Raw genomic sequence first — 57671 nt, 5'->3', positions numbered from 1 at the left:
AAATCTTATAAAAGAAATTAAAGAATCAATGGAGGTAGAAAATGAACACAAATAATATATTTTATGTGGTTTTATCAGTCGTTAGTATTTTAATCACAGGTGTACTTATACCTTATTTAAAAAGCAAAGGACTGCAAGCAAAAGCAGTAAACATTATGGAAGCGGTAGATATAGCAGTAAAGGCAGCTGAGCAAATATACACTAAGTCAGGCCAAGGGCAATTAAAAAAGCAATATGTCCTGATGCGACTTAACGAACAAGGAATTAAGATAAGCGAAAAAGAACTTGATGACATGATAGAAGCAAGCGTATTGGAACTTAATAGATGGAAAGAAGAACTTAAAAAGCCTGGAGAATGATCCAGGTCTTTTTTTACATTTTCACAGAAAAAAAATAAACCGTCAACAAAAACGGTTTGTTAGGACTTGGCGAGCTAAAGACGAATAAAAGAGGACTGAATGATAGTCCTCTTATTTATTTTTATATATGGTGAAAAATATTTAGTTTTAAAAGCATTTAAAATAATATTCTGAAACAACCCTCTAAGCCTTGTAAATACTCAAAGAGAGCGAACCGTTGGTAACAAGTTGGTAACAAAGTATATCTATAAATAGCCTAAATGCTAATAGTACGAATGACTACGGATCAAAAGGCCGGGGGTTCGAATCCTCTAAGGCGCGCCAATAGCCATAAAATTTTTATGGCTATTTTTTTATTTAAAATTTTAAAAATGATAAAATTAAACAAGAGATTTTTTATTTTAGATATGGTAAAATGAAATTGCAAAAAAACTAAAAAAGGAGATAATAATGAACAAAAGAATATTAAAACTTATCCTCATACCAGTACTTATATTTTCAATAATAGAAAAAACACATGGAGAAGATAATCAACAATTTAAAATTACCGTAAATAAGAATAAAATACAAATGAACCAAAACTCAGGCTATCCATATATAGCAAAGGGAAATAGAACCATGGTACCCCTAAGAGTAGTATCAGAAAACATGGGCTTTAAAGTAGACTGGAAGGGAGAAACTCAAGAAATCACCATGACAAACTCAGGCTTAGGAAGGAATTTAAACCTACAAATAGGAAACACCAAAGCAAGCCTAAATGGAAAAGAAATAAACATAGACCAAACAGGCATAATAGCCCCAATAATAAGAGGTAACAGAACATATGTACCTTTAAGATTCATAGCAGAGAACATGGGATATAAGGTAGATTATAAGAAGGAAAATAATTTACATCAAATAGCAATTTACCTTGCAAGCCAAAGTAATCAAGCAAAAGGAGATTTAAGCGAAGACCAATTATTAAACTTAACCTTTAAGCGTATAAAAGAAAGATATGAAACTTGGGATAGACCAGGTGATAACAGTGCTATTGTAAGTGGAAGGATAGCAAGTAGACCTGTAAAAGGAGAGTATCCCGGTAAGGTTTCTGATAAGTGGGTTGCTCCTCAGTTAATGGTTGCTTACCACGACCCATGGAACAATAGCTCAACAAATAAAGCTTTATATCCTTTTTATTTCGGTTTAGATAATAAAAAAGATTTTACTAATGCTCCTGATGATTGGCAAATGGCTATTGAGCTTATTGACCAAAGATTTGTACCCTATGGGAAAAATATTGATATAAAAAAATTAGGCCATAAAAACATTAAAGACGGAAAGTATGTAAGTTTAAGTAATAAACTGTATGATGGAAATTATGGAGGAACTTATTTAAAAAAATGGGCTAAGGATACTTATGCTATGACTGAGCTTGAAGATTTATTTGTTGGAAGCCCGCAAAATTATAACTTTTTAAAGACAAAGGGTAAGGATGAACTTCTTGCTCCTGCTATGGGTGATTTAATTAGATATAAGTTGACCGTCAGAGAGGGAGAAGAGGAACATGCTTACGAGTTTGATGTAAGGTATATGTTTGGAGTTACGGATAAGACTCTAAATAGAATTACCGACCCAGCCATTAGAAAGGCTATCGAAACTCATTTTAAAGGAAATGGAAATTATTTAAGGGCTGACCAATTAGGCGGTTTGGCAAATGAAATTTTTAATATAAAACAACTTTATTAATATTCATCTTTATTATTTTTCACTTTTTTCTACTTTTTTCACTTTTTTATCTTTTTGTATACCCCCTTATGGGGGTATTTTTTTATTGCAAAAAAACATTTCTTACAATGAATAATTTTAAAAACATATCTCTAATATATAAAGTAAGGATAATCATATTTTTTCATTAATAAGAAAGGAGACAAGGGCAGTTGCCCGAAATTTATGAAATTCAAAAGAATTACAACATTTATACTATCTTTAGTAATGTTAATAGGAATGATTCCTATAGGGTCAGTATTTGCAGGAACAGATCTAACCTATGAAAAAGAATCAGGTGCAAAATGGGACGGCAAAACCGACTGGACCAGACCCTACGATGAAAACATGGGTATAGACCCAAAAACAGGCAAAAACGTTTACACCACAAATCCGGGTGGTCCTGGCTTTGGAGATTCCTACACCTACAGGCAGTGGATGGCTATAATGCTTAACTGGGCTGGAATCAAGTATTTGCCGGAAGAAGAAGGAAAGGGCGTTGACAAAAAGACTGGGGAAACGGCTTTTAGAGAAAGCAGAATTATGTATGACGTTTTGGTTGAGCAGCCCAACGGAGAAGTCAAAGCGTTTTCAGGCTTTGGGTTCAAGGGAAGGCCAATGTATAAACATTTGCTGAATGCAGAAAACAAGGACAAAAAAATAGAGGAGATTGATTGCAGTAAGTTCTTTGGTGTGAAAAAGATTGTGGGGTAAGGAGGGGAGTGTGAGGGGGACCTAGGGGCATTTAGCCCATCGGTCCCCCTCACAAAAAAATATTATATATGGCATTTTTATCCCAAGTACGATAAAAAACATAAAACCCAATGTAGGGTTTATTTATTCGAACAGGTTTCAAAAAAATAAACCCTTGCAAGCCAATGTAGGGACCAATTTATTGGTCCGATCGCCGTAAGGCGAATGATTTGAAACAAAATAAAAAACGAAAAATAAAAAATATAGAAAAAATTTCAATTGAAAATTTTTAAAAATAAAAATGCTTTATGTAGAGCGTAAAAAAGAGAAAATAAAATTCATTTTATTTTCATAAAAATGTGATAATCTAAAATAGGTGATAGATGTGAAGATTTTAGTTGTAGAAGATGAAAAAGATTTAAATAAAATTATAGTAAAGCACCTTTTAAAACAGGATTTCATAGTTGATTATGCCTATAATGGCTTGGAAGCTTTGGATTTTGTTGCATATACAAAGTATGATTTAATTATTTTGGACATTATGATGCCTGAAATGGACGGATTTGAATTTGCAAAAAAAATAAGGGATGAAGAAAATGATACTCCTATACTTTTTTTAACTGCAAAAGATACTATTGAAGATAGGGTTAGGGGTCTTGACTTAGGTGGAGATGATTATTTAATAAAGCCTTTTGATTTTAAGGAGCTTCTTGCGAGAATAAGAGCTATTGTCAGAAGAAAAAATGGGGAAAGTTCAAATATAATAAGGGTTTTTGATTTAATTGTGGATATAAATAAAAAGCAGGTAAAAAGAGGTTCCAAGCTTATAGATTTAACTGCAAAAGAGTACCAAGTTTTAGAGTACCTTTTAAGAAATAAAAATCAAATTCTAACAAGGGAAAATATAAGAGATGGTGTTTGGCCCTATGATTCTTCTGCGGAGTCTAATGTTATAGATGTTTTGATTAAAAATATAAGAAAAAAAATAGATATAGAAAATTCAAATAAGTTGATAACTACAAAAAGAGGACTTGGATATGGAATTTTTGACCAATAAATTAGGGGTGAAATTAAAAAAAATCCCTATTACAAAAAGAATAACTGCCTGGTATTCTTTTTTTATAATAATCTTATTTATAATTTTGCTTACAAGTTCTGTCTTCATTTCAAAAAATATTTTACAGAATAGGGCTGAAAAAAAGTTAAAGAAAACTGTAGAAAGTTTACAAAATAAGAAGGGCAATTTTGAATATTTTGATAATGGGGTATTTTTTCTTTTTTACGATGAGTTTGGAGGAATAAAGGGGATAAAACCAAAAGATTTTGACGCTAACCTTCCTGTGAGCTATTCGGGAATTTCAAAATATATAAGAAAAGACGGATCTTATCTTTATTATGATGTTAAATTAGATGAGAATGGCAGTTTTTTAAGGGGAATTTTGCCTGAAAATATAGTTTTTCATGAGCTAAGTAAGTTCTTTTTATTATTTTTAGTATTAAGCCCTATATTAATTATCTTAATAATATATATAGGCTATAAAATAGCTGATAAATCCTTTAAGCCTATTAGAAATATAACCAATACTGCAAGGGAGATAAAGGAAAAAGGGAATTTGAAAAAAAGAATTTTAATTGGCGAAGGTAAGGATGAGGTTCATGATTTGGCCAGGACTTTTAATGGTATGTTAGATACTATCGAAGAGTCTTTAGACCGAGAAAAAAGGCTTACTATTGACGTTTCCCATGAGCTTAGGACTCCTCTTTCGGTTATAATGAGCGAAAGCGAATATGGCAAAGAATATATAAAAGATGAAGAGGCAAGGGAGTTATTTGAGATAATAAACAAGCAATCGGAAAAGATGAGGGCTTTGATAAATCAAATAATGGAGCTTGATAAGCTTGAAAGAGATTTTAAGGTGGATGATAAAATAGATTTTTCTCAAATGATTTTAAATAATTGTCAAATTTATGAGAGTGCCTACAAGGATATAAAATTTATAATAGATGTGGAAAAAAATTTAAAAGTATCAGGTAATAAAATAATGCTTGAAAGATTATTTGATAATTTAATTTCCAATGCAATAAAATTTAAAAAAACTTATATAGAAATAAGACTTTTCAAGGAAAAAAATAGAGTCATCCTTGAGGTAATAAATGATGGGGAAAAAATTTCTAAGGAAGATTCAAAGAAAATATTTAACAGATTTTATCAAGTTGATTCTTCAAGAAATAAAGATCTTAAAGAGGGTTATGGCCTTGGACTGTCCATAGTTGATAAGATAAGCAAACTCCATGGAGGACAAGTTTCTATGGAAAGTGATGAAGAAAAAACAATCTTTAGATTATCTTTAGAAAGTAAGGAAAATTAAATGTTATAATTAAAAAAGGTGATAAGGTGAAAATTTTAATTATAGAAGACAACATTGATATAAACAATTTGTTAAGGGATATTTTAATTAAGGAAAACTATGAAGTTCGCCAATGTTTTACAGCTATGGAGGCTTTGCTGCAAAAAGATTTGGAAGAATTTGATTTGATGATTTTAGATTTAATGATGCCTGTAAAAAGTGGAGAAGAATTTATAAAAGAAATAAGAGATAAGTCAATTTCTATACCTATAATAGTTATAAGTGCAAAAATAGATGTGGATTCAAGGGTCAATGTATTAAATATAGGGGCAGATGATTTTATAAAAAAGCCCTTTGAAAAGGAAGATGTCCTTGCAAGAATTCAAGCAAATATAAGACGTTATAGAGAATTTTCAAAAATAAATTCATCTTTAAATTATAAAAATTTAAAATATAATAAACAAATGGAAAATTTTACAATAAATGGAAATGAGCTTCAACTTACAAAAACCGAACTCAACATTTTAAAACTTTTTATAGAAAATCAAAACAGGATTTTTACAAAGAAAAATTTGTACGAGGCTGTTTGGCAAGATAATTTTGCAGCTGATGAAGATACTATAAATGTTCACATTTCAAACATTAGAAACAAAATAAAAAAATTTGATTCAGAAGAGTATATAGAAACAGTTTGGGGAATAGGATACAGGCTAAGAAAATAGCCTGTTATTTTTTTAGAAAAACTTTAGAATTCCTTAAGACCTTATTAAATTAAGTGTCTGATAATAGTATCAGGAGGTAATTATTATGATTATAGAAACAAGAAATCTAAATAAAAAATTTGGAAATTTTCAAGCTTTGAAAAATTTGAATTTAAATATTGAAGAAGGGAATATTTATGGTTTGGTAGGTCCCAATGGAGCTGGAAAGTCCACTTTATTAAAAATTCTTGCAGGCCATATAAATAAAAGTGACGGTACCTTAAAAATATTTGAAAAAGAAAGTCAAGAGGACCTTAATAAAGCAAGAAGTCAAATGGGATTTTTAATAGAAAATGCTGCTTTTTATGATTATATGACAGGAAAGCAAAATTTAATTTATATAGCAAAATTAAAAGGCTTGGATCCTAAAAATGAAGATATTTGGGATTTATGTAAAACTTTTAAAATTGATGACAGTTTAAATAAAAAGGTAAAATCCTATTCAACAGGTATGAAACAAAGACTTGGCATGGTTGCAGCAACTATGAATAGACCTAAAATTTTAGTCCTTGATGAGCCTATAAATGGCCTGGATCCTCAAGGTATAGTTGAGCTTAGAAATTTTATAAAAAAAATTAATTTGGAATGGTCCACAAGTATTATAATATCATCTCATATACTATCGGAACTTTCAGTTGTGGCAAATAAATTCGCCTTTATAAAAAAAGGAGAGTTAATTGAAGAAATAAGCCTAGAAAAATTACATGAAAAAAGCAAAAGGTATTATGAACTTGAATTTGAAGATCCTGATTTGAAAAAAGCTTTGCCAATTCTTGAAGAAAATAAGTTTACTGAAGACTATAAAGTAAAAAATGATTCTTTTGTGGAAGTTTATAATGAAGTGGACATAAAAAAATTACAGGAACTTCTTGGAAAAAACGGAATATTTTTAAAATCTTATAAAAAAAATGAAGGTAATCTTGAAGATTACTATGTAAACTTAATGGAGGAAAAATGAAAAATTTTATAAAAGCTGAGTTTTATAAAATAAAAAATAAAAAAAGTATTTGGATTTGGCTTATTTTTGTTCCTTTAATAATTTTAGTTCTATTTTTACAAATGAAGGGGGCAAATTCTTCTAACTTAAAAGATTTAAGTGTTGAAACTAACACATATCCATATATGCTTCCTTGGGTTTTGCTTTTAGTGGGAATATCGCCTCTTTTCACAATTTTTGTGGGACTTACAGTTCTGTCAGGAGAATTTAGAGAAGGGGGAAAGGTAAGGCAAGTTGAAGCAGGCTACTCAACAAACAAAACCTATTTGGCAAGATATTTTTTAATAATACTTATAGGATGCCTTTATATATTATTTTTGCTTTTAATTTTCAGCTTGGGAAATTTGCTCTTGGGCTTTAATTTTAGGCAAGTTTTAGTATTTTTTACAACTTTATTTAAAATCTTTACCCTTGGAGTATTTCCACTTTTTGCCTTGGGAGCCTTTATACAAATGGCTTTATATTTAAGCAGAAGCGAGATAGCAACTGTGTTTGCATGGCTATTTTTTACATTTTTTTATAAAGCCATAGAGGGAATTTTAAACAACTTAAATATAAATATTTTTTCAAAAATAAGCCAATATTTTCCTACAGAATTAATTGTAGATATTTTAGCAAAAATAGGAATAAATAATTTTGAGATAGATTCAAAAACTTATGTAAGAGTTATTTTAGTATCATTAATATGGATTATTTTATTTAATTTAATAGGAATGACATTTTTTAAAAGGAGGAGATTTCAATGAAAAACTATTTAAAGGGCGAATTTTATAGATTAGGGAAGGATAAATCAAACTACTTTTTATTTATTTTACCTCTTATTATTTTGCTCTTAGGAATTTTTGTAAATATAAAAATTTTACCTGAAGATTATGTGGGAACGGAAAGAACGGTAAATTCTTTAGTTTTGTCTTTTGCTTTAGCAATGACAATTTTAGTGGCAAATCCTTCCTTTGGCAGAGAATTTAAAGAGGGGGGACTTAAGAGGGGATTTGAATCAGGAATAAGCCCTAGGGAAATATACCTTTCTAAGATAATAGTTACTAGTATATACGGGATTATAAGTGCAGCATATGCTTTTCTTATTTTATTTATAGTCCTTGCCCTTAAAATGGAAAATATAGGAGGAGCTTTTGAAATAATAAAAAGTTCTTCCCTACATTTACTTTTAGAAATGCCCATTCTTTTTTCTGCAATTGCCCTTATAATGGCTCTAAACTGTTTGATAAAAAAAGAAGTAGTAACAGTTTTTATTTGGCTTTTTGCTATTAGCAATTTAAACTTTGTTGCTCGACTTTTAAATTATTTATTTAAAACCGATTTTTTCCTTGAGCTTAATAAAATTTCCTTTCAAAAACTGATAGGAGCTATACCTATAGGTAATGAAATTTTTCAAAATATAAAATTTTTAAATTTTGAAATAAATAATATTTTGTTTATTTTCACTGTAAGTCTTGTTTATTTCATTATTTTTCATATAATTGGATTTACAAAATTAAAAAATAAAAGGTTGGAATAATGAGCTTATTATTTCTTTTTATAATAGTAATTTTAATTTCATATATTATTTATCAAAAAAAGATAATAAAAAATTTTAAAGATAATTTTTTTTCGATTTTAAAAAATAGGTCTGTAAGCAAAGTGCCTTTATCAGGCAACGGTGATTTAGACTCTGTTAATGAAGAATTAAATAGCATTGTTCTTGAAAATCAAAAATTAAGGGTTGAAATTGAAAATCTTAATAAAAAACATAAAGAAATACTTGCAAATTTAAGCCATGATTTAAGAACTCCTCTTACATCTATTTTAGGCTACTTAGATTTAATAGATGATAAAGAAAATTCTTATTTAAAAACTGTAAAAGAAAAAAGTCAGTTTTTATCTAAACTTATAGAGCGTTTTTACGAGTATTCTCTTGCCAGCATAAATGAAAATTTGGACTTTGAATTAATAGATCTCTATGAACTTTTAGCTCAAGCACTCTTATTTTACTATGATGACTTTAATAAGAAAAATATAGAAGTGGAATTTTGCATGGAGGAAAATGTAAAAATATTAAGCGATTTAAAATCTTTAAAAAGTGTAGTTTTCAATGCTCTTGATAATATGTTAAAATATTCAAAGAGTCATTCAAAGATAGAATATAATAAAGAAAAGAAATCTTTATATTTTATAAATGACACTGATTTAAAAGACGGAGATTACGATTATTTATTTGGCAGATCTGTTGTCATTGAAAAATCAAGAAATTCTACTGGACTAGGCCTTGCAATTATAAAGGAATATTTAACCAAAATAAATGCAAGGGGAAAAATATATGTAAAGGATAAAAATTTTATTTTAGAAATAAATTTATGAGAAATTTTTGGGATTTAAATTATGGAGAAGCCGGATTTGAATTTTATGGAGTATATCATTTTACATGTGTACTTCTTATTATTTTTTTCGGAATACTTTTTTACAAACCATGGAAAAAAAGTAAAACTTTTAGAAAAATACTTGCAGTAACACCTATTACTTTGGAAATTTTAAGGCTTATAGCTGTGCTTTTAACGGGACATTATGACAGCTCATATTTGCCCTTTCATCTTTGCCTTTTCGGGGCAGAATTTATAGCGGTAGATGCTTTTATAAATAAGAGATTTATAAAATCCTGTCTATTTTTTCTATTTATGCCTGCAGCCTTTTTAAGTTTGTTTACGCCAGGCTGGACAGAAGTTAATAAATTATCTTATGTTGCAATTTCTTCTTGGATTATTCATGGGATAAATACTTTTTATCCTCTATACATTGTTATTTCAAAAGAATATGTGCCTAAGTTTAAGGAAATTTTATATCCGCTTATATTTTTAATAGGGATTTTACCTGTAATAAAATTTTTAAATAAAGTTTTCGATGCCAACTATTTTTATATAAGAGATCCCTATCCAGGATCTTTCTTGGAAATAATAAAAAATGTGTTTCCAAATTATATAATGGGTTTATATTTAGTAACATTTCTTGTAATGATAATGGTTTTTTTGATTTACAAGAGTGTGATTAAAGTCACAAATAAGAAAAATTAGAGCTTTTAAAAGCTCTTTTTTTTTATTTTTTTGAATGACTTTTTTTTCAAAATCTGTTATAATATAATTCATAGTAAATTTGTAGGATATATAGGAGGAAAAATGAAAGAAGAACTTTTAAAAATAGAAAATCTAAGTGCAGGCACTGAAGATAAATTAATTCTAAAAAATATAAATTTAAGTATAAATTATGGAGAAGTCCATGTAATTATGGGACCTAATGGAAGCGGTAAAACTACCCTTGCTAATCTTATAATGGCAAATCCAAAATACATTGTTAAAGATGGCGACATAAAAATGGACGGTAAGAGCATAATGGATCTTACTACAGATAAGAGGGCTAAAGAAGGCCTATTTATGAGTTTTCAATCTCCAATGGCAGTTTCAGGTATAAGTGTTGAAAACTTTATAAGAACTGCTATACAAGAAAGAAGTGAGGAAAATATTTCTTTTGTTAAGTTCAGAAAAAAATTATATGCTGAAATGGATGAACTTAAAATGGATCATTCTTATGCTGAGAGATATTTAAATTTAGGATTTTCAGGAGGAGAAAAGAAGAAAAATGAAATTCTTCAACTTTTAATGATAAACCCTAAACTTGCTATTCTTGATGAAACTGATTCAGGACTTGATGTTGATGCTACAAGGATAGTATCAAAGGGAATAGAGAGATTTCATAATAAGGACAATGGAGTTTTGATTATAACTCACCACCAAGAACTTGTTAGAAATGTAGTACCTGATTTTGTCCATGTTATAATTGATGGACGAATTGTTAAGACAGGAGATGCAAGTCTTGTTGAAAAAATTGAAAGAGATGGATTTAACTGGATAAGAGAAGAGGTAGAACTTGGTAAATAAAAAGAAAACTGAAATTGATGAAATGGATAGGGGTATCTATGACATCAAGAATAAATTTGAATATAGATCAAAAACTGAAAAAGGAATTTCAGAAGAAATTGTAAGACAAATTTCTAAAGAAAAAAATGAACCGGATTGGATGCTTGAAAAAAGACTTGAGGCTTTAAAAATATTTAACCAAAAGTCAAATCCTTCTTGGGGACCGGATATAAGTGAAGTTGATATGGATAAGGTTACAACTTATATAAGACCTAAGGCGGATATGAGTGATGACTGGAAAGAGGTTCCTGAAGATATAAGAAATACTTTTGACAAATTGGGAATACCTGAAGCTGAAAAAGAATCTCTTTTATCAGGGGTTGGAGCTCAATATGACAGTGAAGTTGTATATCACAGTATTCAAAAGCATCTTTTGGAACAAGGGGTTATTTATACGGACTTTGAAAGTGCCGTAAAAAAATATCCCAAAATTATTAAAGAGTATTTTGGAACTTGCATAAGACCAACTCTTCACAAATATGCAGCTCTTCACTATGCTGTATGGAGTGGAGGAAGCTTTGTATATGTGCCTAAGGGGGTAAAAGTTGATATACCTCTTCAATCTTATTTTAGGTTGAATGCACCAGGAGCAGGTCAATTTGAGCATACTTTAATAATTATTGAAGAAGATTCCTATTGTCACTTTATTGAAGGCTGTTCAGCACCTAAATATAATGTATTGAATCTTCATGCAGGGGCTGTGGAACTTTTTGTTAAGAAAAATGCAACTTTAAGATACTCAACTATTGAAAATTGGTCAAGAAATATGTACAACCTAAATACTAAAAGGGCAATAGTAGAAGAAAATGGGCTTATTCAATGGATAAGTGGTTCTTTTGGTTCAAAGGTAAGTATGCTATATCCTTGCTCTGTTCTAAAAGGAGAAAGGGCTAGCAGTGAATATACTGGCATTTCATTTGCAGGACCAGGACAAAATATAGATACAGGGGCTCAGGCAATTCACCTTGCTCCCCACACAACATCTACAGTAAATTCAAAGTCCATATCAAAGGGCGGAGGAATTGCAGTTTATAGGGGACTTGTAAAGATAAGTGAAAAGGCAAAAGATTCTAAGAGCAGTGTTTCCTGTGAGTCATTGATGCTTGATAGCAAGTCACGTTCAGATACTATTCCTGTAATAGATATAAAAACTAAGAATGTAGATTTCGGTCATGAAGCTAAGATTGGAAGAATTTCTGATGAAGTAATTTTCTATTTAATGAGTAGAGGAATTAGCGAATTGGAGGCTAAATCCATGGTTGTAAGAGGATTTGCAGAACCTGTAGCAAAAGAACTCCCTATGGAATATGCAGTTGAAATGAACAATCTTATTAACCTTGAACTTGAAGGCGCTATTGGATAAGGAGGCCCTATGAAAACACTTTATGGAAATGAACTTACTTTTAAAACTTTCAACTATTTAAAAGTAAATGAAACTGAAATAAAAATTCCTGATGTTTTCAAACAAGATTTCACTTTGCCTTCAGACAGGAAAGAAGAAATAAAAGAATTTGAAAACATTAAATATGCAACATCTGAACAAGCTATTGAAATAAATAAGGAAATAGGAAATTTATATAAGATATTTAAAACAAAAGACAAGGAACAAAAAGATTTTGGAATTTTAAATTTAGAGACTGATGACACTCATACAGAGCTTTTAGATACTATTGATGTAGTTGCTGAAAAAAATTCTGAACTTAGATTAGTTTTAGATTACAGTTCAAAAGGACAAAAAGAAAAATTTAGAAATTCTATAATAAGAATCCTTGCAAAAGAAAATTCAAAAGTGGATTTGTTTTTAATCCAAGGGGATGACGACAAAACCATAGCCAGTGAATCAATTTTAGTTTATACAAAAGAAGATTCTCTTGTAAATGTTTGTCAATATGAACTGGGAAGTAAAAATTTATACACAAATCTAACAGGAGAGCTAATTGGAGATAGAAGTTCCTTAAATGTAAATTCAATTTACTTTGGATACAAAGATCACAATTTAGATCTTTTATACAATGTTTACCACAGGGGAAAAGAAACTAAGGCTGAGATTTTAGTAAATGGAGCTTTAAAAGATAATTCTTTGAAAGTATTTAAGTCAAATCTTGATTTTAAAGAAGGATCCTCTGCATCTGTGGGAAATGAAGAAGAATATGCAATTTTATTAAGTGATGATGTAACAAATATATCAGTTCCCTTGCTCTTATGCCATGAGGATAATGTTATAGGTAATCACGCTGCCTCAGCAGGAAAAATTGATTCTGAAATATTATTTTATATAATGTCCAGGGGAATATCTAAAATAGATGCTGAATCCCTTATAATAGAATCAAAATTTTCAGGTTCTATTGACCAAATAGAAGAAGAAAAATTAAAAGAAAAGATTTGGGACAGAGTTTATAAGGTAATTAAGTAGGTGGAATATGGAAAAAAATGAAATTTTAGAAATTAGAAAAGATTTTCCCTACCTCTCTATAAATGGAGGCTCAATTGTATATTTTGACAATGCAGCCACAACTCAAAAGCCAAGACAAGTGATTGAAAGATTAGAAAAATATTATTTTTACGAAAATGGAAATCCTCATAGGGGAGCTCACTATTTGGCAATGAAGGCAACGGAAGTTTATGAAGAAGCAAGAGCCTATATAGGAAAATTTTTAAATGCAAGATCTTCAAATGAAATTGTCTTTGTGAGAAATGCAACGGAAGGCTTAAATCTTCTAACTTATTCTTATGGAAATGAAGAACTTCATGAAGGAGATGAAATTCTTATTTCAATCCTTGAACACCATTCAAATGAAGTAACCTGGCAAGAAGTTGCAAAAAAAACAGGGGCAAAACTTGTATATTTAAAAGTTGATGAAAATATGCAAATAAGCAGTGAAGAATTTAAAAATAAAATTAATGAAAATACTAAAATATTTTCTATAACTGCAGCATCTAATGTGGTTGGCACAATGCCTGATATTGAAGGAATGATTTCCTATATTAGAAAAAATTATCCTAATACTAAAATAATTTTAGATTGTGCCCAATATATTCCACACAGAAAAATAGATGTTCAAAAAACTGATTGTGATTTTTTAGTTTTTTCAGGTCATAAATTGTGTTCTCCCATGGGAATAGGAGTTTTATACGGAAAAGAAGAACTTCTAAATAAGTTAAAACCCTTCCAATATGGGGGAGATATGATTGAGTATGTCTATGAAGATTATGCAAGTTATTTAAAAAGTCCCCAAAGATTTGAAGCCGGCACGCAAAATGTAGGAGGAGCAGTATCTTTACAAGGTGCTATTGAATATATGGAAAATATAGGTTTTGATAAAATTTTGGAACAGGAAACAATTCTTACAGATTATGCCTATGAAAAAATGATAAAAATCCCCTATATTGATGTCTACACAACTAATAATAAAAGGAGAAGTCCTGTTATAAGTTTTAACTTTAAAAATGCTCATCCTCATGATGTGGCATCTATAATTGATACAAGAGGAATAGCTATAAGAAGTGGACATCACTGCGCCCAACCTCTTCACAGGTCTCTTGGAATAAATTTTTCCTGCAGGGCAAGTTTTGCTTTTTATAATACAATAGAAGAAGTTGACAAATTTATAGAAAGCTTATCTTATGTAAAAGAGGTGATGGGAATTGAATCTTAATGAAATTTATACACAACTTATATTGGAACAATCGAGAAATCAAAGAAACAGAAGGGAACTTGAAAATTATACTCATAAAGAACTTGGACACAACCCCAGTTGTGGTGATGAGATAACCCTTATGCTTAGAATAAAAGATAAAACAATTGAAGATGCTTCTTATATAGGACAAGGTTGTGCCATAAGCCAAGCTTCAACCTCAATAATGATTGATGAAATAAAAAAAATAAAAGTTGAAAAAGCCCTTGAAATGTGTAAAAAATTTATAGCCATGGTAAAGGGACAAATAAAAGATGAAGACGAGCTGGAAGAATTAGGAGATGCAATTGCTTTTGAAAGTATTCAAAATCTTCCTGCAAGGGTAAAGTGCGCAGTTCTTCCATGGTACACCTTAATGAATATTATTGAAGAAGGAAAAACTCAAGGAAGTTTTAAATCTGAATGAGGTGATTTTTTGAAATTGTCCACCAAGGGAAGGTATGGTCTTATGGCAATGTACAGACTTATGGAAAATTATGGCAAGGGACCTGTTTCCATAAGAGATATAGCAAATTCTGAAAATTTATCCGAGGCATACCTTGAACAACTTTTTATTTTATTAAAAAAAGCAAAATTAATTGAATCAAAGAGAGGGGCAAATGGAGGATATATTCTTTCAAAAGCTCCAGATCAAATAAAAATCGGTCAAATTATAAATGCTCTTGAAGGAGATATGGAATTAAGCTGCTGCACAAAAGATACTAAATGTCCAAAGCAAGTGGAATGTCCTACAAAAGATATTTTAAATGAGGTCCAAATAAAAATTCAAAATGTATTGGATTCAATGACTTTAAAGGATATGATGTAAGTATGATTTATTTTGATAATGCGGCAACTACAAAAATACATCCTCAAGTCTTGGAAGAGATGTATGAAGCCTATAAAACAATAAGTGGCAACCCTTCAAGCGTATATTCTCTAGGGCAAGAAGCTAAAGGTGCCATTGAACATGCAAGACAAACAATAGCAAATATTATGGGAGTAAAACCTAAAGAAATCTATTTTACTTCCGGTGGAACTGAATCTGATAATTGGGCCATTAGAGGTTTATTAAAGGCCTCTAAAAAAAATCATTTAATAACCAGTACTATTGAACATCATGCTGTTTTGCACACGACAGAATATTTAAGAGAAAATGGTGCAAAAGTTGATTATGTAAAAGTTGACAAAGACGGCATCATAGATCTTGAGGAACTGGAAAGTCTTATTAGTGAAGATACAGGTTTAATAAGCATTATGACTGCAAACAATGAAATCGGAACAATAGAACCTATTGAAGAAATTTCAAAAATTGCAAAAGCTCACAATGTTTTATTTCACAGTGATGCGGTTCAAGGATTTTTTAATACTGATATTGATTTTAAAAAATTAGACGCAGCTTCAATGTCAGCTCATAAAATCAGAGGTCCTAAGGGTATTGGGATAATGTATTTAAGGGATGGCATAAAAATAGATAATTTAATCTTTGGAGGCTCACAAGAAAGAGGAAAAAGACCTGGTACAGAAAATGTGCAAGGAATTATAGGTCTTAGCAAGGCCTGCCAAATAAAAAGTCAAAATGACAATAGAGCCTATGTAAAAAGTTTAAGAGACTATTTAATAAAAAATTTGGAAGATTTAAAAATAAAAATTAACGGAAGTCTTGAAAAAAGATTGGTTGGCAATGTAAACTTTATATTAGAGGGAATTCATCAAAATATAACTTTAATGAAACTTGATTTAGCAGGTATATGTGCATCGGCAGGATCTGCTTGTACAGCAGGGTCCTTAAGTCCATCTCATGTTTTAAAAGCAATAGGCCTTAGCGATGAAGATGCAGCTTCTTCTATTAGGATTTCTTTAAACGAAGAAAACACCAAAGAAGAAATAGATGTTTTAATAAACCTACTAAAAAATGAGGTAAAGAATGAATAAAATTGAAACTGTTCAAAAATTTATTACGCCTAAATTTTTAAGCAATTCACTTACAATTCTTTTGGGAGTTTTAGTTTTTTTGTGCATTTATTATTTAATTAACATCGGTAATAAATACATTGAAAGAAACAAGAGAATAAGGATAGATATTCTCCTAATTTTAAAAATTGTTTTAGCCTTTATTATAGTAGGACTTGTTGTTTTAATTTTTAACAAATATCCAATTTTAAAAAATACGGCAGGAGCAATATTTATAGCGGCTATAATGGCCTTTATTATAAATCCCATAGTAAATAAGCTTGAAAAGAAGGGAATAAAAAGAGCATACGGAGTAATAATAGTGTATGTAATTTTTGCTCTTGTTATGGCAATTTTACTTGCAATTGTAATTCCTAAAACTGTAAGCGAAATTGGAAAATTAATTTCATCAACTCCTAAAATAATTGAAACTCTTTCCGACAAGGCAGATGAAATAACAAACAACTTGCAAAAGATGATGGAAGGAAAATTTGCAAACTTTGCAAACAAAAGTGATGTTAACATTGTTGAACAATTTGGAAAGAGATTTTTAGATATTATAAAGAATTATCAAGACAAACTTTTCAGCAGCATAGGCAACATTGCCAGCGGTATAAGCGGTATGCTTTCTGCTCTTGTAAGAATTTTCCTTGTTATGATATTTACATTTTATTTTACAGTTGACAAGGAAAAGGTTAAATCTTTTATAGTCAGAAATATACCTGAAAAATATAAAAGAGATGTAATGTATGTAGCCGTAAGAATAAATGATGCCCTTCTTGAATTTGTTAAGGGAAGGCTTTTAATGGCGATTTTTGTAGGTCTTATAACTATGATTGCACTTTTAATAGTAAGAGTGGACTTTGCAATAATTATAGGCTTTGTAACTTGCATAGCTGATATTATTCCATATATAGGACCTTTCTTAGGATTTTTGCCGGCAGTTTTATTTGCCTTTATGGATTCTCCAATGAAGGCACTTATTGTGGGAATTATATTTGTGCTGATACAATGGGCAGAAAATAATATAATTGCCCCCAAATTGTTGGGTGATAAAATTGGTTTAAATCCACTTCTAATATTAATAGCTATAATTATTGGAGGAGGAATGTTCGGCGTAATGGGAATGATTTTAGGAGTTCCACTTATTTCCGTAATAATTATTTTAATTGATTTTATAAAACTTAAATATTATGAAAGAAAAACCGGCATAAATTGACAAAGCCATTATTTAAATTTAAAATGTTAATAGTTAATTACTGTCCTCCTGTAATTGGGAGGACTTTTTAGAATAAAGGGGAATTTGTTAATGAAAAATTTAGGACTTCATGAAATAAGAAGGGAATATTTAAAATTTTTTGAATCAAAGGGACATTTAATTTTAAAGAGTTTTTCGCTTATACCGAAAAACGATAAATCCCTTCTTTTAATCGGTGCAGGCATGGCACCTATGAAAAAATATTTTACAGGAGAACTTACACCGCCAAGAAGAAGAGTTACAACATGTCAAAAATGTATTAGAACTGGTGATATTGAAAATGTAGGCCATACTGACAGACATGCTACATTTTTTGAAATGCTTGGGAATTTTTCTTTTGGAGATTATTTTAAACATGAAGCTATTAATTGGGCTTGGGAATTTTTAACTGAACATTTGGATATAAAACCGGAACAACTTTGGGCAACTGTATATTTAAATGATGATGAGGCCTTTAATATTTGGAAAAATGAAATAGGTCTTCCTGAAGATAGAATTGTAAGACTTGGAAAAGATGATAATTTCTGGGAACTTGAAGTTGGACCTTCAGGCCCCTGTAGTGAAATTTATGTAGACAGGGGAGAAAAATACGGTTGTGGTAAAGCTGATTGCAAACCGGGCTGTGATTGCGACAGATATATTGAAGTTTGGAACCTGGTATTTACACAATTTGATAAGGATGAAAAGGGAAATTATAATCCTCTTAAACATCCTAACATTGATACCGGAATGGGACTTGAAAGAATAGCAACAGTTCTCCAAGGAACAAATAACATTTTTGAAATTGATGCAATTCAAGATATCATAAAAGAAATTGAAAAAATTTCAGGATATAAATATGGAAGTGATAAGAACAAGGACATTTCCGTTAGAGTTATAACAGACCATATAAGAGCTATGACATTTATGATTTCCGATACCATAAGGCCCTCTAATGAAGGTAGAGGCTATGTATTAAGAAGACTTATAAGACGTGCTGCAAGACATGGAATTATTTTAGGTATAAAGAAATCTTTCTTGGCTGACCTGTGCGATCAAATTATAGATTCTTGGAGCGTAGAGTATGAAGAACTTAAAGAAAATAGAGAATCTATAAAAGAGGTAATAAGAAATGAAGAAGAAAAATTTCTTGAAACTCTTGATCAAGGCATGAACATTCTTGATACTTACGTTAAAAACATAGGTAAGGAAAAAACTCTATCAGGCCAAGATGCCTTTAAATTATATGACACTTATGGATTTCCTATTGATTTAACTAAAGAAATCTTAGCTGAAAGAGGCCTTAAGGTTGATGAAGAAGGCTTTGAAGAATTAATGGAAATGCAACGTCAAAGAGCAAGACAAGCAAGGGATATGGATAATATTGGCTGGACAAACAAAGAAGATGAACACCTATATGAAAATATAGAAAGTCAATTTGTAGGTTACGAAAGCGAAAAAACTCAAAGCCAAATTATAAAAATCATAAAAGACAATGAAGAAGTAGAAGAATTAAGCCAAGGCAAAGCTGTAATTTTACTTGATAAAACACCATTTTACGGGGAAAGTGGAGGACAAATCGGAGATACAGGTTTAATTAAGGGTAAAGATTTTATCTTTAAAGTTTTAGATACTAAAAAAACTTCAAAAGGAATCCACATTCAAATAGGTGAAGTTGAAAGTGGTATAGTAAAAAAAGGTCCTGTAGAAGCTCTGGTAGACTCACAAAGACGTAGAAACATAAGACGTAACCATTCGGTAACACATTTAGTTCATAGGGCTCTTAGAGAGGTTTTAGGAGACCATGTTCATCAAGCAGGTTCTCTTGTTACAGATTCTTATATGAGATTTGACTTCACTCACTTTGAAGCTATATCAGCACAAGATCTTAAGAAAGTTGAAGAAATTGTAAATCAAAAGATTTTCCAAGGCCTTGAAGTTGAAACTATAGTTACAAGTCCTGAAGAAGCATACAAGCTTGGAGCAGTAGGTCTTTTTGAAGAAAAATACGGAGATATAGTAAGAGTTGTAAAAATGGGAGATTTTTCAATGGAACTTTGCGGAGGAACCCATGTAAGAAACACTGCTGATATTTCCATGTTTAAGATTTTATCAGAAGGCGGAGTATCTTCAGGAGTAAGACGTATTGAATGTATAACAGGACCTAAAGTTTATGAATATTTAAATGAAAATTTGAAAACTGAAGAAGAAATTTGTAGTCTTTTAAAAACTAATAAGTCGGACATAATTTCAAAAATAAAAACAAACTCCAACGACTTAAAGGCTCTTAAAAAAGAACTTGAAGACTATAAATTACAAAGTGCAAAAAATAATGTTTCTGAAATTTTAAAGGCTTCTTATGAAATTGAAGGGGCAAAGGCTATAGTTTATAAATTTGAAGGAATTGATGTAAATACTTTGAGAAATATAGCTGACGAGGTAAAAGATAAACTTGGTCAATGTGTTCTTGTATTTTCAACTGTAAATGAAGGAAAATTAAACTTTATTGCAAGTGTAAGTAAGTCCCTTACAAATAAATATAATGCAGGAAATATTGTAAGAGAAGTTGCTAAGGTTACAGGAGGATCCGGAGGAGGAAGACCTGACATGGCAACTGCCGGAGGAAAAGATATTACGAAAGTTGATCAAGCGCTTGATAAAGCAAAAGAAATGATAAAATAAAAGAATCGGGTTTATCCCGATTTTTTTAATGCAAATGATAATTTTTAATAAAAAATGATAACAATGTGTTATAATTAATAAGGAGGGATTTTATGAGCGATATACATGAAACACAAGTTTTCAAAAAGCAAGATCTTGAAACGGAAAGAATACAAAATATTTTAAAAACTGTTTACAGTGCCTTGGAAGAAAAGGGTTATAATCCTATTGATCAAATAATAGGTTATATTTTATCAGGAGACCCTACTTATATTACAGGCTTTAACAATGCAAGGTCGATTATACAGGAAATTGAACGTGACGAATTATTGTCCGAATTATTAAAATCCTATTTAAGAAAAAAGATGTGAGAATTTCTCACATCTATTAAAATTCAGGAAATTATTATGGGAAGAATATTAGGACTTGATGTAGGAGATGTCTATATAGGAGTTGCCCTGTCTGATCCTTTCGGTATGATAGCCCAAAGTCTAACTACAATAAAAAGAATTTCAAAAGACCAAACATACGGGGAAATTAAAGAATTAATAGACAAATATGATGTAAAAAAAGTAGTGGCAGGCCTTCCTAAAAACATGAACAATACCCTTGGGCCTCAAAGCGAAAAAGTAATGAAATTTGCGGAAAAATTAAAAAATAAGTACAAAATAGAATTAATTTATGTGGACGAGAGAATGACAACACTTTCTGCTGAAAAAGTTTTAATAGAAGGGTCAGTAAGAAGAGAAAATAGAAAAAAATATATAGATAGGATTGCCGCAACTTATATATTACAAACTTACTTGGACACTCAAAGGAGAAACAATGGATAAACAGGTTTTTTTTGATGAAAAAGGACAAAAATTTGAATTTATAATCAGAGCAAAATTTGAAATAGATAATAAGGCTTATGTAGCTATGAGTCCTATTGAAGATGAGGAAAATCTTTATATTTTAAAAATTGCAAAAGATAAAGAGGGAAATGAGTATTTAAAAGGAATTGATGACGATGAATTAAATGAGGCTAAAGAAGCCTATGAAGAATTAATAGAAAAAGAGGAGGATATATGAAACTTGATAATGAATATGTAAAAAAAGTTTTAAAAGATAACGGATATAAGTTTACAAATCAAAGAGTAAAAATTTACAAGGTATTTGTAGACAATATGAATAAACACTTAACTACTGAGGAAGTTTTTAAAATTGTATCTAAAATTGACCCTGAAATCGGTATTGCAACTGTATATAGGACAGTTCTTTTATTTAACGAGTTGGGTCTTATAAGCCAAATTTCCTTTGGAGATAATATAACGAGATATGAAATAAAATTAAATAACAACGGCCACAATCACCACCATTTAATTTGCTTGGGATGTGGAAAGGTTCAGGAAGTAAAAATAGACTTACTTGACGATATAGAAAAAGAAGTTGAAAAAAATGAAGAATTTAAAATCATCGATCATCAATTAAAATTTACCGGCTACTGTAAAGATTGTTATAAAAAATTAGCCAAGGTGAAAAAATGAAAAACAATAACAAACTTAAACTTATTCCCCTTGGAGGTCTTCACGAAATAGGAAAGAACATGACCGTTCTTGAGTACAGAGACAATATAATTATTGTAGACTGCGGTATGACTTTTCCTGAAGATGAAATGCTTGGTATTGATGTAGTTATTCCTGATATAACTTATCTTATTAACAACAAGGAAAAAATAAAGGGACTTGTACTGACTCACGGTCATGAAGACCATATAGGTGCCATTCCTTATGCCCTTAAACAAGTGAATTTTCCAATTTACGGAACACCACTTACTATGGGACTTTTAGAAAACAAGTTAAAAGAACACAGACTTCCTAATGTAGATTTAAATGTAGTTCACCAAGGAGATACAATTAAGCTTGGTAAGTTTGAGATTGAATTTATAAGAGTAAATCACTCTATTCCAGATGCCTGTGCATTGGCGATAAAATCACCAATAGGAACGGTATTTTTTACAGGAGATTTTAAAGTAGATTTTACACCGATTTCTGGAGAACCTATAGATTTACAAAGACTTGGAGAAATAGGAAAGCGTGGGGTTCTTGCAATGGTAGGAGAATCTACAAATGTTTTGAGAAAGGGCTATTCTCTTTCAGAAAGCAATGTAGGAGAAACCTTTAACAGAATTTTTCAAGGGGCAACACCTCACAGAATAATTGTTGCAACATTTGCAAGCAATGTTCATAGAGTCCAACAAATAATTAATGCGGCAGAGCATTTTGGAAGAAAAGTTGTCCTTTCAGGTCGCAGTATGGAAACAATGATGGAAACTGCAAGAAGACTGGGCTATGTCCGTGTAAAAAAAGATACCATCATAGATATTAATTCTATGAAAAAATACAATGATGAAGAACTTGTTCTTATCACAACAGGTTCTCAAGGAGAGCCTATGAGTGCTCTTACAAGGATTGCTTTTGGAGAGCATAAAAAAATTCAGCTTACACCTAATGATATGATAATACTTTCAGCAACACCTATTCCAGGAAATGAAAACAGTGTTGCCAAGGTAATAAATAAATTACTTGAAAGTGGAGCACAGGTTGTATATGAAGCTCTAAGTGAAATTCACGTTTCGGGTCATGCTTGTCAAGAAGAATTAAAGATGATGTTATCATTAATAAAGCCTAAATATTTTATTCCGGCTCATGGAGAAGTAAGACACCTTTTAAAACACGCTACAATTGCAGAAAAAATGGGAATAAATGCCTCTAATATATTTATAATGGAAAATGGAAATTGCTTGGAATTTAATAATAAATCGGCAAGTATTATAGGTGATGTTCCATCGGGAAATATACTTGTAGACGGCTTAGGCATAGGCGATGTAGGAAATATTGTTTTAAGAGATAGAAAGCATCTTTCAGAAGATGGACTTATTGCAGTCGTTGTTACAATATCAAAACAAGAGGGAAAAGTTGTTTCAGGACCAGACATTATTTCAAGAGGATTTGTATATGTTAGAGAATCTGGAGATTTAATGGACGATGCAAGAGATGTCGTTAAGAGAACCTTAGATAGATGCACTAAAAAATCAATAAGTGATTGGTCAACTTTAAAGACAAGTATAAGAGAAGATTTAAGAAGTTATCTATACCATCAAACTAAGAGAAACCCAATGATTTTACCAATAATAATGGAAATATAATGAGCAATGTAACTTACGAATTTACAGAAGACTATATAAGAAGTCTGATTAAAGAAAAAGATGAACTTTTAATTGCAATGAGAGTTTATGCAGAAAAAAATCATGTTCCTATAATTGAAAAAGAATGTGAAGATTTCTATAAATTTTTGCTTAATATCCTTAAACCTGAAAAAATCTTGGAGCTTGGCACTGCTATAGGATATTCTGCCATAGTCTTTGCAAAAACAAGTGGAGCTTTTATTAAAAGTGTTGAAATTTCTGAGGATATGATAAAGCTCGCAGAAGAAAACATTAAAAATGCCAATTTGGAAAATAATATAAAAGTTATAAATAAAGATGCTCTGGAATTTTTGCTGGAAACAAAAGATTCTTATGACTTAATTTTTATTGATGCTGCAAAGGGTCAATATGAAAAATATTTTGATGAAGCTGTAAAACATTTAAATAGAGGCGGAACAATTATTTGTGACAATGTCTTATTTAGGGGAATGATTGCAAATCAAAATCTTGTAAAGAGAAGAAAAATAACAATTGTAAAAAGATTAAGAAAATTTTTAAATAGAATAAAAGATGATGGAAGCTACTCATCTACAATAGTTCCTATTGGAGATGGAGTATTGTTGGTTAGGAGGATTAGTGAATAAAATAGAATTACTTGCTCCTGCGGGAGATTTAAATAAACTGAAAACTGCAATAGATTATGGCGCCGATGCAGTTTATTTAGGCGGAGAAAGTTTTGGACTTAGAAAGGCTTCAAAAAATTTTTCCTTAGATCAAATAGAAGAAGGGGTTAAATATGCTCATGAAAGAAATAAAAATGTCCATGTAACTCTTAATATAGTACCCCACAACAAAGATATTTCAGGAATTGAAGAATATGCAAAAGCCTTACAAGATATAGGAGTTGATGCTGTAATTGTGTCAGATCCGGGTATGTTTATGAGAATTAAAAATGCTGCGGATAAATTAGATATACACATTTCAACACAAGGTTCAGTAACAAATTCATCTACAGTTCAATTTTGGCAACAAATGGGAGCCAAAAGAGTTGTCCTTGCAAGAGAACTATCCCTTGAAGAAATAAAGGAAATAATAAGGGAAACTCACGATATAGAAATAGAAACTTTTGCCCATGGAGCAATGTGTATGTCTTATTCAGGCAGATGCCTTTTATCAAATTATATGACAGGAAGAGATGCAAACATGGGAGATTGTGCTCAACCTTGCAGATATAAATATTATCTTGTAGAAGAAAAAAGACCGGGGGAATATTTTCCCATAGAAGAACATGAAGAAGGGTCTTTTATTATGAATTCTAAAGATCTTTGCATGATAGACCATATAGATGATTTAATTGAAGCCGGAATCAGATCTTTGAAAATTGAGGGAAGAGTAAAAAGTGAATATTACCTTGCCACAACTATAAGGTCTTATAGGATGGCTATTGATGAATATTATAAAGATCCTAAAAATTATAAATATGATCCCTATCTTATGGAAGAACTTAAAAAAGTTTCTCACAGAGATTGGACAAAGGGATTTTTTTATGGAAAAGTTAAAAGCGATTCACAAGTTTATACTGACAATTCCTATATTAGAGGCTACGATTTCATAGGAATTGTATTGGATTATGATGAAGAAAGTAAAATGGCAACAGTGGAAATGAGAAACAGAGTTTTTGATGGAGATACTGTTGAAATTTTTGGACCTGGCAAAAAACATTTTACTCAAAAAATTGAGGGTATGTTCGATAAGAATAATAAGCCAATTGACCTTGCAAATAAGGTTCAAATGATTTTTAAATTTAAAATAAAAGAGCCGGTCGCTTATAATTATATGATAAGAAGGAAGAATGAGGAATGAAAAAACCTGTAGTAATTGGAATAGCTGGAGGAAGCGGAAGCGGAAAATCAACTGTAACAAAAGAACTTATAAAATTAATTGACAAAGATTCAGTTACAGTTATTGAACAAGACTCCTATTATAAAGATCAATCAGATAAACCCTTCGAAGAAAGAATAAAGACAAACTACGATCACCCCTTTGCTTTTGACAATGATCTTTTAATTTCTCAACTTAAGGATTTAATAGATGGCAAAACAATTGAAAAACCAATTTATGATTTTGAAGTTCACAACAGAAAAAAAGAAAGGGAAAATGTAAGCCCATCAGATGTAATAATCCTTGAAGGAATTTTAATTTTAACAGAAGAAAAAATAAGAGAACTTCTTGATATAAAAGTATTTGTGGATACAGATAGTGATGTTAGGATTATAAGAAGAATTTTAAGGGACTTAAAAGAAAGAGGCAGGACTTTAGATTCTGTAATTTTACAGTATATGTCCAGTGTAAGACCTGCCCATTTGCAATTTGTAGAGCCTTCAAAAAGATATGCGGATATAATTATCCCAGAAGGAGGCTACAACAAAGTTGCCATTGATTTAATAAATACAAAAATTCAACAAGTTTTAAATTCTTAAGAAATAGAATTAATAAGTTCAATAATTTTATTAATTCCTTCTTCAAGAGAAGTTTTTGACATGTTACCGAAGCCGAGTATTAATCTCGGCTTTTTGTATTTTATAGGTCTGCTTAAAAAATTTGAAATTCCCTGAATAAAAATAGAATTATCTCTTAAATATTTTATAAGCTCCTCTTCACTAATAGAAGTATCAACCTCTAAAATAAAATGAAGGCCGGCTTTTTTATCAAAGACTTTAAATTTTTTTGGTTTTTAAAAGAGAAAGGGCAAACTTTCGCCTTTCATCGTATAATTTTCTCATTTTATTTAAATGTCTTTCAAAAAAGCCTCCGTCTATAAATTTAGAAAGAGAAATTTGAATAAGGTTCGGAACAGGGCAATTTAAAAAAGGTTTTAAATCTTCATATTTTTTTAAAAGGTCCTTTGGCAAAATCATATAGCTTACACGAAGAGTAGGTGAAATTGATTTTGAAAAATTGGAAATATAAATAACCCTATCAATTTTATCCAAACTTTTTAAAGCGGGGATAGGTCTTCCGTAATATTTAAACTCACTGTCATAGTCATCTTCAATAATGAAACCGGAAACTTTATTTGAAAAATTTAAAAGCTTTATTCTTCTGTCAATGGGAAGTATTGAGCCGACAGGAAATTGGTGAGATGGGGTAACCAAAAAAATATTTGAATTTTTTTGGAATTTTTGATGGATTTATTCCATAATCGTCTACATCGGTAAAATCATATTTAAAGCCATTAAGATCAAATAATTTTAAAAGATTTTTATAACCGGGATTTTCTAAAGTAAATTTTGAATTTTTAGGCAAAATATAAAAAAGAGCCTGAAATAAATATTCTATACCGGAACTTACAATTATACTCTGAGGATTAGTTTTAATGCCTCTTGCAGACAACAAATAATTTGCAATGGAATTTCTAAGTTCATAAAGACCTTTGGGATCTCTTGTATTTAAGAGATTTTCTAAAGATAGGGATTCATTAATTAATTTTTTAAAATTAGTGTTTGGAAAATTAAAAGTTGAATTTTTATTTAAATCAAAATCATACTTATAATTTAAAAATTTTTTGGAGATTAAATTTTTTTCTTCTTTTTTTATATTAATAAGGTTATCAATATCGGCAACAAAAAAGCCTACTCTTTCCTTTGAATAAATGTAGCCCTCATCCATTAAAGTTTCATAAGCGGAAGTAACTGTATTAACGGAAACTCCAAGATGATTTGACAAATTTCTCTTAGAAGGCAAGGGAGTACCGCTTTTTAAATTTCCAAAAATAATTTCATTTCTTATGTGATTGTAAAGTTGTAAAAATAAAGGTTCATCTTTATTAAAATTTAAAGTTATCATCTGGTACCTCGAAAATAAATAGTTTTGATACTTTTGATGATATCAAAAAACGCTTATAATGTCATTAAAATAATAAATGAGAGGTAAAATATGAATAAAAAATTTATTGAACTTACAAACTCCTTAAAGGGTGGAGTAATTATGGATGTAACAAGCCCTGAACAAGCAAAAATTGCAGAAGAAGCTGGAGCAGTTGCAGTTATGGCTCTCGAAAGAATTCCTGCCGACATTAGAGCTGTGGGAGGAGTATCAAGAATGAGTGATCCTAAGATGATTAAAGAAATTAAAAAAACAGTAAAAATTCCTGTAATGGCAAAATGCAGAATAGGACATTTTGTTGAAGCATCAATCCTTGAAGCTATAGGAATAGACTACATAGATGAATCTGAAGTCTTAACTCCGGCAGACAACGATAACCACATTGATAAGAAAAACTTTAAAACACCTTTTGTATGTGGCGCAAGAGATTTAGGAGAAGCTTTGAGAAGAATTGAAGAAGGGGCTTCTATGATCAGAACAAAAGGTGAAGCAGGAACAGGAGATGTTTCTCAAGCTGTAAATCATTTAAGAAAAATCATAGGTCAAATGTCTTTTGTAGCAAGTTTAAAAGAAGACGAATTATATAAAACAGCAAAAGAAATGCAAGTAAGTTATGAACTTTTAAAATATGTTCATGACAATAAAAAACTTCCAGTTGCAAACTTTAGTGCTGGCGGAGTGGCAACACCAGCAGACGCAGCTCTTATGAGAAGATTAGGAGCTGAAGGAGTATTTGTAGGATCAGGAATTTTTAAATCAAATAATCCAGAAAAAAGAGCTAAAGCAATTGTAAAGGCAGTTGAAAATTACATGGATGACAAAATAATTGCTGAAGTATCTGAAGATCTTGGAGAAGCAATGGTTGGCATAAATGAAGAAGAAATAAAAATAATAATGGCTAACAGATAGAATTTCATAATTTATCTAACTCCTATAAACCCATCGATTAAGTCGATGGGATTTTTTTATTTAAACAAAAATAAAATGCTTCACATAGAGCATAAAAAATATTTAAAAAAATTGGTTTTGATTTCTCGCACAGATATTTATGAAAAATATAGAGACCAATTTTATTGGTTCGGCGGCCTTAGCCAAATGAAATAAAATAAAAAATAATGCTTCACATATGGCATAAAAAATAAAAAACAAAAAATGTTTCAAATAAATCATAAAAAATTAAAAAATTTTTTTAAAATATTGAAAATAACTAAAATTACAGTAGATTTACCTGATGAGATGGTGTAAAATATAAGCAAATGGAGTAATATGGTTTAAAATGGAGTAAAAGGGAGAAAAAAATGCTTATAGGCCAATACAATCTCACCCTCGATGAAAGAGGAAGAATAACAATTCCATCTAAATTTCGTGATTCAATTTTAGGAGATTTTGTACTTACTAAAGGCTTAGATAATTGTGTCTTTTTATATCCTAAAAATGAATGGGAGAGAATAACCTCCAAACTTAAAGAACTACCACTTTCAAATAAAAATGCCAGAGCATTTCTTAGGAACTTTTACTCCGGAGCCGTTACTTCATCTATTGATAAACAGGGTAGAGTTTTGCTCCCTCAAAATCTTAGAGACCATGCTGAAATGGGAAAAGAACTTGTGATTATAGGTCTTGATACGAGGGCTGAAATATGGGCACAAGACAAGTGGGAAGAATTTAATTCTCAAGAAGGATTAAGTTACGAAGAACAAGCCCAAACTTTAGATCAGTTAGGTATATAAATGAAATTTGAACACACTCCGGTTTTATTTGATGAAACCATAAATTTATTAAATATAAGAAAAAATAAAATATATGTAGACGGAACTTTAGGCGGAGCGGGACATTCATCGGAAATACTTAGAAGACTTGAAGGAACAGGTCTATTAATAGGCATTGATCAGGATAAGATAGCTTTAGAAGCGTCAGAGAAGAGATTATCTAAAATTAATCAAAACTATAAATTGTTTCACAACAATTATGGAAATTTTGAAGAAGTTTTAAATTCATTAGATATAGATAAGGTTGACGGAATTTTACTTGATCTTGGAGTAAGCTCATATCAATTTGACCAGGGAGACAGAGGTTTTTCTTATAAATATGACGGGCCTCTTGATATGAGAATGGACGATTCCATGGAAATAAGTGCTAAAGATATTGTCAATGACTATTCTAAGGAAGATTTAATCAGAATTTTCAGGCAATATGGTGAAGAAAAGTGGTCTCAAAGAATTGCGGAATTTATTGTAGAAAAAAGAAATGAGAAAAAAATTGAAACTACTTTCGAGCTGGTTGATATTATAAAAGCTGCAATTCCTATGAAATTCAGAGCAAAAGGTCCCCATCCTGCAAAAAGAGTTTTCCAAGCTTTAAGAATAGAAACTAACAATGAGATAGGTGTGTTGAGAAAAAGCCTTGGAAAAATGATAGAGAGACTTAATGTGGGTGGGAGAATATGTGTAATATCTTTTCATTCTCTTGAAGACAGGATAGTTAAAGAAACTTTTAAATATTACTACCTTGATTGTATTTGTCCACCGGAAATGCCCTACTGCAATTGCGATAAAAAAAGGGAAATAGAAATTATTACAAGAAAACCTATAGTAGCTTCAAAAGAAGAGCTTGAAGAAAATAACAGAGCGCACTCAGCAAAATTAAGATGTGCGGAAAAAATTGGAGATAGCCATGAAGGGTAAGTTAAAAAGGCAAAAAAGCCTTATAAGAAAAAGAAAAATTAAAATGTCTAACATGCCACTTGTACTTACTTGTATACTTGTTATAATATTATCTATAGTTGTAACAGCTCTTCAAGCACAAATTTCAAATTTAGATAGAGCATTGATAAAACAAGAAAGCGAAATAAAAGATCTTGAAAATACAAAATTGTCTCTTGAAGGAGAAATAAAAGGAATTATAAGTTCTCAAGAAATTCAAGATGCAGCAATGTATAAACTTGGAATGGTTCATCCGGATGAAAAACAAATTGTTTACATAGATGTCAAGGAAGATAAAAAACAAAAAGATGTTAACAACAACGTATTTTTAAGTCCCATAGTTTCAGTTATTAAATCATTTACTAAAAATTAACTGGGGAGGCAGTTTTGAAATTAAACAACCGTAAAGATAAAACCGGGGAAAAAGTAAAAAAACAATTGTGAGTTCTAACAAGAGGATTTTTTTTACATTAACAGTCCTGGTTTTTTTATTTATTTTAATTGCCGTAAGGCTATTATATATACAAGCTTTTGAATCTGAAGAACTTACAAAAGCAGCTTTAAGACAACTTACAAAACAAGAAAGTATTCAATCCAATAGAGGATTAATTTATGACAGAAATAAAAAGGTTATGGCATTAAATGTTTCTAAATCTACTATTTATTACGATTCAAGCCTAATAATTCCTCGTGGGGGAAAAAACAAGGGCAAGAGAGAATCTGATCAGCAATATGAAGACAGAATGGCAAAATTTAACATTGACAGGAAAAAAACCTTAGAAGAAGATGCAACAAGTCTTGCTAATATTTTAAATTTAAATAGGGAAGATTTACTTTTGCAAATAAGTCAAGATAAAATGGTGAGAATTGCCAGAGATGTTGATAGAAAAGTTGCCTTAAAAATAAGAGAATTAAATAATCCCAGAATAAGTAATGAAGACTATATAAAAAGATTTTATCCTTTCGGAAAATCAGCAGCCCATGTCTTAGGATTTTTAAATAATGAAAACTTCGGAATTTATGGTCTTGAATCTTATTATGATGATGAATTGTCAGGAATCGCGGGAAAATCAATAAAAATAAAAAGTGAACAGCAGCAACAAATACCAATGACAAAAGAAGAAAACTATGCCCCAAAAAACGGTTTTAATTTAGTATCTTCAATAGATGTAAACATTCAAAATTTTGCTGATGAAGCTGCTCAAAAAGCCTATAATTTATATGAACCAGATAAGGTTTCAATTATAGTTCAGGATACAAAAACTGCACAAATTCTTGCCATGGTAAATTTAGATGAATATGATCCAAATGAGCCGAGAAATCCTATAAATAAAAAACAAGAAGAGGAATGGAAAGGACTAAAAGATAGTGATAAAGTTGATCTTTGGGCAGAAAACTGGAAAAATTTTTCAGTTGAATCTCAATATGAACCAGGATCAACATTTAAACTTATAACTGCTGCTGCTGCCATTGAAGAAGCGACTACAAATCCAAGTAGAGTTTATACCTGCCCAGGAGTTTTAACTGACATGAAGGGAGTTAAAATTTCATGTACTTCAAAAAACAGGGGACCCAGAACTTTTTTAGAGGCAATGGAAGAATCTTGCAACATAACCCTTGTAAAAGTAGGAAGAGAATTGGGGCCTGAAAGATTTTTAAAATATATAAGAGCTTTCGGATTTGGAGATAAGACGGGAATTGATCTTAAAGGAGAAGTAAATGGTACAATACCTAAAGATCCTAAACATATATCAAAAGTAAGTATTTCTACAATGAGCTATGGCCATGGTATAGCTGTTACTCCAATCCAATTAATCAATGCTGTTTCCGCCATAGGAAACGGGGGATTTTTAAATGAACCCAGGATTATAAAAGAAGTTGTAGATAATGATGGAAATATAATTGAAAAATTTAAAACCAATACTTTAAGAAGGGTTATTTCTCAAGAAACTTCAAAAACTCTTAAAGACATAATGGCAAAAGTTGTTGAAGAAGGAACAGGTAAGAAGGCGCAAGTTCCAGGATATAAAATAGGGGGAAAAACAGGGACAGCCTATATAGCATCTGCTAATGGTTATGAAGATGAATATAACTCCTCTTTTATAGGACTTGCACCGGCAATGGATCCTCAAATAACAGTTTTAGTAGTAATAAATAGACCGAAGGGAGATTTTTATGGAGCAACTGTAGCTGCTCCCATTGCCCAAGAAGTTATGGCTAAATCTCTTGAGTATTTAAAAGTACCTAAAACTGAAAAAGTTGATGAAAATGCCTTAAAAGAAGATATTGAAGTTCCTGATGTAACAAATAGACTTGTAATTGATGCGGGAAAAATTTTGGTCGATGCAGGACTTAGATTTAATACTCCAAATAAAAACACAAAGGACTCATCTGTTGTAATTTCACAAAACCCAAAAGCGGGAAGTATTGTAAAAAACGGAACAATTATTGATGTTGAGTTAAATGATCCTGACGAAGAAAAAATAATGCCTCTTATGACAGGAATGAAAGACCAGCAAGCAGAATCTATTTTAAAAGCTCTTAACATAGAGTATAATATTGTAGGCAACGGTTCTATAGTATCTCAAAAACCTCTTCCTGGTACGAGACTGACTGAAGAATCAAAAATTCTATTAAAATGTGACAATTTAACTAATTATGATGAAAATAAATCTGAAGATGAAAATTCTTTTGAAGAAAAAAACAGTCACAAAGAAAATGGAAAAAACAATAATGAAAATAATAATAAAAAAAATAGATGAAAGAGAGATAAATAATGTTTAGATATATAGCTTCTTTTATGGCAGGCTTGGTTTTTTCTTTAATTTTAGGGCCGATAATAATACCTCTTTTACACAGGCTTAATGCAGGGCAAAGTATTAGAGAAGAAGGTCCTTTAAGCCATTTAGTTAAGGGTGGAACTCCTACAATAGGAGGACTTATATTTTTAATTTCCTTACTTGGATCTACGATTATTACTTTTAATTTTAACTTAGATTCTATGGTTATATTAATATCAACTTTTATATTTGGATCAGTAGGTTTTATTGATGACTATATTAAAGTTGTAAAAAAAAGAAATTTAGGGCTTACGGCGCTTCAAAAACTTTTGCTTCAAATTTTTGGTGCTGTAATACTTCTTATTTTTCAATATAATTCAAAAGATTTATCAACCAATGTCTATTTGCCTCTAGTAAAAAATATGGTTAATTTCGGGATATTTTATATTCCCTTTATAATTTTTGTAATTGTGGGAACGGTAAATTCTGTAAATTTAACTGACGGATTAGATGGACTGGCAAGCGGAGTTACAATTATATGTCTTTTATTTTTTTCAATCTGCGCTTATAAATTTCAAAGACCAGGTATATTAATTTTATGTCTTTCAATGGTTGGAGCTCTAATAGGGTATTTAAAATTCAACAAATACCCTGCAAAAGTTTTTATGGGGGATACAGGGTCTCTTGCCCTTGGAGGAATTGTAAGTGCAGTTGCAGTTATGCTTAATTTGCCTCTTATACTTCCAATTGCAGGGGGGATTTATTTTATAGAAACATTATCTGTTATACTACAAGTTTTGTCTTTTAAGTTAAGAGGAAAAAGAATATTTTTAATGAGCCCCTTGCATCATCATTTTGAGCAACTTGGCTGGAAAGAAACAAAAGTTGTTAAATTATTTTGTTTAGTAGAGCTTATTTTATGTATAATAGCTTATTTTATGATTTTTTAAGGATATATTATGAAAAACATTTTATTAATAGGAACGGGAATAACCGGCAAATCTTTATACGATTATTATAAAGATAAGGATGTAAACTTATACATCTATGATGACAAAGATTTTTCAGGATTTGAAAAAGCAAAAAAATTTGATGGGAATTTTAATAATATAGATTTTCTTGTTAAAAGTCCGGGCATAAAACCTAATCACAGATTAATAGAAGAAGCGGAAAAATTAGGAATAAAAGTTTATTCTGACTTGGAACTTGCTTTTTCTTTACTTAAAACAAAAAATACAGTTGCAGTTACAGGCACAAATGGAAAAACTACAGTTACAATGCTTATAGGTAAGATTTTGGAAAATATGGGAAAGACTTACCTTGTTGGAAATATAGGCAATGGAATCTTTGATTGCTTAGATGAAATTTCAGAAAAAGATTATTTAGTAGTTGAGTGCAGTTCTTTTCAGTTAGCCTTTACAAATAAATTTCATCCCCATGTTGGAGTAATTACAAACATTACAAGTGATCATTTAGATTGGCATGGTAGCCTTTATAATTATCAGGAAGCGAAAAAAAATATTTATAAAAATATGACAAATGAGGACTACCTTATAATTAATTTTGATGATCCATTTTTAAAAACAATGGAAGGGCCAAAGACAAATCTTTTAGCCTATGCCATGGAATACCCACACTTAAATGGAGCCTTTATAAAAGATAATGCTTTTTATACTCTTATTGAAGGAAAACTTGAAAAAATTATGGATACGGATAAAGTTTTACTAAAAGGGGACCACAACAAGGGAAATATCCTTGGAGCAATCCTTGCAGCTAAAGTTTATGGAGTAAAAAATGAAATCATTGAGAAAACTTTAATGGAATTTAAAGGAGCTCCTCATAGAATTGAATTTGTAAGAAAAATAAATGGAGTGGAATATTATAATGACTCAAAGGGTACCAACCCTGATTCTACAGATGTTGCTTTAAAGGCTTTTAAAAATATAATTTTAATTGCTGGAGGCTATGATAAAAAATCAGATTTTTATGAAATGCTGAAAAACAATAAAGATGCAATTAAAAAAATGATTTTATTAGGAGCAACAAAAGATAAATTAAAGAATGAAGGGGAAAAATTAAACATTCCATATCATGTTGTTGATGATTTGGAAGAAGCTGTAAATTTTGCTTATAAAACTGCAAAAAAAGATGATGTTGTGTTATTGTCTCCTGCTTGTGCTTCTTGGGATATGTTTAAAAATTATGAAGAAAGAGGAGACAAATTTAAAGAATTAGTTAGGAATTTATAATGATAAAAAAAACACTTAAAGATGTTGATATGACCTTATTTTTTGTTATTTGCGTAATGCTTTTAATAAGTATTATTTGCATAACAAGCGCATCATATCCTCAAGCGGTAAAATATCATAAAAATGATGCTTTTTTTTATACAAAAAGACATATTTTGAGCATGATTATAGGACTTATCATAATGCTTTTTGCCATTAATTTGCCAAGAACTTTTATTAAAAAGTGGGCACTGGCAGGATTTGTTGCATCAATATTTTTAGGACTTTTATTGTTTACACCAATTGGAGTTAATGAACATGGGCAAGTAAGATCCATTTTAATTCCTATTATAAATAGAAAAATCCAACCTTCAGATTTAATAAAAATTTCATCTATAATATTTTTTGCCGAATATCTTGAAAAAAATAGGCGGAATTTAGATAAAAATGAAGTCTTTATTACTATTTTGGTAATTTTTGCCTTTTCAGCAGGAATTATATTTTTTAAAGACTTATCTACAGCCATAGTAATAGGACTTTCGCTGTTTATTATGTATATAATTGCAGGTATAAGACCCCATCAACTTGTAATTATTTTAGCCATAGGTCTTGTAGCAGTTTTTATTTTTATAAAAATTTTCAGCTATCGTATTGATAGGCTTGTAGGTTTTACCGGTAGTGAAATGAATAAATTTACTTACCACCAATTTCAAAGTTTATATGCCATTGCAATGGGAGGCTTTGCAGGAGTTGGTTTATTTCATTCCAGACAAAGGTACAATGTTTTTGCAGCTCATTCAGATTTCATCTTTTCAATTATATGTGAAGAGTTCGGTCTTTTAGGAGCCATGATAATTTTAGTTTTATTTGTGATATTTATTATTAGAGGTTATACTATAGCTAATAAAGCGTCAAATTACTTTGATAAATTTATGGCTGCCGGAATTACCAGTTATATAGGTTTACAAGCTATATTTAATATTGGAGTAACTTGTAAATTATTTCCTGTAACAGGAATTACTTTACCCTTTATTTCTTATGGTGGAACTTCAATTATTGTTACATTATTTGCTGCAGGATTAGTTCTTGGAATATCAAAAAGAGGAAACAGATGAAATATATATTATCAGGCGGAGGCACAGGAGGTCATATTTATCCGGCCCTTGCTATAGCAAATGAAATTAAGAATAGAGATAAAAATGCGGACATACTTTATATAGGCACAAAAAATGGCCTTGAAGCTGAAATAGTTCCCAAGGCCGGTTTTAATTTTAAAGCCATTGATGTAAAAGGTCTCCCAAGGAAAAAGGTAAATGTTGAAACTGTAAAAACTTTACTTGCTTTATATAAGGGCTTGAGGCAATGTGAAAAAATAATATCAGAATTTAAACCGGATATAGTAATAGGCACAGGGGGTTATGTTTGTGCTCCAATTGTTTTAAAAGCACAACAAAAGCATATACCAACAGTTATTCAGGAACAAAATGCCTATCCGGGTAAAACAAATAAATATCTTGCAAAAAGAGCCTCTTTGATTGCTCTAAACTTTAAAGAAGCAAAAAAATATTTTAATGAAAAAAATGTTATTTTTACAGGGAATCCTATTAGAAGTAATTTTGAACATATTTCTAAAGAAGAAGCTTTAAAAAAGTTGTCTTATGAAGGTAATATAAAAACAGTTTTATCTTTTGGAGGATCAGGAGGTCAGGAATCTACAAATGAAGCAGTTATTGAAATCATAAAAAGCAAAAAAAATTTAGATTTCAGATTTATTCATATAACAGGAAAAGTCCACTATGAGAGTTTTATGAATGCAATAAAAGATATTGAATTACCAAAAAATATAATTATAAAAGATTATTCCTTTGAGATACCGGACTTACTTATGATAAGCGATCTTGTAGTGGCAAGTTCAAGTGCCATGACTCTTGCTGAAATTTCAGCGGTGGGTCTTCCCAGCATTTTGATTCCAAAAGCATACACTGCAGGAAATCATCAAGTTTTTAATGCAAAAAGCTATGCTGAAAAAGGTGCGAGTCAAATTATTTATGAAGACAAATTAAATGGTGAATTGTTATTTGAAAAGATCACCGCTCTTTTAAAAGATGATGATAAATTAAAAGAAATGAGTAAAAATGCTAAAAGCTTAGGTAATATAAGTGCTGTAAAGGAATTAGTGGATAATATTTTAAAAGTAGTTGATTAGATGCAACAAAGAACGAATAAAAAAATAAAAAGACGAAAAGCTAAGAGAAAATTAAAAAAAATAATGTTTTTATTAGTATTTATAATACTGGGTATTTTTCTTGTTTTGAAAGCTGGTCTTTTTAGAATAAAATCCATAGATATAAGAGGAAACAGCCAAGTTAAATCTGAAGAGATACTTAAAGCTGCTGGGCTTAGTCAAGGTCAAAATTATAATTTTACTGAAAAAAATAAAATTATTTTAAACTTAAAAAAACTTTCCTTTGTAAAAGATGCAAATATTAAATTTTCTTTAAGGGGAAATCTTAAAATTTTCATTACAGAAAGGCACCCTATAGGAGAAGTAAAGGGTTTAACCAGCTATATTATTGACGATGAATTTAGAATTTTAAAAACTTCAGATAATTTTAATGACAAACTAATTGATATAGAAGGTATAGATACAAACAAGTATGAAATAGGTGCCTTCATATTTAGAAATGACAAAAATTTAAGAAGTGTTTCTTTAAAACTTTTAAATAGTAAATATAAAGATGAAATCAAGAAAATAAGCTATGATAAAGAAAATTTAAGTTTTACTTTAAAAAATGATATTGAAATCATATTTGGTGGAGATAAAAAATATGATTATAAGATGAAACTTCTTGACAAAGTTTTTAAAGATGTAGAAGAAACTGGCAAAAATATTGTTTCTATTGACCTTGTTTCAGGAGACGACGTAATAGTTGTTTTACAAGATGACACAAATTATGAAAATAATTGAGATAATTATATAGAAAATGACTAAATATAGCATTTTTATTGACTAATTAGAAATTTACTAATAAAATAAAGATAGATTATTATACTTAAAATAAAGAGGAGGAAGTTTATGTTAGATTTTGATATGGATCATGATGATTTCGCCAAAATTAAAATTGTGGGCGTAGGCGGCGGTGGAAATAATGCAGTTAACAGAATGATAAATGCCGGCGTTAAGGGAGTTGAATATTTTGCATTAAATACAGATAGGCAAGCTCTTAAAAATACATTAGCTGAAAATAAAATCCAAATAGGCGAAAAAGTTACAAAGGGTCTTGGAGCAGGAGCTAATCCTGACGTTGGCGAACAAGCAGCGGAAGAATCTAAAGACGAAATCAGAGACGCTCTTGAAGGAGCAGATATGGTGTTTATTACTGCAGGAATGGGAGGCGGAACCGGAACGGGTGCTGCACCGATTGTTGCTGAAGTTGCCCAAGAACTTGGACTATTAACTGTAGGTGTTGTTACAAAACCATTTACTTTTGAAGGATTGAAGAGATCTAAATCAGCAGAACGTGGAATAAATGCATTAAAGGATAAAGTTGATACTCTTGTTATAATTCCTAACGACAGACTTCTTTCTATTTCTGATAAAAAGACAAGTTTTTCTAAAGCTTTTGAAATGGCTGATGAAATATTAAAACAAGGTATACAAGGAATATCCGATTTAATTTCTATACCAAATCTAATTAATCTTGACTTTGCCGATGTTAAGACAATTATGGAGAAAAAAGGCATAGCTCATATGGGTATAGGTATTGCAAATGGAGATGATAGAGCTACAGAAGCAGCAAAACTTGCAATTAATTCACCTCTTCTTGAAACATCAATTGAAGGAGCAAAATCAGTTTTAATTAATATAACAGCAGGAAATGATCTTGGTATTTTTGAAGTTAATGAAGCTGCAGATTTAATTAGAAATTACGTTTCCGATGATGCAAATATTATATTTGGCGCAGGAATAGATGATACATTAAAAGATAGTGTAAAAATTACAGTTATAGCAACAGAATTTGATGAAGAAGAAAATGAAGGTAAAGCAAGACCGACAATTGATAAAATAGGAAATACTGAAATTAATAGGGACAATGGAGAACTGAATATTCCTGATTTTTTGAGAAAAAGAAAATGATTGTTGATTTTTTTAAGGGTGTCATATGATACCCTTTTTTTTATATAAAGGAGATTAAAAAATGAAATGTCCATATTGTGGATATGAAGATTCAAAGGTAACTGACACAAGGCCCACAGATGAGGGAGCTATTATTAGAAGAAGAAGAGAGTGCCCAAAATGTAAATCAAGATGGACAACCTATGAAAGAATGGAAGAAACTCCCATTATAGTAATAAAAAAAGACGGAAATAGACAAAGTTTCGACAGAAGTAAAATTGAAAAGGGAATTATTAAATCTTGTGAAAAAAGACCTGTTCAAATTGATGAAATAGATAGGGCAGTAGACAATATAGAAAAGAGAATTAGAAACTCCATGAAAAGAGAAATTAGCTCCCATGAAATAGGAGAGCTTGTAATGGATGAATTAAAAGATCTTGATGAAGTAAGTTATGTGAGATTTGCTTCGGTCTATAGACAATTTAAAGATACGGAAAGTTTTTTAAATGAACTTGTAAAAATTTTGGAGAAGAAAAAAGAATGAATTTTTTTTGAAATGAATCTTGAAAAACAAGTTAATAAAAGCGCCCCTCTTGCAGATAGATTAAGACCAAAAACAATTGAAGAATTTGTGGGTCAAGATGAAATAATAGGTCCAGGAAAATATATAAACAGACTTTTAAAAGCAAATAAAATTTTTTCCATTATTTTTTATGGTCCACCAGGAGTTGGAAAAACAACTCTTGCGGAGATAATAGCAAATACACTTAATATAAATTTTATAAGACTTTCAGCAGTCACCTCAAATTTAAAAGAATTAAGAGAAGCTCTGAAAGAAGCTGAAGATAATTTAAAATTTAACTCAAAAAAAACAATACTCTTCATAGATGAAATTCATAGATTTAATAAAACCCAACAAGATGGACTTTTACCTTTTGTAGAAAAAGGAATAGTTACCTTAATAGGGGCCACAACGGAAAATCCATATTTTGAAGTAAATGGAGCCCTCTTATCAAGAATGCAGGTTATAAATTTAAAGCCTTTAAAAGAAAAAGATTTGCTCATATTATTAAGCAGGGCCCTTGAAAGCGAAGATGGATTTAAAAATTTAAAAATAGAAATAAGTGAAGGGGCAAAAAGCTTTTTAATTAATAATGCAAATGGAGATGGAAGAGCTCTTTTAAATGCCCTGGAAATAGTTGTTCTCTCTACAGATTCAGATGAAAAAGGACTTATAAAAATAGATACGGAAGATGTGGAAAATTCCATTTTAAAGAAAAACGTAAAATATGATAAAAATGGAAATAACCATTACGATACAATCTCTGCATTTATAAAATCCATAAGAGGAAGTGATCCTGATGCAGGGCTATTTTACCTTGCAAAAATGCTTGATTCTGGAGAAGATCCTAAATTTATTGCAAGAAGATTAATTATTTCCGCATCGGAAGATATAGGAAATGCCGACCCTAATGCATTAAAAGTAGCAGTAAGTGCCTTTGAAGGTCTAAATATTGTAGGAATGCCTGAAGGAAGAATAATACTTGCTCAGTGCGTAACATATCTATCAAGTGCAAAAAAAAAGCAATGCATCATATATGGGCATAGGCATGGCATTAGAAGATATAAAAAGAGGAAAAAACTTTGAAATACCCATGTATTTAAGAGATCCTCACAATCCCTCATTTAATAAAAATTCAAAGTATTTATATCCTCACGACTATCCAAATTCATATGTAAAGCAACAATATTTGCCCGATGAATTTAAAGAGAAAAAATATTATCAACCTAAAGATTCGGGTTATGAAAAAATTATAAAAGAAAACCTCAAAAATATAGATAAATAGACCTTTTATGCTATAATAAAATAATGATTAAGGAGGAAATTATGGTTTTAGATATTAAAGAAGTTCTTACAAACAAGGAATTAATTGATAAAGAAGTGGAAATTGAAGGTTGGATAAAAACATCAAGAGCATCAAAAAACTTTGGATTCATTGAATTAAATGATGGCTCATGTTTTAAATCAATTCAAGTTGTTTATGACAATGAACTTGAAAATTTTGAACAAGTTCAAAAATTTCAATTACCAAGTTCTTTAAAGGTAAAGGGAATAGTTGTAGAAAGTCCGGGAGCAAAACAAAATATTGAAATTCACGGAAAAAGCATTGAACTTATGGGAGTTTCAAATAATGATTATCCCCTTCAAAAGAAAAGACACACAATGGAATATTTAAGGACAAAAGCTCATTTAAGACCAAGGACAAACACCTTTAATGCAGTTTTTAGAGTCAGAAGTTTAATAGCTTTTGCAATTCATAAATTTTTCCAAGAAAATGGTTTTATATACGTTCACACTCCAGTTATTACAGGCTCTGATGCTGAAGGAGCAGGAGAAATGTTTCAGGTTACAACTTTAGATTTAAATGAAGTTCCAAAAGAAAATGGAAAAATAGATTATTCCAAAGACTTTTTCGGCAAAGAAACAAATCTTACAGTTTCTGGTCAACTTGAAGCAGAAGCCTTTGCCCATGCTTTTAAAAATGTATATACATTCGGACCTACATTTAGAGCAGAAAATTCAAACACTACAAGACATGCTGCAGAATTTTGGATGATAGAACCGGAAATGGCTTTTGCAGATTTAAATGACAATATGGAAAACGCTGAATCTATGCTTAAATATGTTATAAATTATGTTCTTGAGAATGCACCAGATGAAATGAATTTCTTTAACAGTTTTGTAGACAAAAATCTTTTAGAAAGACTTCAAAATATTGTTTCAAACGACTTTGGAAGAGTAACTTATACTGAAGCAATTGAACTACTTGAAAAATCAAAAGAAGAATTTAAATATCCTGTAAAATGGGGAATAGACCTTCAAACGGAACATGAAAGATATTTAACTGAAAAGATTTTTAAAAAGCCTATATTTGTAACAAACTATCCAAAGGAAATTAAAGCCTTTTATATGACTTTAAATGAAGACGGCAAAACTGTTGCAGCTTGCGACCTTTTAGTTCCTGGAATTGGAGAAATAATAGGTGGTTCTCAAAGAGAGCACAGACTTGATGTTTTAAAACAAAGAATTCTTGATAACGGTATGGATTTGGAAACTTATGAATGGTATTTGGATTTAAGAAGATACGGTTCAGTAATAACTTCAGGTTACGGTCTTGGATTTGAAAGAGCAGTTATGTATATAACAGGAATGGGAAATATAAGAGATGTCATTCCATTTCCAAGAACAGTAGGATCTGCAGAATTTTAAGGAGAAAAAATGAGAGAATATAATCCTTCAAAAATAGAAAAAAAATGGCAAAAATTTTGGGAAGAAAATAAAACTTTTAAAGCCCAAGATGATAGTTCAAAGAAAAAATTTTATGCTTTAGTAGAATTTCCTTATCCATCAGGACAAGGACTTCACGTTGGACACCCAAGACCTTATACAGCTCTTGATATAGTTGCAAGAAAAAGAAGACTTGAAGGTCAAAATGTTCTTTTTCCAATGGGCTGGGATGCCTTCGGTCTGCCAACGGAAAACTATGCAATAAAGCATAAAATTCATCCTGAAATTGTAACAAAAGAAAATGTAAAAAGGTTTAAAGAGCAATTACAATCAATAGGATTTTCCTTTGATTGGGATAGAGAGATAAACACAACGGATCCTGAATACTATAAATGGACTCAGTGGATATTTTTAAAATTATTGGAAAATGGTCTTGCTTATAAATCTGAAATGCCTATTAATTGGTGCCCTTCATGTAAGGTCGGTCTTGCAAATGAAGAAGTTGTAGGGGGCAAATGCGAAAGATGTGGAACAGAAGTTGTTCAAAAGGTAAAAAGCCAATGGATGCTTAAAATCACAGACTATGCTGAAAAACTAATTCAAGGATTAGATGAAGTTGATTTTATAGATAGAGTAAAATTACAACAAAAAAATTGGATTGGGAAAAGTATAGGAGCACAAGTATTTTTCAATTTAAAAAATTCGGATGAAAAAATAGAAATATTTACAACAAGACCAGACACAATTTTCGGTGCAACTTACATGGTTCTTTCACCGGAACATCCAATTGTAAAAAATCATAAAGAGCAGATCGAAAATTATGAAGAAGTAGAAAAATATGTAAATGAAGTATCCAAAAAAAGCGACTTTGAAAGAAGCGAGTTAAATACTAATAAAACGGGAGTGGAACTAAAAGGACTAAAAGCTATTAATCCTTTAACCAATGAAGAAATACCTATATGGATTTCAGATTATGTCCTTATGTCCTACGGAACAGGAGCAATTATGGCAGTTCCTGGTCATGACACAAGAGATCATGAGTTTGCAAAAAAATTTGGTTTAAAAATAGTTAAAGTAATAGATGGTCCTGATGTTGATGAAAAGCCAAACATTGAAACATCTGAAGGAAAACTTGTAAATTCAGGATTTTTAAATGGTTTAAGTGTAAAAGAAGCAATGGAAAAAATAATTGCTTGGCTTGAAGAAAATAATATTGGAGCAAAAAAGACTAATTATAAATTAAGAGATTGGGTATTTTCAAGACAAAGGTATTGGGGAGAACCAATTCCTGTAGTTTACTGTGAAAAACACGGCTGGGTAGGAATTGATGAAAATGAACTTCCTTTAAAATTACCTAAAGTTGAAGATTATGAGCCATCTCACGATGGAGAATCACCCTTATCAAAAATGACTGATTGGGTAAATACAACTTGTCCAATTTGTGGCGGACCAGCAAAAAGAGAAACAGATACAATGCCTAACTGGGCAGGAAGCTCATGGTATTATCTTCGTTATATAGATCCTCACAATAAAAAAGAATTTGCAGATCAAAACAAATTAAAATATTGGTTAAATGTTGATTGGTATAACGGAGGAATGGAACACACAACTCTTCACTTATTGTACTCCAGATTTTGGCACAGATTTTTATACGACTTAGGACTTGTCCCAACAAAAGAACCCTATCAAAAGAGAACTTCTCACGGAATGATTCTTGGTAAAAACGGAGAAAAGATGTCCAAATCAAGAGGTAATGTAGTAAATCCTGATGATGTTGTAAAAGAATTTGGAGCAGATACTTTAAGAACCTATGAAATGTTTATAGGAGATTTCGAAAAATCAGCACCCTGGAGTGAAGAAGGTGTTAAAGGATGCAGAAGATTTCTTGAAAGAGTTTATAAAGCTTTTGAATTAGTTGATGAAAATCTTAAAGAAAGTAAACTTGAACAATCAATTCACAAAACAATAAAAAAAGTTTCCTTTGACTATGAAAATTTAAAATACAACACGGCAATAGCTTCCCTTATGTCACTTTTAAACGAATTCTATGATGCAGGAAAAATAACAAAAGAAGATTATAAAATATTTTTAATTTTGTTAAATCCCGTAGCTCCACATATAACAGAAGAACTTTGGGAAGAAGGAAAATTCGGCGGATATATCCATGAACAAAAATGGCCAGAATACGAAGAAGAAAAAACAATTTCTTCAATCATAGAAATGCCTGTACAATTTAATGGTAAAGTAAGATTCACCATAGAAATAAATAGACAAGCAGATAAAGAAGAAGTTTTAAAAATTGCAAGAGAAAACGAAAACTATAAGACCTGGACGGAAAATAAAAAAATAGTAAAAGAAATTTATGTTCCGGGAAAAATACTAAATATAGTAGTTAAATAGAAATAAAAAAAGAAAAACTCATCTGTAAAAAGGTGAGTTTTTTATTTTGCAAAAAAAGCTATATAAAAAATGATGTGATATAATAATTTCATAGAATCCAATACGAAAAAAGAGGTTAATATGACTATAGGATTTTCAGAATTTTTAGGAGAAGTTTTTACAAACCCTATTTTATTAATAACAATCATTTTAATAATAGGCGGGATGGTAGTAAACGGAATTACAGACGCATCAAACGCAATAGTAACTTGCGTTTCAACAAGAGCGATAAATGTTGACTATGCCATAGCCATAGCAGGATTTATGAACTTTTTAGGAGTTCTCACAATAATGATGTCAAACACAAGAGTGGCAAAAACAATTTACGGTTTAGTAAACTTTGGGAATAAAAGTGATATTGTTTTTATTGGAATAATCTCAGCCTTAGTATCTGTAATTATTTGGTCTATAGGGGCCTGGCATTTTGACATACCCAGCTCCGAATCCCACGCCCTGGTATCAGGACTTATAGGGTCGAGTCTTGCAGTATCAGGATTTGCAGGAATAGGAATAAAAGAATTTTTAAAAGTTTTTATAGGATTTTTTCTCGCAATTATTTTGAGTTTTTTATTTGGATACTTAATAGTAAATATAATAAAAAAATTTTGTAAGAATAAAGACAGAAGAAAACTTCAGGAACCCTTTAAAAAAGCTCAAATATTTTCAGGAGCATTTCTTGCCTTTATGAACGGAGTCCAAAATGGACAAAAATATTTGGGAGTTCTTTTCATAGTTCTATCAGCCTTTAAAGACAAAGAAACCATAAATAAAATACCCATATACCTACTTTTAATATTCGGTCTTGCAATGGGACTTGGAACAGCAATAGGGGGCAAAAAAATTATAAAATCAATAGGAATGAATCTTGTAAGGATTGAAAACTTTGAAGGTTTTTCCTCCGACATGGGAGGGTCTCTTGCAATCTTAGGAGCAAGTATTTTTGGACTTCCAGCATCCACAACTCACGCCTCTACAAGCGCTCTAATGGGAGTGGGGGCATCAAAAAGATTTTCAAATGTTAACTGGTCATTTGTTTTTAAAATGATAATAACTTGGTTTTTAACTTTTCCAGTTAATATATTCTTGGGATTTTTATTTACAAAACTTATTTTAATAATATGGTGATAATATGGAAAAAATAGAATTTAATTATTTTAAAATACTAAGAGAAATGGTAGAAGGATCCATGGCGGCGGCAACCCTTTTAAATGAAATACTAAATGATTATAAACCTTCAGAATTAATAGCCAGAATGAGCGAGATGCACGAAATAGAACATTCAAACGACGGCCTAATTCATATAACCCAAAGTCATTTAATAAAAGAATTTTTAACTCCTATAGATAGAGAAGACATACAAGTTCTCATTGAAGAGCTGGACGAGCCTACAGACTCAATAGAAGACGTTTTGTTTGCCCTTTATATGTATAACATTCATGAAATAAAACCGGAAGCTTTAAAATTTTCCCAATTAATTTGTAGTGCAACAAACGCGCTTTATGAAGCAATAATTGAATTTCAAAACTACAATAAAAACTCAGAAATTAGAGATAAAATTATAGAAGTAAACAGACTTGAAGAAGAAGGAGATAACCTCCACCTAAATGCTATAAGAAACCTTTATATTAAAGAAAAAGATGCAAAAGAACTTTTAATTTGGACAAGAACCTTTGACAAATTTGAAAGATGTTTGGACGACATTGAAAAATCAGCAAATCTTTTGCAATCAATAATATTAAAAAACTTTTAAAAAATATAAAAAGAGACTTAAAAATTTTAAGTCTTTTTTAAATATTTAAAAAAAATGGTAAAAAATCTTTTGATTTGTTATTGGATAAAAAATAATTAAAAATTAACTTCATATGAGAAAGGTTTTAAAAGGGCCTGTTAAATCAAAGGAATTTAAAATAAATTATAAGTATATTTTACAAAACCTTGTTATAAATCCTGTGTAAAGGTATAATTAATTTATAATTTGAGGTGAAATATGAAAATTGCTATAATCCTTGCGGCAGGCGAAGGAACAAGGATGAAATCAAACCTTCCAAAAGTAATGCATAAAGTGGGAGGTTTTTCTCTTGTAGACCATGTAATCAATTCTTGTTCAGATAAAGTTGATAAAATTATTTTAGTTTTAGGTCATAAAAAAGAAATTGTAAAAGAACATTTTAAAAACAGTAATATTACCATTGTAGAACAACCTATAGGTGGAGAAAATCCTTATGGGACAGGTTTTGCAGTTCTTTGTGCAAAAGATGAGTTTAAAGCTGAGGATTCGGTTCTTATTTTAAATGGAGATACTCCACTTATTGAAGCTAAGACCATTGAGGATTTTTTAACTTATCATAAAAAAAATAATTTTGATTGCAGCGTTTTGTCCGCCCATTTGGAAAATCCCAAGGGCTACGGAAGAATAATAAGACATGGAGATCAAGTTTTAAAAATCGTTGAGGAAAAAGATGCTGATGATTCCGAAAAGCAAATAAAAGAAATTAATTCTGGCATTTTTGCTTTTAAGGGTGGTTTACTAAAGGAATATTTAGGAAAATTAAATACAAATAATGCTCAAGGAGAGCTATATTTAACTGATGTTTTAGGAAACTTAAAAAAAGATAATAAAAATGTCGGCGCCTATACTATTTATGATGAAATTCAGATCCTTGGAGTTAATTCCAGAAGACAATTATGTGAACTTCAAAAAATTCTTAATGAAAAAATAATTAATTTTCATCTTGATAATGGTGTTACCTTTATAGATCCTAAGTCAAGTTATGTTGAAAAGAATGTTAAAATATCTAAGGATACAATTATATTCCCAGGAGTTTACTTAGAAGGAAATACTGTAATTGGAGAAAATGTAATAATTAGAGGAAACACCAGAATTGTAGATTCTACTATAGGTGATAATGTGGAAATAGAATCATCTCTTATTGAAAGTTCTATTGTTTCAAATGGAGTTAAAATAGGTCCATTTTCTCATTTAAGACCAAATTCAAATATTGGTGATAATTGTAAAATAGGAAATTTCGTTGAAATAAAAAATTCAAGTCTAGGAAAGGGCACAAAAGCTTCCCATCTGGCATATGTTGGAGATGCAGATGTTGGGAAAAATGTAAATATAGGTTGTGGTGCTATTTTCGTCAATTATGACGGAAAAAATAAATTCAGAACAATTGTTGGCGATAATGCTTTTATAGGCAGCAATTCAAACTTAGTGGCTCCTCTTGTTGTGGAAGATTATGGCTATGTTGCAGCAGGCTCCACTATTACAAAGAAGGTTTCTAAGGGAGAACTTGCTCTTGAAAGATCAAAGCAATTGAGCTTTAAGGATTGGGTTGAAAAGAAAGGTTTATTAGGAGGAAAAGAATGAATTCATGTAATGGACAATCAGGTAAAATACAAATTTTTACTGGTAATTCCAACCGCGAACTTGTAAAAAAGATTTGCGAAAATTTAGGTATTGAAATGTCTAAATGCGAAGTTAAAAAATTTTCAGATGGAGAAATTCAACTTGATATCGGGGAAACTGCAAGAGGAAAAGATGTTTACATCATTCAATCAACTTCAAGTCCTGTAAATGATAATTTAATGGAACTTTTAATTTTGCTTGATGCTCTTAAACGTGCTTCTGCAGGTAGAATCAATGTTGTTATACCTTACTATGGATATGCAAGGCAAGATAGGAAGACTAAGGCGAGAGAGCCTATAACTTCTAAACTAGTAGCAGACCTTTTAGAAACTGCAGGAGCTGACAGAGTGGTTGCTATGGATTTACATGCGGGACAAATTCAAGGTTATTTTAATATTCCCGTTGATCATCTTTCAGCAATACCTTATCTATCAAATTATTTTGAAAAGTTAGTAAAGAATTCAAATGAAGATTTTGTCGTTGTTTCTCCAGACCTGGGAGGAGTAACACGTGCAAGGACTTTTGCCAATAGATTGAATCTTCCTATTGCAATTATTGAAAAGAGAAGACCTAAGCCTAATGTTTCTGAAGTAATGAATATTATAGGAGAAATTGAAGGAAAAGATTGTATTTTAATTGATGATATTGTTGATACTGCAGGAACTATTTGTCAAGCTGCCAAAGCTCTAAAAGACAATGGTGCAAAAAAAGTTTACGGTTGTGCAACTCATGCAGTTCTTTCCGGTCCTGCTTATGATAGAATTGAATCTTCTGTAATGGAAGAATTTGTAGTTACAGATACAATTAAAGTAGATGAAGATAAATTAAAGGAAAAGTTAACTCAAATAAGTGTCGCTCCAATTTTTGCATCTGCTATAAGAAGAATAAATGGCAATACATCTGTAAGTGAGATGTTTGATAAATAATGCATATAATAGTAGGTCTTGGAAATCCCGGAAATAGATATGAGAATACAAGACATAATATGGGATTTTTAACTATAGACAGATTGGCAAAAAAATATAATGTAAGAGTTGATAAAATAAAATTTAAATCTTTAATAGGTGAATTTTATCTAAACGGTGAAAAGATTATACTTGTAAAGCCTCAAACTTTTATGAATAATAGTGGAGAGGCAGTAAGAGAAGTTATGAACTTTTACAAGGAGGACATAAAAAATCTTTTAGTTGTAGTTGATGACATAGATATTGAATTTGCAACAATTAAGATTAAGAAAAAAGGATCAGCGGGCACTCATAATGGCCTCAAATCAATTATTTATCAGATCCAATCAGATGAATTTCCAAGACTTAAAATCGGAGTCGGAAAAAATAATTTACCTGATTTAGCGGATTTTGTTTTATCAGGATTTGCAGAAACTGAAAAAAAATCTATAAGAGAAACTATTGACTCTGCTGTAGAAGCAATTACAACTTACATTGTAAATGGAATTGATACGGCAATGAATAATTTTAATAACAAGCTGTCTAAATGACAGCTTTTTTGTGGTGGATATGGAAATACTATTAGATAATTTAAAAAATTTAAAATCTTACAAGGACACATTAGAGGCTTTAAAAAAAGAAAGTGCAAAAGTTGGAGCTTTCGGAACAATAGAAGGTTTCACAAGCATCATATCTTATGCTTTATCTTTTAATTATAATGAAATAATTTTACTTACAAGTGATGAGATTCGTGCAAAAAAAATAAATGAGGATTTAAATTCTTTAGGTAAAAAAGCATCTTATTATCCAGCTAAGGATATTTTTCTCTATGAAAGAGATTATAGAAGCATGGATAACATCAAAAACAGGATTAATGCCTTAAAAGAAATAAGTTTAAATAAAGAAAAGATCCTTGTAACAACTTTTAATGGCTTAAAAGATAAAATTACAAGCCCCGATATTTTTAAAAATAATTTTCTTGCAATTTCTATTGGCGCCACATTTGACCTTAATGAACTTGGAAAAATTTTTTATAAAATGGGTTATGAAAGAGTTTTTCAAGTGGAAAGCATGGGGGAATATTGCATAAGAGGAGGAATTGTAGATATATATACTCCTGACGGTCCCATGCGTTTGGAATTTTTTGACAATGAAGTTGATTCAATAAGAAGTTTTGAAATTGAAAGTCAAAGATCAATTGAAAATTTAGAAAATATTTTAATAAGCCCTGCAAAAGAAATAATTATTCCTGATGAAGAAAGAAAAAAAGCGGCTGAAAAAATTGAAAAATCTCTTAAAAAAACAAGGTTAAAGGGAAGAGATTTAGAGAGATTAAAGGAAAAATTCAATCTTTATATTGAAAGGTTAGGTGGCGATTTTCAAGTAAACAATTGGGATTTGCTTCTTCCTTTTATTGATGAAAAATATTTAAGTTCAATTTTTGATTATTTTTCAAAACCATTAATAATTATTGAAGATCCAAGAAAAATTCTTGAAAGAGATAATTCAGACTTAAGAACTTATTTGGAAAATTTAAAAGAATTAATTTTAAATGGAGAAGCTTTAAAAGAACACGAAAATGTTTCTTTTAAAAGTCAGGCTTTAATTGAAAAATTAAATGAAGACAAAGTTTTAACCTTAAACACTCTCTTAAATCCACCAAGTGACTTTACTCCTAAGGATATAGTTAATTTTAAATTAAAATCCATTGTAAATTATAGGGGTCGTTTAAAAATATTTAAAGAAGATATTAATTCGTACTTGTATAAGGGATATAAAATTCTTCTTATGGCAGGGTCTGAAAAAAGAGCTCAAAGACTTTTAATAACTTTAAAAGAACTTGATTTAAAAGGCAGAATAAATAAAGAAAGAAAATCAATTTCTTCAGGAGAAATTGTAATAAGCACAAACAATTTAAGCCAGGGCATTGAAATTGTTGATTCCAAGTTAATAATTTTAAATCAAGGAGATATTTATGAGCAAAATATTAAAAGAAAAAAGAGAAAAAAATCCGACATAAAGCTTTCCGATTTAAAAATAGGAGATTATGTTGTTCATGAAACTCATGGGATTGCCCAATATGTAGGCAATAACATAATGGAAATTCAAGGAATAAAAAGAGATTATTTAACTTTACAATACAGTGGAGGAGATAGGGTTTTTATTCCAATTGAATCTTTGGATATAATTCATAAATATATAGGAAGTGAAGGGGTAAGACCTAAACTTAATAAGTTAAATTCTACAGATTGGCAAAAACAAAAAAGTAAAGCCAAAAAAGCTGTGGAAGAAATGGCTGATTATTTAATAGAGCTTTATGCAAACAGGGAAAATTCCAAAGGTTATCAATATAGTCCTGACACTGAATGGCAAAGGGAATTTGAAAATTCTTTTATTTATGAGGAAACGGAAGGCCAGCTAAGAGCAAGCCAAGAAATAAAAGATGATATGGAAAAACAAAAACCTATGGATAGACTTCTTTGTGCCGATGTAGGCTATGGGAAGACGGAAGTTGCCATAAGGGCAGCCTTTAAAGCTGTTATGGATTCAAAACAAGTTGCTTTTTTAGTTCCTACAACAATTTTAGCCCAGCAGCATTACAATACTCTTGTTGAAAGATTTAGGGATTTTCCAATAAAAATTGCCATGCTTTCAAGATTTAGAAGTCTCAAAGAACAAAAGGAAGATATAAAAGATTTAAAAAATGGATTTGTGGATATTGTAATCGGTACTCACAGGCTTTTGTCAAAAGATATTAAATTTAAAGATTTGGGACTTCTAATTGTTGATGAGGAGCAGAGGTTTGGAGTTAAACATAAAGAATCATTAAAACTTCTCAAAGAAAATGTGGACACCCTTACTTTAACTGCAACACCCATTCCACGAACACTGCAAATGTCCATGATAGGCATAAGAGATATGTCTGTAATAGATGAGCCTCCTGAAGAAAGATTTCCAACTCAAACCTATGTCCTTGAATATAACGACATGATGATAAGAGAGGCAATTTTAAAAGAAATTGAAAGAGACGGTCAAGTGTATTTTGTATACAACAGGGTTTCAAATATGGAAAACAAATTGGCCGAGCTTAGAAAATTAGTTCCTGAGGCAAGTTTTGCCATGGCAAACGGTCAAATGAAAGATAAGGTCCTTGAGGAAACCATGATGTCTTTTTTAAATCACGAGGTGGATGTTCTCTTATGTTCAACTATTATTGAAACCGGTATGGATGTGCAAAATGCAAATACAATGATTGTAACAGAAGCTAACAGACTTGGTCTTTCACAGCTTTATCAGTTAAGAGGAAGAATAGGTAGGTCAAACAGACTTTCCTATGCATATTTTACCTATGATAAAAGAATTTCCATGTCAGAAATAGCTGAAAAAAGATTAAAATCAATTAAAGAATTTACAGAATTCGGCTCCGGCTATAAAATTGCCATGAGAGATCTTGAAATAAGAGGTTCAGGCTCAATTTTAGGAGAAAAACAAAGCGGGCATATTGAAACCATAGGTTATGATTTATACATTAAATATTTACAAGATGCCATTAAGAAGAAAAAGGGTTTGGAAAGTGAAGAAGAGGTAGAAACCACAATAGATATAAAAATTGATTCTTATATACCTAAGACTTATATAAATAATGAAGAAATAACAATTGAGATATACAAAAAAATTGCAGGAGTTTCAAACAATGAAGATTATAGGGATCTTCTTGATGAATTATTTGACAGGTTTGGAAATATTCCAAGAGAAGTTTCCAATTTAATGGATATTTCATTAATTAGACAAACTGCTAAAAAACTTGGTATAATATCAATCGTTGAAATAAATAAAGCTTATGAAATTTCATTTATAAAGGAAAAATTAACCTTACCTTTAATAAATGAAATCAGATTTACTTTTAAAGATCTGGATTTTAATTTAAGAGGACTTCCTAAAATAAGAGTGAGAAATTTAAAAAATCCTCTTGAGGATATAAAAAGTATACTTGCTATTATAGGAAGCCATAAATACTGACAGATATTTTAATTTGTAGTATAATAAGAAAGCTAATAATAAGAGAGGAAGTTTATATGAATATTAAAAAAATAATTAAAGTATGCGCAATAGGAATTACACTTACATCTATGCTCACAGCTTGTGGAGAAAAAGCTCCTCAAGGAGTGGCTGCCACTGTAAATGGAGTTGACATTCCAACAGATAAATTTGATATGGAATATGCAGCCCAAAGAAATTCAATTGTTTTACAATATGGAGAAGATTATTTAAAAGAAGATATGGGCAACGGAAAAGGAACAGTTGACCAAGGAATAAGACAATATGTTTTAAATAATTTAGTTCAAATGGAAATTGTAAAGCAAGACGGGGAAGCAAAGGGTATTAAAGCTGACATTAAAAATGTTGAAGAACAACTGAATGCTTTGTATAAACAAGAAGGCGGTCAAGATAAATTTAAAGAAGCATTAAAGAAACAAGGCTTAACTGAAGAATTCTTTAAGAATTATTTGGAAACAAAAGAATTTTTATCTGAATATACAAAAAAAATGCTTGAAGATTTAAAAGCAACAGATGAAGATGTTAAGAAAGAATATGATGCTCACAAGGATGAATACTTTACAGCAAATGCAGCTCATATTTTAGTTGCTGATGAAAAAGAAGCAAAAGAAATTAAAAAGCAACTTGATGAAGGCACAGATTTTGCAAAACTTGCAAAAGAAAAGTCTACTGATCCAGGTTCAAAAGACAATGGTGGAGAGCTTGGAGATTTTTCAAATGGAGTAATGGATCCAGATTTTGAAAAGGCTGTAAAAAGTTTAAAAGTAGGAGAAATTTCTTCACCAGTAAAGACAACCTACGGATATCATATAATAAAACTTAACAGCTTCAATAATCTTGAATTTGATAAAGTTAAAGACCAAATATCTAAAAAATTAACTGATGAAAAATTCACAAAATATCTAAACGATCTTGAAAAGAAAGCAAAAGTTAAAAAATATATAGATCCTAAAAAAGACTATGAATTAAAAGAAGAGTACAAGGTTGTAGTTCCTAAAAAAGAAAATGAAGAACAAACTAAAAAAGATGACAAAAAAAATAATTCTTCAAATAAAAACACACAAAACCAAAATAAGAACGAAAACAAAAAAACAATAAATAAAAATAGTTTTTATAAATCAGCTGAGAGTCGGCTGATTTATTTTTTTTAAATTATTTACTTCTTAAATTAATATCATTTTTGAAAATTTAAATAGTTGATAAAGATTAACACCTATGGTAAAATAGCTTAGGTATGAAATGACACACATCTTTTGACGATTTTACGTTGCCTATATGGTTTATAAATCGGGTGATGAAGATGGAGGAAATAAAAACGGAGGTGCAAAATGTCAGTTATATCAATGAAAGCTCTTCTTGAAGCCGGAGTTCATTTCGGTCATCAAACAAGAAGATGGAACCCTAAAATGGGAAGATTTATTTTTACAGAAAGAAATGGAATCTATATAATAGATCTTCAAAAAACTGTAAAGAAAATCGAAGAAGCTTATGAGTTTGTTAAAAATCTTACTGCCGATGGCGGAGTTGTTCTATTTGTAGGAACAAAAAAACAAGCTCAAGATGCTATTGAAAAAGAAGCTAATAAGTGCGAAATGCCTTTTATCAACCAAAGATGGTTGGGAGGTCTTTTAACTAACTTTAAAACTATTAAAAGAAGAGTTGAAAGATTACATGCTCTTAATTTAATGGAAGAAGATGGAACTTTTGACTTACTTCCAAAGAAAGAAGTTATAAAGCTTAAACACGAAAGAGACAGACTTGAAAAGTTTCTTGGCGGAATAAAGGATATGAATAAACTACCTGATTGTGTTTTTGTAGTTGATCCTAAAAAAGAAAATATTGCTGTTAAAGAAGCACATATCCTTGGAATCCCGGTTGTAGGAATTATTGACACAAACTGTGACCCTGATGAAATTGATTTTCCAATTCCGGGCAACGATGATGCAATAAGAGCGGTAAAACTTATTACCGAAACAATTGCAAATGCAGTTTTGGAAGGAAAACAAGGGACTCAAATAACTGATTTGAATGATGAAGATTCTGAAGATTCTATGGAAGAAATGGAAATATTTGAAGAAGATTCAGAAGAAGCTATAGAAGAAATTTCAGAAGAAACTATAGAAGAAACTTCAAACGAAGAAGAATAATTAAAAGAGAGTTCTAAAGCCTTGCTTTGAACTCTTTTTTTAAAGTAACAGGAGGTAAAAATGAATATTACTGCACAAATGATCAAAGAGCTTAGAGAAATTACTCAAGCGGGAATGATGGACTGTAAAAAAGCCCTTCAAGAAACTGAAGGAGATATGGAAAAAGCAATTGACTTTTTAAGAGAAAAAGGTCTTGCAAAGGCAGCTAAAAAATCTTCAAGAATTGCATCTGAAGGAATTGTTGCATCTTATATCCACGGTGGAAGAATTGGAGTTTTAATTGAAGTTAACTCTGAAACCGATTTTGTTTCTAAAAATGAAGAGTTTAAAGCTTTTGTTAAAGACATGGCTATGCAAGTTGCAGCTCAAAATCCTAAATATGTTTCAAGAGAAGAAGTTCCTCAAGAAGAATTAGAACATGAAAAAACCGTTTTAAAGGAACAAGCTCTTAACGAAGGAAAACCTGAAAAAATTATTGAAAAAATGGTTGAAGGTAGACTTGAAAAATTCTATGAAGAAATTTGTCTATTAGACCAAAAATTTATTAAGGATCCTGATGTAAAGGTAAAAGATCTTCTTTCAAATCTTGTTGCAAAGATTGGTGAAAATATAAAAATCAGAAGATTTGTAAGATATGAAGTTGGAGAAGGCTTAGAAAAAAGAGAAGAAAATTTCGCTGAAGAAGTAGCAAAACAAATGGGAAACTGAGGTGAGTTTCTTGTCTCCTAAGTATAAAAGAATAATTCTTAAATTAAGCGGCGAAGCTATGGCAGGTGAGAGGGGTATAGGAATAGACCCTGAAACCATAAAAGTTATTGCAAAAGAAGTCGTAAAAATTCATGATTTGAATGTTGAAATAGGTATAGTAGTTGGTGGAGGAAACTTTTGGCGAGGTAGAAGTGCCTCCACAATGGATAGGGCAACCTCAGACTATATGGGTATGCTTGGTACCGTTATGAATGCTCTTGCTCTTCAAGATGCTCTTGAAAGTCTTGAAGTTGATACAAGGGTTCAAACAGCAATAGAAATGAAAGAAGTTGCTGAACCTTATATAAGAAGAAGAGCCATTCGTCATCTTGAAAAAGGCAGAATAGTAATATTTTCAGCTGGTATAGGAAACCCATATTTTTCAACAGATACCACAGCGGCATTAAGGGCTGCAGAAATAAATGCAGATGTTATTTTGCTTGCTAAAAAAGGTGTTGATGGAATATATGATTCAGATCCTAAGATTAATCATGAAGCTGTTAAATATACAGACTTAGACTATAAAGAGATATTGAATAAAGAACTTAAAATCATGGATGCAACTGCAACATCTCTTTGCATGGACAATGATATACCTTTAATTGTGTTTGGCATAGACACTCCATCTAATATGTTGGATGTGGTAATGGGCAAAGACATTGGAACTAAAGTAAAATAGGAGGATGTTATGTTTTCTGATATTAAACGCGACACTGAAAATAAAATGAAAAGAACTATAGAAGTTTTTAGAGAAGATTTAAAAAATATAAGAGCAGGCCGTGCTAATCCTTCGATTCTTGATAAGATAACCGTAGATTATTACGGACAACAAACACCGCTTAATCAGGTGGCGGGAATTTCCGCACCGGAAGCAAGACTTCTTGCTATTCAACCTTGGGAAGCAAAAATGATACCTTTAATTGAAAAAGAAATTTTAAAATCAGATCTTGGATTAAATCCTTCAAATGATGGTAAAATCATAAGACTTGTTATACCCCAACTTACGGAAGAAAGAAGAAAAGACCTTGTTAGGGTTGTTAAAAAGAATGGCGAAGATTCTAAAATAGCTGTAAGAAATATTAGAAGATTGGCTGTAGACGAAGTTAAAAAACTTGAAAAAAATAAAGAAATTTCAGAAGATGATTTGAGAGATTACGAAAAGCAAATTCAAGATTTAACAGACAAATATATTGAAGAAATTGATGAAATAGCTAAGCTTAAAGAAAATGAACTTATGGAGATATAATTAAAGGCCGAAAGGCCTTTTTTTAGGAGGTTTTATGACTTCAAATTTAGAAAAAATCGACCTTTTAAAAGTTCCTAAACATATAGGCATAATAATGGATG

Annotated in this window: 56 protein-coding genes and 1 pseudogene (1 of these 57 running past the window's edge); 55 read left to right on the top strand and 2 right to left on the bottom strand. The window is 30.5% G+C overall.

Annotated features, from left to right (window positions below; translation table 11 throughout):
* The 29 genes from HMPREF1253_RS00565 to udk form a co-directional block, all read left to right on the top strand.
* A protein-coding gene (locus HMPREF1253_RS00565; RefSeq protein WP_023054875.1) for a phage holin family protein crosses the window boundary here: on the top strand, positions 1–55 show its final stretch. It extends 332 nt beyond the left edge of the window; 55 of the gene's 387 nt are visible here — the last part of the coding sequence; its start codon lies beyond the left edge, outside the window; its stop codon occupies positions 53–55.
* The gene (locus tag HMPREF1253_RS00560; protein ID WP_023054855.1) at positions 42–359 is read left to right on the top strand and encodes a phage holin, LLH family; all 318 of its coding nucleotides are present in this window, start codon (positions 42–44) and stop codon (positions 357–359) included. Before HMPREF1253_RS00565 ends, HMPREF1253_RS00560 begins: the two co-directional genes overlap by 14 nt.
* Positions 360–809: 450 nt before the next feature.
* Positions 810–2084: a copper amine oxidase N-terminal domain-containing protein gene (locus tag HMPREF1253_RS09520; protein WP_023054852.1), complete on the top strand. Its 1275-nt coding sequence runs from the start codon at positions 810–812 to the stop codon at positions 2082–2084.
* A gap of 204 nt (positions 2085–2288) precedes the next feature.
* The gene (locus tag HMPREF1253_RS00550) at positions 2289–2816 is read left to right on the top strand and encodes a hypothetical protein (RefSeq protein WP_023054823.1); all 528 of its coding nucleotides are present in this window, start codon (positions 2289–2291) and stop codon (positions 2814–2816) included.
* A 364-nt stretch (positions 2817–3180) separates the two neighbouring features.
* Positions 3181–3852: a response regulator transcription factor gene (locus tag HMPREF1253_RS00545; protein ID WP_023054803.1), complete on the top strand. Its 672-nt coding sequence runs from the start codon at positions 3181–3183 to the stop codon at positions 3850–3852.
* Positions 3833–5164: a HAMP domain-containing sensor histidine kinase gene (locus tag HMPREF1253_RS00540; RefSeq protein WP_023054775.1), complete on the top strand. Its 1332-nt coding sequence runs from the start codon at positions 3833–3835 to the stop codon at positions 5162–5164. Before HMPREF1253_RS00545 ends, HMPREF1253_RS00540 begins: the two co-directional genes overlap by 20 nt.
* Before the next feature lie 26 nt (positions 5165–5190).
* Positions 5191–5865 carry a response regulator transcription factor gene (locus HMPREF1253_RS00535; protein WP_023054841.1) on the top strand — a complete coding sequence of 225 codons (675 nt, stop codon included), beginning with the start codon at positions 5191–5193 and terminating at the stop codon, positions 5863–5865.
* Between the two features lie 85 nt (positions 5866–5950).
* Positions 5951–6862, top strand: coding sequence for an ABC transporter ATP-binding protein (locus tag HMPREF1253_RS00530; RefSeq protein WP_023054792.1), 912 nt, complete (start codon positions 5951–5953; stop codon positions 6860–6862).
* Positions 6859–7647: an ABC-2 family transporter protein gene (locus HMPREF1253_RS00525; protein ID WP_023054789.1), complete on the top strand. Its 789-nt coding sequence runs from the start codon at positions 6859–6861 to the stop codon at positions 7645–7647. The genes HMPREF1253_RS00530 and HMPREF1253_RS00525 overlap by 4 nt, the downstream gene beginning before the upstream one ends.
* The gene (locus HMPREF1253_RS00520; protein WP_023054859.1) at positions 7644–8420 is read left to right on the top strand and encodes an ABC transporter permease; all 777 of its coding nucleotides are present in this window, start codon (positions 7644–7646) and stop codon (positions 8418–8420) included. The genes HMPREF1253_RS00525 and HMPREF1253_RS00520 overlap by 4 nt, the downstream gene beginning before the upstream one ends.
* The gene (locus HMPREF1253_RS00515) at positions 8420–9259 is read left to right on the top strand and encodes a sensor histidine kinase KdpD (protein WP_023054831.1); all 840 of its coding nucleotides are present in this window, start codon (positions 8420–8422) and stop codon (positions 9257–9259) included. Before HMPREF1253_RS00520 ends, HMPREF1253_RS00515 begins: the two co-directional genes overlap by 1 nt.
* Positions 9256–9966 carry a YwaF family protein gene (locus HMPREF1253_RS00510; RefSeq protein WP_023054812.1) on the top strand — a complete coding sequence of 237 codons (711 nt, stop codon included), beginning with the start codon at positions 9256–9258 and terminating at the stop codon, positions 9964–9966. The genes HMPREF1253_RS00515 and HMPREF1253_RS00510 overlap by 4 nt, the downstream gene beginning before the upstream one ends.
* 102 nt (positions 9967–10068) lie before the next feature.
* Positions 10069–10827, top strand: coding sequence for a Fe-S cluster assembly ATPase SufC (sufC, locus tag HMPREF1253_RS00505; RefSeq protein ID WP_023054804.1), 759 nt, complete (start codon positions 10069–10071; stop codon positions 10825–10827).
* Positions 10817–12229 carry a Fe-S cluster assembly protein SufB gene (gene sufB, locus HMPREF1253_RS00500; RefSeq protein WP_023054822.1) on the top strand — a complete coding sequence of 471 codons (1413 nt, stop codon included), beginning with the start codon at positions 10817–10819 and terminating at the stop codon, positions 12227–12229. Before sufC ends, sufB begins: the two co-directional genes overlap by 11 nt.
* A 9-nt stretch (positions 12230–12238) precedes the next feature.
* Entirely contained in the window at positions 12239–13279 is a 1041-nt protein-coding gene (locus tag HMPREF1253_RS00495) for a SufD family Fe-S cluster assembly protein (RefSeq protein WP_023054847.1), read from the top strand.
* A gap of 7 nt (positions 13280–13286) precedes the next feature.
* Positions 13287–14522 carry an aminotransferase class V-fold PLP-dependent enzyme gene (locus HMPREF1253_RS00490; RefSeq protein ID WP_023054838.1) on the top strand — a complete coding sequence of 412 codons (1236 nt, stop codon included), beginning with the start codon at positions 13287–13289 and terminating at the stop codon, positions 14520–14522.
* Positions 14512–14967, top strand: coding sequence for a Fe-S cluster assembly sulfur transfer protein SufU (gene sufU / locus HMPREF1253_RS00485; RefSeq protein WP_023054873.1), 456 nt, complete (start codon positions 14512–14514; stop codon positions 14965–14967). The genes HMPREF1253_RS00490 and sufU overlap by 11 nt, the downstream gene beginning before the upstream one ends.
* Positions 14968–15009: 42 nt before the next feature.
* The gene (locus HMPREF1253_RS00480) at positions 15010–15369 is read left to right on the top strand and encodes an Rrf2 family transcriptional regulator (RefSeq protein ID WP_238318860.1); all 360 of its coding nucleotides are present in this window, start codon (positions 15010–15012) and stop codon (positions 15367–15369) included.
* Positions 15370–15371: 2 nt separating this feature from the next.
* A complete protein-coding gene (locus HMPREF1253_RS00475) occupies positions 15372–16475 on the top strand; it encodes a cysteine desulfurase family protein (RefSeq protein ID WP_023054778.1) in 1104 nt (367 codons plus the stop codon).
* Entirely contained in the window at positions 16468–17712 is a 1245-nt protein-coding gene (locus tag HMPREF1253_RS00470) for an AI-2E family transporter (RefSeq protein WP_023054865.1), read from the top strand. The genes HMPREF1253_RS00475 and HMPREF1253_RS00470 overlap by 8 nt, the downstream gene beginning before the upstream one ends.
* A 90-nt stretch (positions 17713–17802) precedes the next feature.
* Positions 17803–20412, top strand: a complete 2610-nt coding sequence (gene alaS / locus HMPREF1253_RS00465; RefSeq protein ID WP_023054856.1) for an alanine--tRNA ligase — start codon at positions 17803–17805, stop codon at positions 20410–20412.
* A gap of 92 nt (positions 20413–20504) precedes the next feature.
* The gene (locus tag HMPREF1253_RS00460) at positions 20505–20762 is read left to right on the top strand and encodes an IreB family regulatory phosphoprotein (protein ID WP_023054786.1); all 258 of its coding nucleotides are present in this window, start codon (positions 20505–20507) and stop codon (positions 20760–20762) included.
* A gap of 36 nt (positions 20763–20798) precedes the next feature.
* Positions 20799–21224: a Holliday junction resolvase RuvX gene (gene ruvX, locus HMPREF1253_RS00455; RefSeq protein ID WP_023054813.1), complete on the top strand. Its 426-nt coding sequence runs from the start codon at positions 20799–20801 to the stop codon at positions 21222–21224.
* Positions 21217–21462, top strand: a complete 246-nt coding sequence (locus tag HMPREF1253_RS00450; protein WP_023054769.1) for a DUF1292 domain-containing protein — start codon at positions 21217–21219, stop codon at positions 21460–21462. The genes ruvX and HMPREF1253_RS00450 overlap by 8 nt, the downstream gene beginning before the upstream one ends.
* Positions 21459–21917 carry a Fur family transcriptional regulator gene (locus HMPREF1253_RS00445; RefSeq protein ID WP_023054843.1) on the top strand — a complete coding sequence of 153 codons (459 nt, stop codon included), beginning with the start codon at positions 21459–21461 and terminating at the stop codon, positions 21915–21917. The genes HMPREF1253_RS00450 and HMPREF1253_RS00445 overlap by 4 nt, the downstream gene beginning before the upstream one ends.
* Complete coding sequence (locus HMPREF1253_RS00440; protein WP_023054787.1) at positions 21914–23578, top strand: ribonuclease J; 1665 nt, start codon at positions 21914–21916, stop codon at positions 23576–23578. The genes HMPREF1253_RS00445 and HMPREF1253_RS00440 overlap by 4 nt, the downstream gene beginning before the upstream one ends.
* On the top strand, positions 23578–24222 hold the full coding sequence (locus tag HMPREF1253_RS00435) for an O-methyltransferase (protein ID WP_023054807.1): 645 nt from the start codon (positions 23578–23580) through the stop codon (positions 24220–24222). The genes HMPREF1253_RS00440 and HMPREF1253_RS00435 overlap by 1 nt, the downstream gene beginning before the upstream one ends.
* Positions 24215–25441 (top strand): U32 family peptidase, encoded by a 1227-nt coding sequence (locus HMPREF1253_RS00430; RefSeq protein WP_023054850.1) that lies wholly within the window; start codon positions 24215–24217, stop codon positions 25439–25441. Before HMPREF1253_RS00435 ends, HMPREF1253_RS00430 begins: the two co-directional genes overlap by 8 nt.
* Positions 25438–26058 (top strand): uridine kinase, encoded by a 621-nt coding sequence (udk, locus tag HMPREF1253_RS00425; protein ID WP_023054782.1) that lies wholly within the window; start codon positions 25438–25440, stop codon positions 26056–26058. Before HMPREF1253_RS00430 ends, udk begins: the two co-directional genes overlap by 4 nt.
* 237 nt (positions 26059–26295) lie before the next feature.
* Here the strand turns inward: udk and HMPREF1253_RS10005 are convergent, their stop codons facing one another.
* Positions 26296–26733 carry a PLP-dependent aminotransferase family protein gene (locus HMPREF1253_RS10005; protein WP_023054858.1) on the bottom strand — a complete coding sequence of 146 codons (438 nt, stop codon included), beginning with the start codon at positions 26731–26733 and terminating at the stop codon, positions 26296–26298.
* A complete protein-coding gene (locus HMPREF1253_RS00415; RefSeq protein ID WP_023054828.1) occupies positions 26684–27424 on the bottom strand; it encodes an aminotransferase class I/II-fold pyridoxal phosphate-dependent enzyme in 741 nt (246 codons plus the stop codon). The genes HMPREF1253_RS10005 and HMPREF1253_RS00415 overlap by 50 nt, the downstream gene beginning before the upstream one ends.
* Positions 27425–27514: 90 nt before the next feature.
* On the opposite strand from HMPREF1253_RS00415, the gene pdxS reads away from it, so the two are divergent.
* From pdxS to frr, 26 genes and pseudogenes are all read left to right on the top strand, one after another.
* A complete protein-coding gene (gene pdxS / locus HMPREF1253_RS00410; RefSeq protein WP_023054796.1) occupies positions 27515–28372 on the top strand; it encodes a pyridoxal 5'-phosphate synthase lyase subunit PdxS in 858 nt (285 codons plus the stop codon).
* 389 nt (positions 28373–28761) lie between these two features.
* A complete protein-coding gene (gene mraZ / locus HMPREF1253_RS00405) occupies positions 28762–29193 on the top strand; it encodes a division/cell wall cluster transcriptional repressor MraZ (protein WP_023054820.1) in 432 nt (143 codons plus the stop codon).
* A complete protein-coding gene (gene rsmH / locus HMPREF1253_RS00400; protein WP_023054790.1) occupies positions 29194–30147 on the top strand; it encodes a 16S rRNA (cytosine(1402)-N(4))-methyltransferase RsmH in 954 nt (317 codons plus the stop codon).
* A complete protein-coding gene (locus HMPREF1253_RS00395; RefSeq protein ID WP_023054846.1) occupies positions 30137–30538 on the top strand; it encodes a septum formation initiator family protein in 402 nt (133 codons plus the stop codon). The genes rsmH and HMPREF1253_RS00395 overlap by 11 nt, the downstream gene beginning before the upstream one ends.
* Before the next feature lie 67 nt (positions 30539–30605).
* Complete coding sequence (locus HMPREF1253_RS00390) at positions 30606–32927, top strand: penicillin-binding transpeptidase domain-containing protein (RefSeq protein WP_023054783.1); 2322 nt, start codon at positions 30606–30608, stop codon at positions 32925–32927.
* Positions 32928–32941: 14 nt separating this feature from the next.
* Positions 32942–33895, top strand: coding sequence for a phospho-N-acetylmuramoyl-pentapeptide-transferase (mraY, locus tag HMPREF1253_RS00385; protein WP_023054806.1), 954 nt, complete (start codon positions 32942–32944; stop codon positions 33893–33895).
* A 9-nt stretch (positions 33896–33904) separates the two neighbouring features.
* Positions 33905–35194 carry a UDP-N-acetylmuramoyl-L-alanine--D-glutamate ligase gene (gene murD / locus HMPREF1253_RS00380; RefSeq protein ID WP_023054817.1) on the top strand — a complete coding sequence of 430 codons (1290 nt, stop codon included), beginning with the start codon at positions 33905–33907 and terminating at the stop codon, positions 35192–35194.
* Positions 35194–36288 carry an FtsW/RodA/SpoVE family cell cycle protein gene (locus tag HMPREF1253_RS00375; RefSeq protein ID WP_023054811.1) on the top strand — a complete coding sequence of 365 codons (1095 nt, stop codon included), beginning with the start codon at positions 35194–35196 and terminating at the stop codon, positions 36286–36288. The genes murD and HMPREF1253_RS00375 overlap by 1 nt, the downstream gene beginning before the upstream one ends.
* Positions 36285–37379: an undecaprenyldiphospho-muramoylpentapeptide beta-N-acetylglucosaminyltransferase gene (gene murG, locus HMPREF1253_RS00370; protein ID WP_023054860.1), complete on the top strand. Its 1095-nt coding sequence runs from the start codon at positions 36285–36287 to the stop codon at positions 37377–37379. The genes HMPREF1253_RS00375 and murG overlap by 4 nt, the downstream gene beginning before the upstream one ends.
* Entirely contained in the window at positions 37380–38141 is a 762-nt protein-coding gene (locus HMPREF1253_RS00365; protein WP_023054840.1) for a cell division protein FtsQ/DivIB, read from the top strand.
* Positions 38142–38249: 108 nt separating this feature from the next.
* Complete coding sequence (ftsZ, locus tag HMPREF1253_RS00360) at positions 38250–39311, top strand: cell division protein FtsZ (protein WP_023054810.1); 1062 nt, start codon at positions 38250–38252, stop codon at positions 39309–39311.
* 61 nt (positions 39312–39372) lie between these two features.
* Positions 39373–39834 carry a transcriptional regulator NrdR gene (gene nrdR, locus HMPREF1253_RS00355; protein WP_023054798.1) on the top strand — a complete coding sequence of 154 codons (462 nt, stop codon included), beginning with the start codon at positions 39373–39375 and terminating at the stop codon, positions 39832–39834.
* A gap of 12 nt (positions 39835–39846) precedes the next feature.
* Positions 39847–41137, top strand: a pseudogene (locus HMPREF1253_RS00350) (replication-associated recombination protein A).
* A gap of 41 nt (positions 41138–41178) precedes the next feature.
* On the top strand, positions 41179–42561 hold the full coding sequence (gene asnS / locus HMPREF1253_RS00345; protein ID WP_023054768.1) for an asparagine--tRNA ligase: 1383 nt from the start codon (positions 41179–41181) through the stop codon (positions 42559–42561).
* A gap of 9 nt (positions 42562–42570) precedes the next feature.
* Complete coding sequence (leuS, locus tag HMPREF1253_RS00340) at positions 42571–44979, top strand: leucine--tRNA ligase (RefSeq protein WP_023054809.1); 2409 nt, start codon at positions 42571–42573, stop codon at positions 44977–44979.
* Positions 44980–45099: 120 nt separating this feature from the next.
* Positions 45100–46143 (top strand): inorganic phosphate transporter, encoded by a 1044-nt coding sequence (locus HMPREF1253_RS00335; RefSeq protein WP_023054795.1) that lies wholly within the window; start codon positions 45100–45102, stop codon positions 46141–46143.
* Between the two features lie 4 nt (positions 46144–46147).
* Positions 46148–46768: a DUF47 domain-containing protein gene (locus HMPREF1253_RS00330; protein WP_023054816.1), complete on the top strand. Its 621-nt coding sequence runs from the start codon at positions 46148–46150 to the stop codon at positions 46766–46768.
* A 237-nt stretch (positions 46769–47005) separates the two neighbouring features.
* Positions 47006–48388, top strand: coding sequence for a bifunctional UDP-N-acetylglucosamine diphosphorylase/glucosamine-1-phosphate N-acetyltransferase GlmU (gene glmU, locus HMPREF1253_RS00325; RefSeq protein ID WP_023054819.1), 1383 nt, complete (start codon positions 47006–47008; stop codon positions 48386–48388).
* Entirely contained in the window at positions 48385–49353 is a 969-nt protein-coding gene (locus HMPREF1253_RS00320; RefSeq protein WP_023054770.1) for a ribose-phosphate diphosphokinase, read from the top strand. Before glmU ends, HMPREF1253_RS00320 begins: the two co-directional genes overlap by 4 nt.
* Positions 49353–49922 (top strand): aminoacyl-tRNA hydrolase, encoded by a 570-nt coding sequence (gene pth, locus HMPREF1253_RS00315; RefSeq protein WP_023054808.1) that lies wholly within the window; start codon positions 49353–49355, stop codon positions 49920–49922. The genes HMPREF1253_RS00320 and pth overlap by 1 nt, the downstream gene beginning before the upstream one ends.
* A gap of 19 nt (positions 49923–49941) precedes the next feature.
* Positions 49942–53391, top strand: coding sequence for a transcription-repair coupling factor (gene mfd, locus HMPREF1253_RS00310; RefSeq protein WP_023054800.1), 3450 nt, complete (start codon positions 49942–49944; stop codon positions 53389–53391).
* Between the two features lie 56 nt (positions 53392–53447).
* Entirely contained in the window at positions 53448–54581 is a 1134-nt protein-coding gene (locus HMPREF1253_RS00305; protein WP_023054779.1) for a peptidylprolyl isomerase, read from the top strand.
* 177 nt (positions 54582–54758) lie between these two features.
* On the top strand, positions 54759–55577 hold the full coding sequence (gene rpsB / locus HMPREF1253_RS00300; RefSeq protein ID WP_023054837.1) for a 30S ribosomal protein S2: 819 nt from the start codon (positions 54759–54761) through the stop codon (positions 55575–55577).
* A 60-nt stretch (positions 55578–55637) separates the two neighbouring features.
* A complete protein-coding gene (gene tsf / locus HMPREF1253_RS00295; RefSeq protein WP_023054832.1) occupies positions 55638–56285 on the top strand; it encodes a translation elongation factor Ts in 648 nt (215 codons plus the stop codon).
* A gap of 10 nt (positions 56286–56295) precedes the next feature.
* On the top strand, positions 56296–57003 hold the full coding sequence (gene pyrH, locus HMPREF1253_RS00290) for a UMP kinase (protein ID WP_023054824.1): 708 nt from the start codon (positions 56296–56298) through the stop codon (positions 57001–57003).
* Positions 57004–57012: 9 nt separating this feature from the next.
* Positions 57013–57570 (top strand): ribosome recycling factor, encoded by a 558-nt coding sequence (gene frr, locus HMPREF1253_RS00285; RefSeq protein ID WP_023054830.1) that lies wholly within the window; start codon positions 57013–57015, stop codon positions 57568–57570.
* Positions 57571–57671 lie beyond the last annotated feature (101 nt).

Source organism: Peptoniphilus sp. BV3C26 (genome assembly GCF_000478985.1).
Classification (GTDB): Bacteria; Bacillota; Clostridia; order Tissierellales; family Peptoniphilaceae; genus Peptoniphilus_B; species Peptoniphilus_B koenoeneniae.
Note: the sequence above shows the minus strand (reverse complement) of the source record. Positions and strands in the feature narration are given on the sequence as shown.

What these genes read in the sequence shown, in the direction of transcription:
- HMPREF1253_RS00560 (WP_023054855.1), top strand. Translation starts at nt 42, where the DNA reads ATGAACACAAATAATATATTTTATGTGGTTTTATCAGTCGTTAGTATT.
- HMPREF1253_RS09520 (WP_023054852.1), top strand. Translation starts at nt 810, where the DNA reads ATGAACAAAAGAATATTAAAACTTATCCTCATACCAGTACTTATATTT.
- HMPREF1253_RS00550 (WP_023054823.1), top strand. Translation starts at nt 2,289, where the DNA reads ATGAAATTCAAAAGAATTACAACATTTATACTATCTTTAGTAATGTTA.
- HMPREF1253_RS00540 (WP_023054775.1), top strand. Translation starts at nt 3,833, where the DNA reads ATGGAATTTTTGACCAATAAATTAGGGGTGAAATTAAAAAAAATCCCT.
- HMPREF1253_RS00530 (WP_023054792.1), top strand. Translation starts at nt 5,951, where the DNA reads ATGATTATAGAAACAAGAAATCTAAATAAAAAATTTGGAAATTTTCAA.
- HMPREF1253_RS00525 (WP_023054789.1), top strand. Translation starts at nt 6,859, where the DNA reads ATGAAAAATTTTATAAAAGCTGAGTTTTATAAAATAAAAAATAAAAAA.
- HMPREF1253_RS00520 (WP_023054859.1), top strand. Translation starts at nt 7,644, where the DNA reads ATGAAAAACTATTTAAAGGGCGAATTTTATAGATTAGGGAAGGATAAA.
- HMPREF1253_RS00515 (WP_023054831.1), top strand. Translation starts at nt 8,420, where the DNA reads ATGAGCTTATTATTTCTTTTTATAATAGTAATTTTAATTTCATATATT.
- HMPREF1253_RS00510 (WP_023054812.1), top strand. Translation starts at nt 9,256, where the DNA reads ATGAGAAATTTTTGGGATTTAAATTATGGAGAAGCCGGATTTGAATTT.
- sufC (WP_023054804.1), top strand. Translation starts at nt 10,069, where the DNA reads ATGAAAGAAGAACTTTTAAAAATAGAAAATCTAAGTGCAGGCACTGAA.
- HMPREF1253_RS00495 (WP_023054847.1), top strand. Translation starts at nt 12,239, where the DNA reads ATGAAAACACTTTATGGAAATGAACTTACTTTTAAAACTTTCAACTAT.
- HMPREF1253_RS00490 (WP_023054838.1), top strand. Translation starts at nt 13,287, where the DNA reads ATGGAAAAAAATGAAATTTTAGAAATTAGAAAAGATTTTCCCTACCTC.
- HMPREF1253_RS00480 (WP_238318860.1), top strand. Translation starts at nt 15,010, where the DNA reads ATGGCAATGTACAGACTTATGGAAAATTATGGCAAGGGACCTGTTTCC.
- HMPREF1253_RS00475 (WP_023054778.1), top strand. Translation starts at nt 15,372, where the DNA reads ATGATTTATTTTGATAATGCGGCAACTACAAAAATACATCCTCAAGTC.
- HMPREF1253_RS00470 (WP_023054865.1), top strand. Translation starts at nt 16,468, where the DNA reads ATGAATAAAATTGAAACTGTTCAAAAATTTATTACGCCTAAATTTTTA.
- alaS (WP_023054856.1), top strand. Translation starts at nt 17,803, where the DNA reads ATGAAAAATTTAGGACTTCATGAAATAAGAAGGGAATATTTAAAATTT.
- HMPREF1253_RS00460 (WP_023054786.1), top strand. Translation starts at nt 20,505, where the DNA reads ATGAGCGATATACATGAAACACAAGTTTTCAAAAAGCAAGATCTTGAA.
- ruvX (WP_023054813.1), top strand. Translation starts at nt 20,799, where the DNA reads ATGGGAAGAATATTAGGACTTGATGTAGGAGATGTCTATATAGGAGTT.
- HMPREF1253_RS00450 (WP_023054769.1), top strand. Translation starts at nt 21,217, where the DNA reads ATGGATAAACAGGTTTTTTTTGATGAAAAAGGACAAAAATTTGAATTT.
- HMPREF1253_RS00445 (WP_023054843.1), top strand. Translation starts at nt 21,459, where the DNA reads ATGAAACTTGATAATGAATATGTAAAAAAAGTTTTAAAAGATAACGGA.
- HMPREF1253_RS00440 (WP_023054787.1), top strand. Translation starts at nt 21,914, where the DNA reads ATGAAAAACAATAACAAACTTAAACTTATTCCCCTTGGAGGTCTTCAC.
- HMPREF1253_RS00435 (WP_023054807.1), top strand. Translation starts at nt 23,578, where the DNA reads ATGAGCAATGTAACTTACGAATTTACAGAAGACTATATAAGAAGTCTG.
- udk (WP_023054782.1), top strand. Translation starts at nt 25,438, where the DNA reads ATGAAAAAACCTGTAGTAATTGGAATAGCTGGAGGAAGCGGAAGCGGA.
- HMPREF1253_RS00415 (WP_023054828.1), bottom strand. Translation starts at nt 27,424, where the DNA reads ATGATAACTTTAAATTTTAATAAAGATGAACCTTTATTTTTACAACTT.
- pdxS (WP_023054796.1), top strand. Translation starts at nt 27,515, where the DNA reads ATGAATAAAAAATTTATTGAACTTACAAACTCCTTAAAGGGTGGAGTA.
- mraZ (WP_023054820.1), top strand. Translation starts at nt 28,762, where the DNA reads ATGCTTATAGGCCAATACAATCTCACCCTCGATGAAAGAGGAAGAATA.
- rsmH (WP_023054790.1), top strand. Translation starts at nt 29,194, where the DNA reads ATGAAATTTGAACACACTCCGGTTTTATTTGATGAAACCATAAATTTA.
- HMPREF1253_RS00395 (WP_023054846.1), top strand. Translation starts at nt 30,137, where the DNA reads ATGAAGGGTAAGTTAAAAAGGCAAAAAAGCCTTATAAGAAAAAGAAAA.
- mraY (WP_023054806.1), top strand. Translation starts at nt 32,942, where the DNA reads ATGTTTAGATATATAGCTTCTTTTATGGCAGGCTTGGTTTTTTCTTTA.
- murD (WP_023054817.1), top strand. Translation starts at nt 33,905, where the DNA reads ATGAAAAACATTTTATTAATAGGAACGGGAATAACCGGCAAATCTTTA.
- HMPREF1253_RS00375 (WP_023054811.1), top strand. Translation starts at nt 35,194, where the DNA reads ATGATAAAAAAAACACTTAAAGATGTTGATATGACCTTATTTTTTGTT.
- murG (WP_023054860.1), top strand. Translation starts at nt 36,285, where the DNA reads ATGAAATATATATTATCAGGCGGAGGCACAGGAGGTCATATTTATCCG.
- HMPREF1253_RS00365 (WP_023054840.1), top strand. Translation starts at nt 37,380, where the DNA reads ATGCAACAAAGAACGAATAAAAAAATAAAAAGACGAAAAGCTAAGAGA.
- ftsZ (WP_023054810.1), top strand. Translation starts at nt 38,250, where the DNA reads ATGTTAGATTTTGATATGGATCATGATGATTTCGCCAAAATTAAAATT.
- nrdR (WP_023054798.1), top strand. Translation starts at nt 39,373, where the DNA reads ATGAAATGTCCATATTGTGGATATGAAGATTCAAAGGTAACTGACACA.
- asnS (WP_023054768.1), top strand. Translation starts at nt 41,179, where the DNA reads ATGGTTTTAGATATTAAAGAAGTTCTTACAAACAAGGAATTAATTGAT.
- leuS (WP_023054809.1), top strand. Translation starts at nt 42,571, where the DNA reads ATGAGAGAATATAATCCTTCAAAAATAGAAAAAAAATGGCAAAAATTT.
- HMPREF1253_RS00335 (WP_023054795.1), top strand. Translation starts at nt 45,100, where the DNA reads ATGACTATAGGATTTTCAGAATTTTTAGGAGAAGTTTTTACAAACCCT.
- HMPREF1253_RS00330 (WP_023054816.1), top strand. Translation starts at nt 46,148, where the DNA reads ATGGAAAAAATAGAATTTAATTATTTTAAAATACTAAGAGAAATGGTA.
- glmU (WP_023054819.1), top strand. Translation starts at nt 47,006, where the DNA reads ATGAAAATTGCTATAATCCTTGCGGCAGGCGAAGGAACAAGGATGAAA.
- HMPREF1253_RS00320 (WP_023054770.1), top strand. Translation starts at nt 48,385, where the DNA reads ATGAATTCATGTAATGGACAATCAGGTAAAATACAAATTTTTACTGGT.
- pth (WP_023054808.1), top strand. Translation starts at nt 49,353, where the DNA reads ATGCATATAATAGTAGGTCTTGGAAATCCCGGAAATAGATATGAGAAT.
- mfd (WP_023054800.1), top strand. Translation starts at nt 49,942, where the DNA reads ATGGAAATACTATTAGATAATTTAAAAAATTTAAAATCTTACAAGGAC.
- HMPREF1253_RS00305 (WP_023054779.1), top strand. Translation starts at nt 53,448, where the DNA reads ATGAATATTAAAAAAATAATTAAAGTATGCGCAATAGGAATTACACTT.
- rpsB (WP_023054837.1), top strand. Translation starts at nt 54,759, where the DNA reads ATGTCAGTTATATCAATGAAAGCTCTTCTTGAAGCCGGAGTTCATTTC.
- tsf (WP_023054832.1), top strand. Translation starts at nt 55,638, where the DNA reads ATGAATATTACTGCACAAATGATCAAAGAGCTTAGAGAAATTACTCAA.
- frr (WP_023054830.1), top strand. Translation starts at nt 57,013, where the DNA reads ATGTTTTCTGATATTAAACGCGACACTGAAAATAAAATGAAAAGAACT.